The organism is Actinoplanes derwentensis (genome assembly GCF_900104725.1).
Classification (GTDB): domain Bacteria; phylum Actinomycetota; class Actinomycetes; order Mycobacteriales; family Micromonosporaceae; genus Actinoplanes; species Actinoplanes derwentensis.
The window spans coordinates 401,695-459,365 of the sequence record NZ_LT629758.1; the positions used below are offsets into that span (position 1 = coordinate 401,695).

Genomic DNA, 57,671 nt, shown 5'->3' on the forward strand with positions numbered 1-57,671 from the left:
CAGCGCCGGCTGGTCGACCGGGCGGACCGGGATGATCGGCGTCTCCTACAACGGAACCCTCCCGAACGCGGTCGCCGCCACCGGTGTCCGCGGCCTGGAGACGATCGTGCCGATCGCCGGGATCAGCAGCTGGTACGACTACTACCGCGCCAACGGTGGGGTCGTCGCGCCCGGCGGTTACCAGGGTGAGGACACCGACATCCTCGCCAAGGCGGTGCTGACCCGGGCCGCGCCCGAGGCGTGCGCCGAGGTGATGACCCGCCTGGAACAGCAGCAGGACCGGGAGACCGGCGACTACAGCGCGTTCTGGGCCGAACGCGACTATCTGCGCGACGCCCGCAAGGTCCGGGCCAGTGTGCTGCTGGTGCACGGACTGCACGACTTCAACGTGCGCACCGGGCAGGCCGGGCAGTGGTGGGACGCCCTGGCCCGTAACGGGGTGCCCCGCAAGATCTGGCTGCACCAGGCCGGGCACACCGACCCGTTCAACATCCGCCGGGCCGAGTGGCTGTCGACCCTGCACCGGTGGTTCGACAAGTGGCTCCACCGGATCGACACCAGCATCACCCGGGAACCGGTCGCCGACGTGGAGGTGGCCCCGAACCAGTGGGTGACCTCGGCGAACTGGCCGCTTCCCGATTCCCGCAAGACCAGGATCAAACTCGGCGGCGGTACGTTCACCGACGACACCGCCCGGACCGCGGAGAACCTGGCCGCCCTGCCGGACAGCACCGACCCGAACCGGCTCGCGCACCTGACCGCGCCGTTGACCCGCGACACCCGGCTGTCCGGCACCCCCGTGGTGACGGTCCGCGCCGGGCTGACCGGGAAGTCGCCGTACCTGACCGCCCTGCTCGTCGACTACGGCACCGCCGAACGGTTCGTGCGCACCCGCACCCTCACCGCACAGGACTGCGTCGGCCCCGGCATCGAGGGCGACCCCGGATGCTTCGCCCAGCGGGAGTACGTGACGGCGAGCTCGGACTACGAGATCGTCACCCGCGGCTGGATCGACGTCCGCAACCGGTTCTCACCCTCGGTCACCACGCCGATCAAGCCGGGCCGGACGTACACGTTCCGTTGGGACCTGCAGAGCACCGACCACGTGTTCGCGGCCGGCCACCGGATCGGCGTCGTGCTGATCTCCACCGACCGCGACCACACCCTGCGCTACCCCGCGGGCACCGTGGTGACGGTCCGGCCCGGCTCGTCGCTGCAGGTGCGGCTCAGCTGATCGGGACGGCCGGGCCGCTGACCTGGACGCCGGAGACCGTCGGGTCCAGGCGGACGGTGATGCGGCTCGGCCGGCCCTGGTCGTCGCCTTGTCGCAGCGCGAGGGTGGCGTCCGCCGGGACCAGCTTCAGGTCCCGCAGGTAGCCGCCGAACGCCGCGGCCGCCGCACCGGTCGCCGGGTCCTCGTAGACCCCGCCGACCGGGAACGGGTTGCGCACGTCGAAGCTCTCCGGCCCGGCCCGGAAGACCAGCTGGATCGTGGTCCACTCACGCTCGGTCATCAGGGCTTTCAGCGCCGGCACGTCGTAGTCCAAGTCGGCGAGGCGCGCGCGGCTGGTCACCGCGATGATCGGGTGGTACGCCCCGGCGAAGGCGACCCGGGGCGGCAGCTCCGGGTCCAGATCGCCGGCCGGCCAGCGCAGGGCCGCCAGCAGCGCCGCCAGATCCGCCGCCGGCAGCTCGCCGACGTGCGGATCCACGCTGGTCAGGGTGGCCGTCCCGGAGTCGTCCACCCGCACCGGGACCGCACCGGCGTTCGTCGTGAACACATGCTCGCCCGGACCCAGCGCCACTGCGGTCGCCACCGTCGCGTGCCCGCAGAACGGCACCTCCGCGAGAGGGCTGAAGTAACGCACCCGGAACCGGTCGCCGTCACGCCCTGTCACGAACGCGGTCTCCGAGTAGCCCACCTCGGCGGCGATCTCCTGCATCCGCGCGTCATCCAGACCGGCCGCGTCCAGCACGACACCCGCCGGGTTGCCGCCGGCCGGGTCGAGCGTGAAGGCCGCGTACCGCGAAATCTCCGTCATGCCGACGAGCCTGCCGCGCCCCGCCCACCGGCGGCCAGAGCCAATCACGCGCCGCTGGCCCGGACGCCTGGGCCGGCAGCGCCCGGACGGTCCGGCGGGCCGCGCCCGGACGGCCCGGATGTGTCGGTCCGCACAGTCGTTGAATGTCATCTCGGCGGAGTAGCGTTCCAGCGGTGACAGAGGCGCCGAACGCGATCGACCTGCCCCGCACCGTGGGCGAACTGCGAGCCAGCGGCCACGAGTTCCGCACCGTCAAGGAAGAGCTGCGTGTCAATCTCCTCGCCCGGATGCGTTCCGGCGAGCCCCGTTTCCCCGGCATCGTCGGTTATGACGACACCGTGCTGCCCGAGGTCGAGCGGGCCCTGCTCGCCGGCCACGACATGGTGCTGCTCGGTGAGCGCGGCCAGGGCAAGACCCGCCTGATCCGGGCCCTGGCCGGGCTGCTCGACGAGTGGACGCCCTACATCGCCGGGTCCGAGCTGCACGAACATCCTTACCATCCGCTCACCCCCGCCACCCGCCGCCAGGCCGCCGAGTCCGGTGATCTGCTGCCGGTCGCGTGGCTGCACCGCTCCGAGCGGTACGGCGAGAAACTCGCCACCCCCGACACCAGCGTCGGTGACCTGATCGGCGACGTCGACCCGATCAAGGTGGCCGAGGGCCGTGCCCTGGGCGACCCGGAGACCATCCACTTCGGCCTGGTGCCCCGCACCAACCGGGGCATCTTCGCCGTCAACGAGCTGCCCGACCTGGCCGAGCGCATCCAGGTGTCGCTGCTCAACGTCCTGGAGGAACGCGACATCCAGGTCCGCGGCTACCAGTTGCGGCTGCCGCTCGACATCCTGCTGGTGGCGTCGGCCAACCCGGAGGACTACACCAACCGCGGGCGGATCATCACCCCGCTCAAGGACCGGTTCGGTGCCGAGATCCGCACCCACTACCCGGTCGACCTGGAGCTGGAGACCGCCCTGATCCGGCAGGAGGCGTCGCTCGTCGCGTCGCTGCCGGAGCACCTGGTGGAGGTGCTGGCCCGCTACACCCGCGGGGTCCGCGAATCGCCGTCGGTCGACGCCCGGTCCGGTGTGTCGGCCCGGTTCGCGATCGCCGCCGCCGAGACCGTCGCGGCGTCCGCACTGCGCCGGTTCGGGCTGCGCGGCGAGAAGGAGGCCGTCGCCCGGATCTGCGACACCGTCTCGGTCACCTCCACGCTGCGCGGCAAGGTCGAGTTCGAGAGCGGTGAGGAGGGCCGGGAGACCGAGATCCTCGGTCACCTGCTGCGGGTCGCCACCGCCGAGACGTTCCGGGCCCACCTGACCGGTCTCGACCTGTCCGGGTTCACCGGCCTGGTCGCCGAGGGCACCCTGATCGAGACGGGTGACCTGGTCAGCGCCGAGGAGTTGCTCAGCCAGATCGGCACGGTGCCCGGCCTGGCGAAGGTGCTCGACCGGCTCGGCCTCGGCGACGCGCCGAGTCCCGGCCAGGCCGCCGCCGGCATCGAGTTCGTCCTGGAGGGCCTGCACCTGACCCGCCGCCTGGCCAAGGAGCTGACCGACGACGGCCGCACCATCTACGGAAGCTGACCGATGAGCGAGCTCGCGAGCGGGAGCCAAGCGGCGGTGACGGCATGAGTGGGAACGTCTTCCGGTACGGGGCCTGGCGGGACGGGCCGGATCCGCTGGCGCCGCCGTATGACGTGCGGGGCGCCGTCGACGACATGGGGGAGCGGGTGCTCGCCGGGGACAGCCTGCGCGACGCACTGCGGGACCTGATCCGGCGTGGCCCCCGCGACGGGCTGGGGCTGGACGCGCTGCGGGAACGGGCCCGGCGCCTGCGCCGGGACGCGCTGCGCCGGGGCAACCTGGACGGGGCGGTCACCCGGGCCCGGCAGATGCTGGACCAGGCGCTCGCCGCCGAGCGGGACGCGCTGACCGCCCGCGACGACGACGCGGCCCGGTTCAGCGAGACCGTGCTGGACAGCCTGCCCCGGTCGGTCTCCCAGGCCGTCGGGGAACTCGCCGGTTACCGATGGGCCTCCGACGAGGCCCGGCAGATCTACCAGCAGATCCTCGACGGGCTCCGGCAGGAGGTGGTGGAGCAGCGGTTCGCCGGCATGAAACAGGCGCTGCAGCAGGGTGACATGGCCGACGTGTCGGCGATGCTGACCGACCTGAACGACCTGCTCGGCAAGCATGCCCGCGGGGAGGACACCGGCGACGCCTTCCGCGCGTTCATGGACGAGCACGGCCGGTTCTTCCCGGACGGCCCGAGCAACGTGGACGAGCTGATCGACTCGCTGGCCCGGCAGGCCGCCGCCGCCGAGCGGCTGATGCGGTCGCTGAGCCCGCAGCAGCGCGAGGAGCTGCAGGGGCTGATGGATCAGGCTCTCGGTGACGGGCCGCTGCGCGGGCAGCTCGGTGACCTGAGCGACAACCTGCGGTCGCTGCGCCCGAACCTCAACTGGGGACGCGGCGAGCGGATGCGCGGGCCCGCCGACCTGGGTTACGGCGACGCCGCGTCAGCCCTCGGCGAGATCGCCGACCTGGACGAACTGATCGACCAGTTGGGCCAGGACCATCCGGGCGCCACCCTCGACGACGTCGACGTGGAAGCGGTCGAACGGCAGCTCGGCCGGGGTGCCGCCGACGACCTGCGCCGGCTGCGTGAACTCGAACGGGAACTGCGCCGCCAGGGCTGGGTGCAGCGGGACGCGGACGGGCTGACCCTGTCCCCGAAAGCGCTGCGCCGGCTGGGGCAGAGTGCCCTGTCGTCGATCTTCTCCGACGTCGCCGGGAAACGGGGCGGGCACGACACCCGCGACGCCGGTGCCGCCGGTGACCTGATCGGTTCGTCCCGGCGCTGGGAGTTCGGCGACGACCAGCCGCTCGACGTGGTGCGCACGATCGGGAACGCGGTGCGCCGCAGTGCCGCGGGCCGGACCGTGGTGTCACCCGTACGGCTGGCTCCGGAGGATTTCGAGATCGCCGAGACGGAGCGCCGGTCGTCCGCGGCGGTGGCCCTGTGTGTGGACCTCTCCTATTCGATGTACGCGGACGGCCGCTGGGGCCCGATGAAACAGACCGCGCTCGCGCTGTCGCATCTGGTCGCCACGAAATACCCGCAGGACGCCCTGCAGATCATCGGCTTCGGCCTGCACGCCCAGAACCTGAGTCAGGGTGAGCTGGCGGCGATCGAGCCGACGATGGAGAAGGGCACCAACCTGCAGCACGCCCTGAAACTCGCCGCCCGCCATCTGCGCCGGCATCCGGGTGCCGAGCCGGTGATCCTGGTGGTCACCGACGGTGAACCGACCGCGCATCTGGAGGACGGTGGTGAGGCGGTCTTCTGGTGGCCGCCGATGGCCGAGACGGTCGCCGCCACCGTGCACGAGGTCGACCTGCTGACCAGGTACGGGGCCACCCTCAACGTGTTCATGCTGGGCGAGGATCCGGGCTTGCAACGGTTCGTCGGCGGGGTGGCCAAACGCAACGGTGGCCGGGTGTTCAGCCCGGACGCGGCGGAGCTGGGCCGGTACGTGATCGACGACTACGTGCGGGCCAGACGGGGCCGCCGCTGACCGGCTCCGAGCCGAAGGCTAGCCTCCTAGGATGAACTAGGGAGTGTGGCCGGTGTGACTGCGCGTCGGGTGAGAGGACGCGGCTGGTTATAGTTGCTCGGCGAGCGACCGGGACATGAGTGCATCGAGGTCCTGACTGCACAGCGGTCATCACTGCACAACCGCCCCGGTCCACGCGCGAGCCGGGCGGGGGCCTCGGCCGAGGGGGAGAGGAAGTCGCGATGTCGCAGCAACCTGCGCCGTCCATCGAGTCCTCCAACCGGATCTGGACCCTGCCCAACGCGATCAGCTTCGGCCGCCTGCTCGGTGTCCCGCTCTTCCTCTGGCTGCTGCTCGGTGTCGAGCAGGACGTGGCGGCGGTGATCGTCCTGGCGATCGGCGGTTCGACCGACTGGGTGGACGGCTACATCGCCCGCCGGATGAACTCGGTGAGCCGCCTCGGTGAGCTGCTGGACCCGTTCGCGGACCGGCTCTACATCCTGGCGACCCTGATCGGGTTCACCGTGCGTGAGGTGGTGCCGCTGTGGCTCACCGGGGCACTGCTGGCCCGGGAGGCGGTGCTCGGCGTGGTGCTGCTGGTGCTGCGGCGCCGGGGTTACGGCCCGCCGCCGGTGCACTACGTCGGTAAGACCGGCACGTTCCTGCTGCTCGCCGCGTTCCCGATCATCCTGCTGTCGCAGGCGGTGCCGTCGGTCGGCGGGTGGGCGGTGCCGCTCGGCTGGGGGCTGGCCTGGTGGGCGCTCGGGCTCTACTGGTGCGCCTGCTTCCTCTACATCGTCCAGGCCTACCGGGTGATCCGGGCCGACCGCGAGGAATCGTCGTGACCGACCCGCTGCGGCCCGTCGTGGACGGGCTCGCCGCGGTCGGGATGGCCCCCGAAGGGCCGCCGGACCCGGACGGCAAGACCAGCGGTAAACGGACCTACGGGCCGGACTTCCTGACCGCGCTGTTCCAGAACCCGCTCGACCCCGGTTACGCCGACGCCGCGGCCCGGCGGGCGGTCGATGGCCCGCGGACCGGGACCCGCCGCCGGCTGGCCGCCTCCGCTGCCGCGGTGACTCTGCTGGTGATCGGCTTTCTGTTGGTGGTGGCGTACAGAAAGACGGTGGACGAGGCTCCGGCCCGCACCCAGGCCCGGGACACGCTGATCGGCCAGATCCAGAACCGGCGGGCCGAGACCGAGCGCCTGCAGAGCAAGGCCGACAACCTGGCCGGTGAGGTCGCGGCGCTGCGGGAGAGCGAGCTGGGTGGCGCGGCGGTGGCTCAGTTGCGGGACCTGGAGGCGATCACCGGGATGGCGAAGGTCCGTGGCTCCGGCGCTCTGGTGACGCTGATGGACGGGCCGACGTCGGTGAACGCGGTGACCGGCGAACGGCGGACCGAGGCGCAGGTCAAGGACACCGATCTGCAGCTGGCGGCGAACGCGCTGTGGGAGGCGGGTGCCGAGGCCATCACGATCAACGGTCAGCGGCTGACGGCGACGTCGCGGATCCGGCAGGCGGGTGAGGCGATCCTGGTGGACGTGCGGCCGGTGGCGTCGCCGTACCAGATCCTCGCGATCGGCCCGTCCGGTCTGGCGGACGATTTTCGTAAGGGCTACGCGGGACAGTTCTTCGATCTGCTGACGTCCCGGTTCGGGATCTCGTTCGAGGCGGCGAAGGCCAAGGACGTGACCTTGGAGGCGGCGACGGACCTCAAACTGCGGTCCGCGCAGCCGAATGTGGGGCCTTCGGCCGCCGTTTCGGGTGGGCCGGTTCCTGATACCTCTGTGACGGAAGGCGGCCGATGATCGCCGTACTCGCCCTGCTCGCGGGCGTTCTGCTGGGCATCGTGTTCGAACCGGCCGTGCCACCGGAACTGGTGCCGTACCTGCCGATCGCGGTGGTGGCGGCGCTGGACGCGGTGTTCGGTGGGGTACGGGCCAAACTGGACGGGATCTTCGACGACAAGCAGTTCGTGGTGTCGTTCATCTCGAACGTGCTGGTCTCCGCCCTGATCGTGTATGTGGGCGACCAGCTCGGGGTGGGCGGTCAGCTGTCGACGGGTGTCGTGGTGGTACTCGGTGTGCGGATCTTCGGTAATGTCGCGGCAATTCGACGCCATCTGTTCAGGGCATAGGTAAGGCGATGACTGACGACACCGGACGGCGCGCGGACGACGACGAGGAGCCGACGGCTGCTCTGCGTGGTGTCACGGGTGGACACCGGACGGTCCCGGAACGTGAGTTCACGGGTGAGCACCGGACGGTCCCGGAACGTGAGTTCACGGGTGAGCACCGGACGGTCCCGGAACGTGAGTTCACGGGTGAGCACCCGGTGGTCGCTGAGGACGGCGAGCCGACGGTGCCCGTACTCCCCGATGATCTTGAGCCGCCGAAGGCGGAGGAGACGAACAGCACGTCACCCGATCCGTCGATTTCCGGCGACCCCGACACAAGTGATCTTGCTCGCCCGGCACGTCGGCGGCCGGCTCCGGCGGGGACCCTGATCTGGGTGTTGCTGGCGTTGCTGGGGTTCACGCTGGTGGTGCAGTTGCGCAGCAACGACGCTGACGACGGGCTGTCCGCGGCGCGGCAGGAGGACCTGGTCCGGATCCTGAGTGATCTGGAGGCGCAGGACAGCCGTCTGCTGGCCGAGATCCAGGCCCTGGAGCAGAGTAAACAGCAGCTCACGTCGGGTGTGGCGGGCCGTGAGGCGGCGCGGGCCGAAGCCGAGCAGCGCAGCCGTGAGCTGGGCCTGTTGGCGGGTACGGTTCCGGGGCGGGGTCCCGGTCTGGACATCGCCTTGCGGGAGGTGCGGGCTTCGGACGTGCTGAACGCGGTGCAGGAACTGCGCGGTGCCGGTGGCGAGGTGATGCAGTTGAACGGGGCGAACGGGGCCGCGGTGCGGGTGGTCGCGTCGAGTTTCTTCGTGGATGCTTCCGGCGGTGGCATCATCGCCGACGGTGAACGACTGACGGGCCCGTTCCACCTTCTGGTGATCGGCCCGCCGGAAACGATGAGTACGGCGCTGCAGATCCCGGGCGGGGTGGTGGCGTCGGTGAAGACAGACGGCGGTAGCGTGACCATGGACTCGCGTTCCACGGTCGAGGTGACGGTGGTTCGCAAGGCAGCGGCCTTGCGATACGCGCGTCCGGTTTCGTGATTAACGGAGGAAGACGTTGATTCCTGAGGATCTGCGGTATACCGCGGAGCACGAGTGGATCGCCGGTGACGGCAGTGGGCCCGTGCGGGTGGGCATCACCCATTTCGCGCAGGACGCCCTGGGTGACATCGTCTACGTGCAGTTGCCCGACGAGGGCACGGTGGTGCAGGCGGGTGACTCGCTCGGCGAGATCGAGTCGACCAAGAGCGTCTCGGAGATCTACGCGCCGATCGCCGGCACGGTGGTGGCGAAGAACGCCACACTCACCGACGAGCCGGAGATCATCAACGGCGAGCCGTACGCGGCCGGCTGGCTGGTCGAGATCGCGCCGGAGGATCCGGCTTCGGTGTCGGCACTGCTTGACGCCGCGGCGTATCGTGCGCTGACCGAAAGCTGACGCCGAGGGGCATTTTTATGCCCGTCCATTCGTTCCCCCGCGAGTCTGGTTGCTCAGCGATATTCGCGCTGACTAGGCTCGCGGAGCACACGAAGAACTGTTATTCCTTTGAAACCGATAGTCGTGCGTCGGGCCGAATGGCTCCGGCCGGGCTGCACCGTCGCCGCCCATGCCGGGAGGCGACGACCAACTGTGATCCGTGAGGTGGTCCATGACGCGCCCAGACGACGAGTTCCCCCCGCTCGACGTCACGTCCACGCTGAACCTTGGCGCCCTCGACGAGGTGCTGGAGGGACCCGATACGGACGTGGTTCCGAGCCGGATGGCCGGTTCGCTCCCCCCGGGGATGGCTCTGCTCGTGGTGCGCCGCGGCCCCAACGCGGGTGCCCGGTTCCTCCTCGATCACGACGTGACGACCAGCGGACGGCACCCGGACAGTGACATCTTCCTCGACGACGTGACGGTGTCGCGCCGCCACGCCGAGTTCCACCGGGACAGTGGTGTCTTCACCGTCCGCGACGTCGGCTCCCTCAACGGTACGTATGTGAACCGCGAAAGGGTTGAAGCCGCGACCCTCAGCAATGGCGACGAGGTCCAGATCGGCAAGTTCCGTCTGGTGTTCATCGCCGGTCCGCGACCGGAGGGCGAGGGCCGGGCGTGACGGCGTCGGGGGCGGCAGCGCGTGACCCGGGGGCTTCGCGTCCTCAGGACGGGCGTGACGTTGCGCTGATGAGCATCGGGGAGGTGCTGGCACATCTGCGCACCGAGTTCCCCGACACCACGATCTCCAAGTTGCGGTTCCTGGAGGCGGAGGGTCTGGTCGACCCGCAACGCACCGCCTCCGGGTACCGGAAGTACTCGTGGAACGACGTGGCCCGGCTGCGGTTCGTGCTGACCGCGCAGCGGGATCAGTACCTGCCGTTGCGGGTGATCCGGGAGCAGTTGGACCGGATGGAGCTGGAGCCGCCGGCTCCGCAGCGGCCCACGCTGGTGGCGGTGGGCGCGCAGCAGGCCAGGGATCCGGCGGACGCCCGGATCCCGAAGGCGGATCTGCTGGAGCGGACCGGTGTCGACGAGGCCATCCTGGCCGAGCTGGAGCAGACCGGCCTGGTCGTCGCCCGCCCTCCGGGGTGGTACGACGCCGACCAGGTGATCATCGTGGAGGCTGTGGTCGGTCTCCACCGGTTCGGTCTGGAGGTTCGGCACCTGCGGGCGTTCCGCAATGCCGCGGACCGTGAGGTGGGGCTGTTCACACAGTTGCTGGCGCCGATGGCGCGTCAGCACGACCCGGCGGCCCGGGCGCGGGCCGCTGATACCGCACGTGAGCTGCAGGCGCTCTCGCAGCGTTTGCACGCGGCTCTGGTGCGCTCCGGTCTCCGGGGCGAGCTGGGTCGCTGAACCCGTCGCCGCACGGATCAGGCACCGGTGGTGTGCGTGTAACGTGCAGGTACGGGCGGCAATGTCAAAACGGTCGTACCGAACGAAACTGACGACACGAAACGGACGACACGGAGGCGGCGGTGCGCGAGCTGAGCGTGGTCGGGGTCCGGGTGGAGCTGCCCAGTAACCAGCCGATCGTGTTGCTGCGGGAGGTCGACGGAGACCGCTACCTGCCTATCTGGATCGGGGCGGTCGAGGCGACCGCCATCGCTTACGAGCAGCAGGGGGTCAAGCCGGCTCGGCCGTTGACCCATGATCTGCTGCGGGACATCCTGGCGGCGCTGAAGGCGCCGTTGAAAGCGGTGGAGATCACCGAGCTGAAGGACAACGTCTTCTACGCCGACCTGCTGATCGGTGACAACCTCCGGGTGTCGGCCCGGCCGAGTGACTCGATCGCCCTGGCGCTGCGGGTGGGTGCGCCGATCCGTTGTGCCGACCAGGTGCTCACCGAGGCCGGTATCGTGATCCCCGATGAGCAGGAGGACGAGGTGGAGAAATTCCGCGAGTTCCTCGACCAGGTCAGGCCTGAGGACTTCGCGGGCTGACATCGACGGCAACGCTTAGCCCGTAAGCGGCGTGTCGAGCGGTTACCTCCATGTTTCGGCCACGGTTGAGATATACGCTCGTGAAGTCCAGGTGAACCGGCACACCGCCTAGATTTTGATCATGGGCGCGGGGAGGTAGTCGCGTGCACGAGCAACCTCTTGAAGGCCCACTCGTCGGCGAGGACGGGGAAGTCGGATATCGGGGAGTGACCGCGTGTCAGGCGGTCGGGATCAGTTACCGTCAGCTCGATTACTGGGCTCGGACCACGCTGGTGGTGCCGAGTGTCCGGGACGCGTCGGGTTCGGGGACGCAACGTCTCTACTCCTTCCGTGATCTGGTCGTCCTCAAGGTCGTGAAACGACTGCTGGACGCCGGGGTGTCGTTGCAGAACATCCGCCGGGCGATCGACACGTTGCGCTCGCGCGGGGTGGACGATCTGGCGGAGATCACGCTGATATCCGACGGGACGACGGTGTATGAGTGCCGGTCTCCCGAGGAGGTCGTCGACCTGCTCCAGGGCGGTCAGGGCGTGTTCGGGATCGCGATCGGCGGTGCGTTCAAGGAGATCCAGGGTTCGCTGTCGCACCTGCCGTCGGAGCCGGCCATGGGCCCGCAGCCGGTCGGGGTCGACGTGCCGCAGCGGTCGGCGGAGGGTGACGAGCTGGCGGCTCGCCGGGCTCGGCGCCGCGCGGGCTAACGGTCAGTTTCCGGCCGTAATCGCTACTAGTGTCGCTGCGTGACCCATGGTTTGAACAAGCACAGTGCAGACAGCCACGATGTCATTCAGGTCCGCGGGGCCCGGGAGAACAATCTCCGCAACGTCTCGCTCGACATTCCGAAGCGGCGCCTGACGGTTTTCACCGGCGTCTCCGGTTCCGGCAAGTCGTCGCTGGTGTTCGGCACCATCGCGGCCGAGTCCCAGCGGATGATCAATGAGACGTACTCCGCGTTCCTCCAGTCGTTCATGGGCAGCCCGGCCCGGCCGGACGTGGACGCGCTGCACAATCTGAGCGCCGCGATCGTGGTCGATCAGGAGCGGATGGGTGCCAACGCCCGTTCCACGCTCGGGACCGCGACCGACGCGTACACGCTGCTCCGGATCATTTTCAGTCGTCTCGGTGTGCCGGGTGCGGGCAGTGCGCTTGCCTACTCGTTCAACGCCGAGGGCATGTGCCCGGGGTGTGAGGGGCTCGGCCGGGTGTCGACGCTGGACCTCGATCAGCTCGTCGACCGGTCGAAGTCGATCAACGAGGGTGCGATCACCGTCCCGAACTTCGCGGTGGACGGCTGGTATGTGCGCGGCTTCGCCGAGTCCGGGCTGTTCGACCCGGACAAGCCGATCAGCGGGTTCAGTGAGCAGGAGCTGCACGATTTCCTGCACCGGGCGGCGACCAAGGTCAAGGTCAACGGCATCAACACGACGTACGAGGGACTCGTGGTCAAGGTGCAGCGCATGTACCTGGCCAAGGACCGTGAGTCGGCACAGCCCCACATCCGGGCCTTCATCGACCGGGCCGCCACCTTCGCGCCGTGTCCCGACTGCGGCGGCGCCCGGCTGAAACCGGCGGTGCTGGCCTCGCGTATCGACGGCCGCAACATCGCCGAGTGTTCGGCCATGCAGGTCAGCGATCTCGCGTCGTTCCTGTCCGGGATCACCGCGCCGGCCGTCGGCCCGGTGGTGGCGACGCTGCGGCAGACCCTGGATTCGCTGGTCGAGATCGGTCTCGGTTACCTGTCGCTGGACCGGGAGTCGGGGACCCTGTCCGGTGGGGAGGCGCAGCGGGTCAAGATGGTCCGGCACCTGGGGTCCAGTCTGACCGACATCACCTACGTCTTCGACGAGCCGACGGTGGGCCTGCACCCGCACGACATCCAGCGGATGAACGGCCTGCTGCTGCGGTTGCGGGACAAGGGGAACACGGTCCTGGTGGTGGAGCACAAGCCGGAGACGATCGCGATCGCCGATCATGTCGTCGACATCGGCCCGGGGGCGGGGCCGGCGGGTGGTCAGGTCCAGTTCGAGGGCACCGTCTCTGATCTGCGGGCCTCTTCCACGTTGACCGGTCGTTATCTGGGGCATCGGGTCGAGATCAAAAAGGTGGCCAGAGAAAAGACCGGACAAATCTCCATTCGCGCCGCCAAGAAGCACAACCTGCGGGATGTCGACGTGGACATCCCCACCGGCGTGCTGACCGTGGTCACCGGCGTCGCCGGATCGGGCAAGAGCTCGCTGATCTACGGCTCGCTGCCACGGCAGGAGAACGTGATCGTCGTCGACCAGTCGGCGATCCGTGGTTCCCGGCGCAGCAACCCGGCCACCTACACCGGCCTGCTCGACGCCGTCCGGGCCGCCTTCGCCAAGGCCAACAAGGTCAAACCCGCCCTGTTCAGCGCCAACTCCGAAGGGGCCTGCCCGCACTGCAAGGGCATCGGCCTGGTCTACATGGACCTGGCGATGATGGCCGGGGTGGCCGCCGTCTGTGAGGAGTGCGAGGGCCGCCGGTTCACCGCCCGGGTCCTGGAATACAAGCTGCGGGACCGGGACATCAGCCAGGTCCTGGCCATGCCGGTCAGCGAGGCGGTGGAGTTCTTCACCGAGAAGGCGGCCCGCACCATCCTGGAACGGCTGTCCGCGGTCGGGCTCGGCTACATCACCCTCGGGCAGCCGCTCAACACCCTGTCCGGCGGCGAGCGGCAGCGTCTCAAACTCGCCGTCCACATGGGCAGCGGCGCCGCCACCTACCTGCTCGACGAACCCACCAGCGGCCTGCACCTGGCCGATGTCGACCAGCTCCTGGCCCTGCTGGACCGGCTCGTCGACAGCGGCAACACCGTCGTGGTCATCGAACATCACCTGGCGGTGATGGCGCACGCCGACTGGATCATCGACCTGGGGCCGGGTGCCGGGCACGACGGCGGCCGGGTCGTGTTCACCGGCACTCCTACCCGGCTGGTAGAGCAAGCCGATACGGTGACGGCTCAGCATCTCCGCGAATACGTTTCCTAGGGGGACCGTTGCGCAACGAACGCCTGGCCGAGTTCGGGACGACCATCTTCGCCGAGATGTCGGCGCTCGCGGTCGCCACCGGATCGATCAATCTCGGTCAGGGGTTCCCCGACACCGACGGGCCGGCGAGCCTGCTGCGGGCGGCCGCCGACGCGATCCTGACCGGGAAGGGCAACCAGTACCCGCCCGGCCCCGGCATTCCCGAGTTGCGTCAGGCGGTCGCCGGGCACCGGCAACGGCACTACGGCCTTTCGTACGACCCGGACACCGAGGTCCTGATCACCGCGGGCGCCACCGAGGCCATCGCGGCGGCCCTGCTCGGGCTGCTCAACCCCGGTGACGAGGTGATCGCCCTGGAGCCGTACTACGACTCGTACGCCGCCTGCATCGCGATGGCCGGCGCCCGGCGGGTGCCGGTGACCCTGCACCCGCCCGCGTTCGCCCTGGACGTGGACACGCTGCGCGCCGCGGTCACCCCGCGCACCCGGATCCTGCTGATCAACAGCCCGCACAACCCGACCGGCGCCGTCCTGACCCGCGCCGAACTGACCGCCGTCGCCACGGTCGCGATCGAACACGACCTGGTGGTGATCACCGACGAGGTGTACGAGCACCTGGTCTACGACGTCGCCGAACACATCCCGCTGGCCACCCTGCCCGGCATGCGCGACCGCACGGTGTCGATCAGCTCGGCCGGCAAGACGTTCTCGGTGACCGGCTGGAAGATCGGCTGGGCGCTGGCCGCTCCGCCGCTGCTGGCCGCCGTCCGCTCCGCGAAACAGTTCCTGACCTACGTCAACGGCGGGCCCTTCCAGTACGCGGTAGCCGACGCCCTGGACACCCTCGGCCCCGACTTCTACACCGGCTTGCGCGCCTCCCACCAGGCCCGCCGCGACCTGCTGGCCACCGGCCTGACCGAAGCCGGCTTCCGGGTGTACGTCCCGCGCGGCACCTATTTCATCACCGCCGACGTGAGCCACCTGGGCGTCGACGGCCTGACGTTCTGCCGCGACCTGCCGTCCCGCTGCGGCGTCGTCGCCATCCCGTCCGCGGTCTTCTACGACAACAAGGCGGCCGGCGAGTCCCTGGTCCGCTTCGCCTTCTGTAAGCAGACCCCCGTCCTACGGGACGCCACCGCCCGCCTCGCGTCGCTCCGCGATCAGTCGGCCTGATCGAGGAAGGACAGTGCCACCGGGGCGAACAGTGGGGAGTCCAGCAGGTCGTAGTGGGTGGTGCCGGGGATGATGGCCAGCGCGTGACCGCCCTTGGGACGGCCGCCGCGGTCCCAGCCGCCGTCGCGCAGTCCGCCGTCCAGCAGGTTGAAGATCTCCACGAAGTGGCTGGTGGGCACCATGTCCGCGTCGGCGCCGACGATCAGCGTGGGGACCTGGAGGCCGCGGACCTCCTCGGTCAGGTCGTAGTCGCGCTGCATCGACTCACCGATCTTGTCGAGCAGGCGTGGGAAGTCCCCCGGGCGGGGCGCGACCCGCTGGTACAGCTCGTACATCGGGGTGTCCTTCATGAACTCAGCGGACGCGGCGTTGACCTGCTTCTGCTGCTCCAGGATGTCCGGGAAGCCGGCGCTCCGCCGGATCCCGGCCGCCGCCGACACCAGGCGGCCGATCTTCTCCGGCGCGAGGATCGCCAGGCGCAGGCCGACACCACCGCCGAGGGAGAAGCCGACGACGTCCGGCTTCACCAGGCCCAGGTGGTCGATCAGCGCGGCCACGTCCCGCGCCATGTCCTGCAGGTCGATCGGCCGGTCGATGTCGGCGGTCCGGCCGTGCCCCTGCAGATCCACCAGGATCACCTGATGACGCGCGGTGAAGTCGGACAGCATCGGCGTGAACATCTCACCCGAGCCCAGACCACCGTGCAAGAGGATCACCGGCTCACCCGTACCGTGAATCTCGTAGTAGAGATCGATGCCGTTGACCTCGGCGTAGCTCATGTGCGTTCTCCCTCATCGAGTGCTCTGACGGGTAGACCATCACGCGCGCCGGAACTCATCGGTGGCATCACGGCGAATCCGTACTAGATTCCGTCGGGTGAGCGAAGCCATCGAGACGCAACTGGAGCGGTTCCGGCCCGAGCTGACCGGCTACTGCTACCGGATGATGGGTTCGGCGTTCGAAGCCGAGGACGCCGTCCAGGAGACCCTGATCCGGGCCTGGCGTGGCCACGACAGCTTCGAGGGGCGCTCGTCGTTGCGGTCGTGGCTCTACCGGATCGCCACCAACGTGTGCCTGACCATGGCCGACGCCGCTCAGCGCCGGGTCCGCCCGATGGACCTGGGACCGGCCGGCTCCGGCCACGCCACCGACCCCGGCGCGATCCACCCGGAGCAGATCTGGGTGGGCCCGATCCCGGACGAGAAGGTGCTTCCCGAAGGCTCCGACCCGGCGCGCCTGATCGCCGAACGGGAGTCGATCCGGCTGGCCTTCGTCGCCGCCCTGCAGCATCTGCCGGCCAGACAACGTGCCGTGCTGATCCTGCGGGAGGTGCTCGCGTGGTCGGCGCAGGAGACCGCCGACCTGCTCGGCACGTCGGTGGCCGGGATCAACAGCGCCCTGCAGCGGGCCCGCGCCACCCTGGCCGCGGCCACCCCGTCGGCCGGGGACGCCTACCAGCCCTTGGACGCCGGGCAGCGGGAGCTGCTGGGACGTTACGTCAAAGCCTTCGAGGCGTACGACCTCAGTGCCCTGACCACTCTCCTGCACGAGGACGCGACCCTGTCGATGCCGCCGCTGGCGCTGTGGCTGCGCGGTCCCGAGCACATCACCGCGTGGATGGCCGGCACCGGCATCGGCTGCCGTGGGTCGCGGTTGTTCCCGACGATCGCCAACGGGCTGCCGGCCTTCGGCCAGTACCGCCCCGACCCGGACGGCGGGCACGCCTCGTGGGCGCTGATCGTCCTGGAGATCGCGGACGGCCGGATCGCGTCAGTCAACAGCTTCCTCGACACCGCCCGCCTGTTCCCCCTGTTCGGCCTCCCCGAACGGCTGACCTGAGAGCGCCTGCGCCTCCCCGAACGGCTGACCGGAGAGCAGGGTCCCGTCCAGCCCGAGCAGGATGATCAGCTCGCGCAGGGCGGGACCGGCGTGGTGGATCGACATCCGGTGGCCGTGCCGGCGGGCGGTCAGCCGGAGCCGGGCCAGGGCCTCGACCGTCACCACGGCCGCCGGGGCCCGGCTGACGTCACACGTCACCTCGCCGTCGCCGGGACACTCGCGCAGCAGAGCGGCGAGGGCCGCGCACAGTGCGGGAATGTCCGTCCGCCGGATGGTCGCCCCGACCACGAAGACCGCCATGGTGGGCAGACCGGCGGCATCGCCGGAAATCATCGGCGCTGTCATTTGATTACATGATTACCGGGTTTCAGGGTCTATGTTGGACGCATGACGGTCGAGTACATCCGATACCGGATCCCCGATGACACCGGCGCCTTCGAGCAGGCCTACACTCGAGCCGCGGAACTGCTCGCACGGGCGCCGCAGTGTGTCGACTACGAGCTGAGCCGCTGCGCCGACGAGCCCGGCGCCTACATTCTGCGCATCACCTGGACCTCGCCCGAGGACCACCTGACGGGTTTCCGCGGGGGAGACCTGTTCCCGGCGTTCCTCGCCGAGATCCGCCCGTACATCGCGGCGATCGAGGAGATGCGCCACTACGAGCCGACCCCGGTCCGGGGCGCCGGAGGCGCGATCCCGACGTTGTACGAGTGGGCCGGCGGCACCGCGGCGTTCGAGCAGCTGACCGGCCTGTTCTACGCCAAGGTCGCCGCCGACGACGTGATCGGCCCGCTCTTCGCGCACATGGACCAGGGTCATCCCCGGTTCGTCGCGATGTGGCTGGCCGAGGTGTTCGGCGGCCCGGCCCGCTACACCGGCGAGCGCGGCGGATACCCGCACATGCTCGGCCACCACCGGGGCCTGGCCATCACCGAACCGCAGCGCCGCCGCTGGGTGAACCTGCTGCTGGACGCCGCCGACGAGGCCGGCCTGCCGGACGACCCGGAGTTCCGGGCGGCCTTCACCGGCTACCTGGAGTGGGGCACCCGGCTCGCCCTGGCCAACTCGCAGCCCGGCGCCACCCCACCGGCCGACGCCCCGGTGCCGCACTGGGGCTGGGGCGTGGCCCCGCCCTACCGCGGCTAACGGGCCCGCCCCGCGGCTAACGGGTCAGGGCGGACGGGATGTCGAACGGGGTGCCGCACGCGGGGCAGTCGAGGTGGCCGAACAGCAGGCCGACCGCGGACGCCACCTCGGGGAAACCGGCGGTCAGGGACTCGGCGTGCAGCCGGGTGGCGAGCGGGGCGGTCAGCGCGGGCGTGACGGCGGAGTCGCCCGGATCCAGGGAGATCAGCTGTTCGCCGTCGCAGCACGGGCAGGCCACGTCGGCTTCGCCGTCGCTGAGCTGGTCCAGGCTGCGGCCCCAGGTCTCGTCGCCGTCCAGCCCGAGGACGGCCTGCTGCAGGTAGACGAACATCCGGGCGTCCGAGGCCCCGAACTCCAGGTTCTGCCGGGTCAGCAGCCGCAGCGCGGTGATCTCGTCGGTGAACCGGCCGCGGTCGTCGGCGTCCAGGGCCAGGAAACCGGCCAGCACCAGCGGCCGTTCCCGGTCGGTGGGGGTGAAATCGGTGCAGACCCGGGCCAGCCACGGCAGTAGCCGCTCGCTGCCGGCGAACGCGAACCCCTGGTCGCAGCTGTCGTTCCAGACGACGTCCCAGGCGGGCGACCGTGCGTCGGCGGCCGCCGCGTCCAGGGTGCGCTGCTGACCGGTCACCCGCCGATCATGACGGAACCGGGGCGGGGCGCGGGCAGTTCCGGCGGTGCCACGACGATCGACTTCTCGACCGCGATCGCGTGCCAGAGGCAGAACATCGCCACCGTCCAGACCTTGCGGGACCGGTCGTGGTCGCCGGCCCGGTGCTCGGCGAGCAGTCCCCGCGCGTACTCCAGGTCGAGCAGGTGCCCGGTCTGCGAGGTGGCCAGCAGGTGGTCCACCCAGTCGCCGATCGGGCCGCGCAGCCACAACCGGGTCGGGGTGGGGAAACCCAGCTTGCGGGCCGAGCGTACCGACTCGGGGACGATGCCCTTCATCGCCTCCCGCAGCGCGTGTTTGGTGACCTGGGAGCCGTGCGGCAGCTTCAGCTCGGTCGGCAGGCCGGCGGCGGCCGCGTAGACCTGCTGGTCCAGGAACGGCACCCGCAGTTCCAGGCTGTGCGCCATCGACATCCGGTCGGCCTTGGCCAGGATGTCGCCGGGCAGCCAGGTGTGCAGGTCGACGTACTGCATCGAGGCCACGTCGTCCACGTCGGCGGTCTCGGCGTACAACGGGCCGGTGATCGTGGTGTGGGGTTGTGCGGTGAACCGCATCAGCCGGGCCTTCTCCTCGGGGGTGAAGTTCCGCGCGTTGCCGTAGTAGCGCTGTTCGATCGGGGTGGTGCCGCGCTCCAGGAACGACCGGCCCCGCACCCCCTCGGGCAGCACCTCGGCCAGGTGTTTCAAGCCGCGCTTCATTCCGGCCGGCAGCTTCTCGACACCGCCCAGCGACAGTGGTTCCCGGTAGATCGTGTAGCCGCCGAACAGTTCGTCGGAGCCCTCACCGGAGAGCACCACTGTCACGTACCGGGACGCGGTCCGGGCCAGGAAGTACAGCGGGATCAGCGACGGGTCGGCCACCGGGTCGTCCAGAAGCTGGATGATCCGGGGCAGGTGGGCGAGGACGTCCTCGTCGGTGACGACCGTCGGCGTGAGCCGGATGCCGAGCTGGTCGGCGGTGTCCTGGGCGATCTCGATCTCCGAGTAGCCCTGGGCGGCGAACCCGGCGGTGAACGCGTGCAGATCCGGCTTCTGCCGGGCCGCCAGGGCGGCGATCGCGGACGAGTCGATGCCGCTGGACAGGAACGTGCCGACCGGCACCTCGGCGTGCATGTGTTTGCGGACGCTGTTGGTCAGGGCGTCCTGGATCGCCTGGTACGCCACCTCGGGCTGCACCCGCAACGGCCGCAGCGACGGCTTGAACCAGCGGTGCAGCCGCACCCCGCCACCCGGGGTCCAGACCAGCCGGTGGCCCGGCGGCAGCCGCCGGATGTGCCGGTGCAGGCTGATCGGGTCGGGCACGAACTGGAACGTCAGGTAGTGCGCGACCGCCTCGGTGTCCAGCGCCGCACCGGCCGGGGCCGCGAACGGATCCAGGGCCTTGCGTTCGCTGGCCAGGTGCAGCCCGTCGGCGGTCTCCAGGACGTAGAGCGGTTTGATGCCGAACGCGTCCCGGGCCGCGTGCAGGGTGCCGGTGCGGTGGTCGTAGGCCACGAACGCGAACATGCCCCGCAGCCGCGGCAGGGCCGCCTCGCCCCAGTAGTGGAACGCCGCCGCCAGCACCTCGCTGTCCCCGTCGGTCGCGAACGTGGCACCGTGCTGACGGATCAGATCCGACCGCAGCTCCTGGTAGTTGTAGATCTCGCCGTTGAACACCACGGTCCAGCGGTCCGCGTACTGCAGCGGCTGCACCGAGTGTTCCCGGTCGATGATCGCGAGCCGCTTGAAACCGAACGCGTAACCGTCACCGGTGACTATCTGCGTGTCGTCCGGACCGCGGTGGTGCAAGGTCGCCAGGGCGTCGGAGAAAGCCGACATGAACAGGGTGTCCAGCGGGCCGGCGTCGGGCCGGCTGCTGACGAAAGCGCTCAGGCCACACATCGCAACACCTCTTTCGGATTCGAGGAGGCGACCGTAGACATCGACCTGTGAAGAACTTGTGCGGAAGCTGAGGAGAATCGGCCCGGCACGATTCCGGGACCTGATCTTCATCGGTTCCTCGCATTTCTTGGCCCCCTGGACAGGCTCGGTCAGAATACGAACCGTGACCGCCCGCATCCTGGTAGCCGACGACGATCCCAAGCACGCCCAGCTGATCCGCCTGTACCTGGAACGCGAGGGCCATCAGGTGCTGACCGTGGGTAACGGCCGCGCGGCTCTGGAGCAGACCCGGGCCCGGCGTCCGGACCTGCTGGTGCTGGACTGGATGATGCCCGAGGTCGACGGTCTCGACGTGTGCCGGATCCTGCGCGCCGACTCCGACCGGGGCCTCGCGAACGTGGCGATCCTGCTGGTCACCGCCCGCTCCGGGGAGAGCGACATGCTGCTCGGACTCGACATCGGCGCTGACGACTACCTGGCCAAACCGGTCAGCCCCCGGGAGTTGACCGCCCGGATCCGGGCCCTGCTGCGCCGCACCCGCGGCAACGAGGCCTCCGAGGTGCTGCGGGTCGGCGACATCGAGGTCGACGCACCCCGGTTCGAGGTCCGGGTGGGCGGATCCCCGGTCCGGCTCACCGCCAAGGAGTTCGGCATCCTGGAACTGCTCGCCCGCGAACCAGGCCGGGTCTTCACCCGCGGGCAGATCCTGGACAAGACGTTCGGTTTCGAGAACGAGGTGTCCGAGCGGACCGTCGACGCGCACGTGGTCAACCTGCGCCGCAAGATCGAGATCAACCCCGCCGAGCCGCGGTACGTGCAGACCGTCTACGGCCGTGGCTACCGGATGGCCGAACAGTGAGTTTCCGGCTGCGGATCTTCCTGCTCGTGCTGGTCGTGACCGGCACCGCGATCGGGGCGACCGCCTGGCTCACCCTCAGCCTCACCCGGCACGAACTGACCCGCGCCGAACAGGCTCGCGACCGCCACCAGGCCGACATCGTCGCAGCGGTCCAGACCTTCGGGCTACTCAACGGCCGGTGGAACGGCATCGACTCGGTGACCGCCGTGCAGGCCGAGAAGACCGGCCTGCACATCCGGATCGTCACCCGCGAATCCGACGAGGTACTGGCCGACTCCGACACCATCGACGGCCGTGCCGCCGGGCCGGTCCAGCTGCTGCCCGCCGACATCGACGCCAAACCCGTCCTGGACCAGGAGACCGTCTTCGCGGCGCACCAGCGCGGCACCGTCCTCGCCCGGCGCAACCCCGATGCCACGCCGCAGGCCGAGGCCTTCCGCAAGACCGGACTGCAAGGCCGGTTCCCTGTGCGCAGCCGGCCCGACCTGCCGGCCGGCCTGTTCGACGTCACCCCGACCGGCGACGACCCGGCCTACCGGGCACTGCTGCAACTCACCCAGTACCGGGCCGCACTCGCCTCGGTGCGGTGCATGGCCGACAAGAGCACCGTCGCACCGTCGCTGATACTGAGCCGGTCGCCGTATCTGGACAGCGAACGCCGCGCCGCGCAACCCGGCTGCGTGCAGTCCACCGTCGAACGGATTCTGTCCGACGACTCCTGGCTCGACGAGGTCTGGTACGAGATCGCCGGATGCGACCAGGCCTACGAGGCGTACGGCGAGTGTCTCGACAGCGGGTTCAGCCGGGCGGCGGTGACCACGTCCGCGATCCCGGTGCGGGTCTTCTTCGGGGCCCGCCAGGACACCGAACTCGCCCCGTTGCAACGGCCCGCCCTGTTCGGGGCCGCCGGCCTGCTGCTCGTCGCCGCCATCGGCACCGCCTGGATCGCCCGCCGGGTCAGCCGCCCGGTCCGGCTGCTCACCGGCGCCAGCCTGCAACTGGCCGCCGGCCGTCTCGACGTGCGGGTGCCCACCAGGGGCGAGGACGAACTGGCCCGCCTCTCCGGCGCGTTCAACGCGATGGCCGAGGCACTGCAGCGCAGCGAGGAACGCCAGCGGCGACTGGTCGCCGACGTCGCCCACGAACTGCGCACCCCGCTGTCCAACCTGCGCGGATACCTGGAGGGCCTGGCCGACGGGGTGATCGAACCGACCCCCGAACTGTTCGCCTCCCTGCACGAGGAGACCCTGCTGCAGCGGCGGATCCTGGAGGACCTGCAGGTCCTGGCCCAGGCCGAAGCCGGCGAACTGGGATACGACCCGGTACCGCTCGACCTGTCCGAACTCGCCGCCACCACCGCCACCGCGCACCGCGCCGTCGCCGCGGCCGCCGGGATCGACGTGGTGGTCGACGCGCCCGCGCCCGTCGAGGTGTACGCCGACCCGGACCGGATACGGCAGGTCCTCGGCAACCTGATGAGCAACGCCATCCGCTACACCGACGCCGGCGGCCGCGTCGAACTGCGCGTCACCCGCGACGGCCCGGACGCGGTCCTCACCGTCCGGGACACCGGCGTCGGCATGAATGCCGAGGAGGTGTCCCGGGTCTTCGACCGGTTCTGGCGCGCCGACCTGTCCCGGCAGCGGGCCACCGGCGGCTCCGGGCTGGGCCTGACGATCGCCCGCCGGATCATCGCCGACCAGGGCGGCAGCCTGGACGCGGAGAGCACCGCGGGGGTGGGGACGACCTTCACCGCCCGGCTACCGATGATCACCAGACCGCCGGGACAGCCATTCCAGTAGCCTTCCGTGCGTCCCGCGAGAGAAGGAAGATCGCGAATGTTCCGAAACAGGCTGCTTGTCCCGTTAGCTGCCGTCCTGGTGGTCCTGGCCGTGGCCGGTGGCCTCGTCCTGACCGGTGTCCTGCCCCCGCTGACCGCCGAGGCCCGCAAGGCCTGGCGGCTGGAGAACGCCCTCGACGACATCGCCGAGACCGCCCCGGACTTCTCGGTGGCGATCCTCGACAAGGCGAACCTCAAGGATTTCGCCTACCGCGGCTCGGACCGGTTCGAGACCGCCAGCGCCGTCAAACTGTCGGTCCTGGCCTGCGTCCTGCTGCACGCCCAGGACCAGAACCGAGCCCTGACCGAGCAGGAACGAACCCGCGCCGACCGGATGATCCGGGCCAGCGACAACGACGCCACCACGGCACTGTTCGGCAGCATCGGCTCGGCCGCCGGGCTGACCGCGTGCGATCAGCGCCTCGGGATGACGGAGACCACCGTCGACAGCGAGTGGGGCCGGACCACGACCACCGCCGACGACCAGATCCGGCTGCTCGGCAACCTGGTCAGCGACACCAGCGAACTCACCGTCGCCCGCCGTCAGTACGCCTTCGACCTGATGGCGAACGTGAACGCCGACCAGGTCTGGGGTGTTCCGTCCGCCGCCCGCGACGGCGAGGACGCCCCGGTCAAGAACGGCTGGGACAGCCGCAGCGACGACGGCGGCCGCTGGATCGTCAACACCCTCGGCCGCCTCGTCTCCGACGACCGGTCCACCAACGTCTCGGTCGTCGTGCTCTCGCACGGCAACACCAGCAAACAGGCCGGGATCGCCCTGGTCGAGAAGGTCGTCGCCGCTACCCGCGAAAACCTCACGTACTGAGCAGGGCGGCGATCTCCAGCGCCGCCCGCCGCGGGTCGCCACCCCACTGGGAACCGAACGCGTCCACCAGCCGCCAGCCGGCCCGGTGCAGGGCGGACTGCCGGGCCAGATGGGCGTCCGGGCCGTCCGGGTGGACCCCGCACAGCACACCGGCCGCCGACTCCGGCGGGCCCACACACAGGTCGAGCCGCCACGAACCGACCGGGTAACCCGGCCGGACCGGCACCTCCAGGCGGTTCAGTTCGGTGGCCAGCCGGGCCGCCCAGCCGGTCGGGGCCGCCTGCGTCGGCAGCGCCCGGTCCGGCGGCTCGGTGGCGTATCCCAGGAAATCGGCGAGCAACCCGGCCGGGGCGGTTCCCAGAGCACTGAGCACCACCAGCCGCTGCCGGGCCCGGGTGATCATCACGTTGAACAGTTGCGGGTCGGTGACGAAACGCCGGCGGCCGGCCGGGTCACCGTCGGTGAGGGCCAGCGACACCACCACCGCGTCGGCCTCGCTGCCCTGGAACGCGTGCACCGTGCCGACCCGCAGCCCCAGCTCCTCGATCCGTTCCACCCGGAACGCCGCGACCAGGGCCTTCTCCAGGGCGTCGGCCTGTGCCCGGAACGGCGTCAGCACACCGATGCTGCGGAACCCGGCCGCGGCCAGTTTCTCCACCGCCGCGACCGCCGCCGGAACCTCGTCCCCGGTCACCGGCACCACGTCGATCGCGTCCGCCGCGTCGGCCGCCGGAGTCCGCGTCATGATCGAGATCCGGCCGTCGTAGAACCGCCGGGCCGAGAACCCGATCAGATGCGGCACGCTGCGGAAATGCTCGTTCAGCCAGGTCACCGGGGCGGCCGAGGCGGCCAGGTCGAAGGTGCTGACCCGCCGGACGTCGAGGCGGTCGTCGGCGCCGTGCCGGCCCAGGATCTCGCTGACCCCGGCGTCACTGACGAACGATACGAACCGCAGTTGCCGCGGATCCCCGACGATCAGCGCCCGTTTCGCCCGGGCCAGCACCGGAGCCGCCCGTACCTGATCGACGTGCGACGCCTCGTCGATCACCACCAGATCGAACAGACCCGGCGCTGCGGGCAGCAGATCCTCCACGTCGGCGACCGTGCCGATCCACAGCGGCAGCGCCCGCACCAGCGGCGGCGCATCCAGCCGCGCCAGCAGTTCCCGCCGCCGATTCCGCCCGGCCCGTAACGCCGTGGCCAGGGCGGACGCGGCTCGCCGTCCGTCACCGTCCCACCGTTTCGCACTGCGCGCCGCATGCCGCACCGCGGTCCCGGCCGCCTCCCGCAGCGCCGCCTCCGCCGCGTGCAGGCGCTCCCACCGGGCCGTGAGGTCTCCACCGCTGTCCGGCCCGGACGCGAGATCCCGGCCGGTCACCGCTAGCCGCGCGGCCGCCCGCTGAGCGCGGGCCGCGGCCAGAGCCATCGACACCCGTTCCGCTGGTACGCCAGGAGAGACGCGCAGAATCCGCAACGCCCGCTTCCGGGCGGATTCGGCCCGTCGCCGCCCCCACCAGCCGGTGCCGGCCGGCGTCTCCAGCAGACGTGACATCCCGGCCGGGTCCACGTCGTCGTCGAAGGCGCCCGGCACATCGGCGGCGAGCGCGGCCAGCAGCGGTGCGAACTCCGCCAGCCCGGCTGCCGACTGTTCGGTGCGGAGAACCTCGGTGCAGGCGGCACGCTCCCCACGTACCAGCGCAAGGGTGTGATCGACCGCCTGCCGGTCGGCGCGCAACTGCCGTGACCCGATGCCCTCCTCGGCGCCCGACGCCAGCGCGGTGGCCAGGTCGTCGCGGCTACCGGTGTCGCCGAACAGCACCGGCCGCGGACCCGGATAGCGGGCCAGCAACCCGGCCAGCACCTCGGCGGCGTGCGGCGACTGGGTCGCCACCAGCACCGAACCGCCCCGCGCCACCACCTCCAGGGCGGCCGCGACCACGGTGTGGCTCTTGCCGTTGCCGGGCGGCCCGGACACCACCGTGACCGGTGCGGTCCGCACCCGCGCCACCACCCGCTCCTGCGCCGCGCTCAACGGCAACGGCGACACCACCGGCGCGTCCCGGGCCGGGTCCCGCGCCGGCTCGGACCCGGGCTGCTCGCCGGGGCCGTAGACCGCGGCCAGAGCCGTTCCGGACAGATCCCGGCCCGCCCAGGTCAGCAGCGAGTCCCGCAATCCGCCGCCGAAGACGTCCCGGACCACGAACAGGCCGGCCTTCGCGACCAGGACCAGACGGTCCTTCGGCAGGCGCGCGGTCGTCTCGGTGACCGCGTCGAACGGCAACCCGGTCGCCTCGGCCACCGACGTCAGCCAGGCCCGGCTGCCGATCGCCGCCAGCCAGCCGGCGGTGGCCAGACCCGGCGCGGACTCCAGAGCGGCGGCCAACTCCCGGTCACCGACCAGCGGGGTGATCTCCACGTCCCCGGCCGGCACCACCCGGTAGCCGGTCAGGGCCCGTTCCAGCCGCACCGGCTGACTCAGCAACGGCGCCCGGACCTTGCGCGAGGTCCCGTCGACGTCCGTCTGCCCGGCCAGGAAACCCCAGCTCCGGTGCAGGATCCGTTCCTCGCGGTGCAGCGTGTCCAAGGCTGCCAGCCGGTCCGACTCGGCCCGGCGCGGAACCTTCTCCGCGTCGGTGAGCCAGACCAGCGGCTGCCCGCCCCGGGTCACGTCCAGGCCACGGTCGCCGGTGCCGGCCGGGGCCAGATCGGCGAGGACCGCGAGGACGTCCGACGGATGCACCGGTCAGTGCGGGCCGACGGCCGTCACGGTGATGGCGGCGGCACCCAGCTCGTCGGAGGCGGCCAGGTCGACGGTCGCCTCGATACCCCAGTCGTGGTCGCCGTTCGGGTCCTCGAACACCTGCCGGACCGTCCACATCGTGGCGCCCTGGTCGATGTGCAGGAACGCCGGACCGCGCGCGGACGGGCCGGTGCCCAGCGTGACGTACTCCGCGAAGTACTCCTGGATCGCCTTCTGCCAGCGCTCCGACGTCCAGCCGGCCTCCGCATCCAACTCGCCGAGCAGGTCCCAGCGGCGCAGCGCGGCCAGCTCCGCCCGGCGGAACATCGCGTTGCGGACCAGCACCCGGAATGCCCGCGCGTTGCGGGTGACCGCCGGCGGCTTGTCGTCGATCCGGACCTCGGGGGCCTCGTCACCGGTCGGGTTCTGCAGGCGCGCCCACTCGTCGAGCAGACTGGAGTCGACCTGCCGGACCAGCTCACCGAGCCACTCGATCAGGTCGGTCAGCTCCTCGGTGCGGGCGTCCTCCGGCACCGTCTGGCGCAACGCCCGGTAAGCGTCGGCCAGGTAGCGCAGCACCAGCCCCTCGGACCGGGACAGGCCGTAGAACGACACGTACTCGGTGAACGTCATGGCCCGCTCGTACATGTCGCGGACCACCGACTTCGGCTTCAGCTCGTAGTCGGCCACCCACGGCTGCCCGCGACGGTACGTCTCGTACGCCGCGTCCAGCATCTCCTTCAACGGCTGCGGCCAGGTCACGTCCTCCAGCAGGCGCATCCGGTCCTCGTACTCGACGCCCTCGGACTTCATCGCGTTGACCGCCTCGCCGCGCGCCTTCTTGCGCTGCTCGGAGACGATCTGGCGGGGGTCCTCCAAGGTCGACTCGATCACCGAGACGACGTCCAGGGGGTACTCCGGTGCCTCTTTGTCGAGCAGTTCCAGGCAGGCCAGGGCGAACGGTGACAGCGCCTGGTTCAAGGCGAAGTCCAACTGCAGATCTTCGACCAGCTTGTACGGGCCGGCCTCGCTCTTCACGATGACCCCACCGGCGATCAGGGCCCGTGCGATCCCGACCGCCCGCCGGATGTGCCGGCGCTGCGCCGGGCGTTCCTCGTGGTTCTCGGTGAGCAGATGCTTCATCGCCGTGAACGGGTCACCGCCACGGTTCATCACGTTCAGCAGCATCGCGTGGCTGACCTGGAACGACGAGGTCAACGGCTCCGGATCGGCGTCCACCAGCCGGTCGTAGGTGGGCTTGCCCCAGCCGACCTGGCCCTCCGGCGGCTTCTTGCGCACCACCTTGCGCCGCTTCTTCGGATCGTCGCCGGCCTTCGCCATCGCCCGCTCGTTGTCGATCACGTGCTCCGGAGCCTGCACGATCACCGTGCCGATGGTGTCGTACCCGGCCCGCCCGGCCCGGCCCGCGATCTGATGGAACTCGCGGGCCTTCAACAGGCGCGTCTTCACACCGTCGTACTTCGACAGGCCGGTGAACAGCACCGTGCGGATCGGCACGTTGATGCCGACGCCGAGGGTGTCGGTGCCGCAGATGACCTTCAGCAGACCGGCCTGCGCGAGAGTCTCCACCAGCCGGCGGTACTTCGGCAGCATGCCCGCGTGGTGCACCCCGATCCCGTGCCGGACCAGCCGCGACAGGGTGCGCCCGAAACCGGCGGTGAACCGGAAGTTGCCGATCGCGGCGCCGATCGCGTCCTTCTCGGCCCGCGTGCACATGTTGATGCTCATCAGCGACTGGGCCCGCTCCAGCGCCGCGATCTGGGTGAAGTGCACGATGTAGACCGGCGACTGCCGGGTCTCCAGCAGATCCTCGATCGTCTCGTGCAGGGGTGTCACCGCGTACTCGAAGATCAGCGGGACCGGGCGCTCGGCGTTCGCCACCACCGCGGTCGGCCGGCCGGTCCGGGCCGTCAGGTCGTCCTTGAACCGGGACGTCTCGCCGAGGGTCGCCGACATCAGGATGAACTGCGCCTGTGGCAACTCGATCAGCGGCACCTGCCAGGCCCAGCCCCGGTCCGGTTCGGCGTAGAAGTGGAACTCGTCCATCACCACCTGGCCGACGTCGGCGTCCGAGCCCTCCCGCAACGCCAGGTTCGCCAGGATCTCCGCGGTGCAGCAGATGATCGGGGCGTCCGCGTTCACGTTCGCGTCACCGGTCAGCATGCCCACGTTCTGGGCGCCGAACACCGCGCACAGGGCGAAGAACTTCTCGCTCACCAGCGCCTTGATCGGCGCGGTGTAGAAGGTGGTGCGGTCACTGGCCAGCGCTGCGAAGTGCGCGCCGGTGGCCACCAGACTCTTACCCGAACCGGTCGGGGTGTTCAGGATGACGTTCGCGCCGGTCGCGATCTCGATCAGCGCCTCCTCCTGATGCGGGTACAGGGTCAGGCCCTGCTCCTCGACCCACGATTGAAAGGCGTCGAAGACGGCGTCAGGTTCGGCGGAGCCCGGGAGGCGATCGGTCAGCGTCATGATCTGACAAGTGTGTCAGCTCGCCCGGAACGCGGCGTACAGGGGACCGGCGATCCCACCGGCCAGAGTCACCAGAGCGGCCAGCACGGCGACACCCGCGACGATACGTGCTCTCATGGCCGTCACTCTGGCCCCGCTCGGTTGCGGTACCGGTTGCGATCGGGTTGTAGCGCGCGGTGGTTAGGGTCACTGCGTGGGATCACCTGTGCCGGCGCCGATCTCCGACGGCGACCGCGAGCGAGTGTCCGAGCTGTTGCAGCAGGCGTGCGGCGACGGGCGGATCACCCTGGAGGAATTCAGCGTACGAGTCGGCGCCGTCTGGTCCGCCTCGACCGACCTCGAACTGGCCCGGGCCACCGACGGGCTCGCCCCGACCCCCGTCGTCGGCGCCGCCCGCACCGTCGAGAAGGTCGTCACCGTCCTCAGCCAGCGTAAACGGCGCGGCCGATGGCGGTTGCAGTCCGGCCGGCTCGGCGTCTTCACCCTGCTCGGCTCCACCCACCTCGACCTGCGGGACGTGATCACCGGCGAGGACGTCATCGAGATCGAGGGCGACTGCTGGTTCGGTGAGTTCACCGTCATCGTCCCCGAGGGTGTCGAGGTCGAACTGACCGGAACCAGCGCCCTCAGCTCCGAGGAGCTGCGGCTCGCCGCCGTCCCGCGACTTCCCGGCACCCCGGTCGTCCGGGTCCGCGTCAACGCCTGGTTCAGCAGTGTCGAAGTCCGCTCCAAAGGCCCCGGCAACAACACCGTCCGGGACTGGCTCTCCGACAACCTGGGCCTGTGAACCGGCCTACCCGGTGGTGAAGCGGCGGTGGCGGATCCGGTCGACGGCGGCCTTGGTGCCCAGTTCCGGTCGATCGCCGGGGTTGTCGAGGTAGTGCCGCAGCGTCTCGTGGACCAGCGTCGGGTCGGTGAGCAGCCAGGTGTCGGTGACCACGAACCCCGGTAGCAGCGGGTGCACCGACCGCAAGCCCTTCGGAAGGTAGTGCCGGATCCGGTCCTCGTCGCCGGGTTCCACGTCGACGAGGATGGCGCGTTCGTGACCGGATTCGATCGCGTCGACGGTGACGATCGAGGTCCAGGGGGAGTACTGCACGAACGTCAGGCCCCGATGGTGCAGACCGTCCGGTGTCAGCGTGAGACGGCCCGGCGCCAGATAGACCATGAACGCGACCGAGACCGTCACCACCAGGCAGAAGACCAGGATCACCGCGGCGAACACGGCCCGGCCGATGCCGTTGTCGAAGGACATCAGCGCGAACGAGGCCAAGCCCAGAACGGCCAGGGCGATCGGGGCCACATACCAGTAGTAGCCCCACTTGGCGTAACCGAAGCCCGTACCGGAACTGTCGGTCTCCGGCATCGCCGGGCCGCGCCGCAGCGGGACCCAGCGCAGATAGACGGCGTAGCCGATCAGATGGCCGAAGAGTGCCGCGAACAGCAGGCACATGCCGGTCTCCGCCGCCGGCGCCCGTCCGAAACCCTGCACGGCGAAGACCGCACTGGCCACGGTGAGCAGGGTCATCACGGCGATGAACGGCAGGATCCAGCGCGGTGGGTAACGCGGGCCCCAGAGCGGCCCGGCGGTCACACCATGAGCGATCTGGGAAGACTGACTCGACATCTCCGGCTCCGTCCGCCGATCGACTGCGGCTGCTGAGGGGTACGCACGTCGATGAACGGCGGTTCGAAAGGGGAGGTGCCAGGTTAGCACCGCACCGCCCCGTTCCCGTTGCGGGCACGAGCCCGGCCGGGGGAACCGGCCGGGCTCGTGGTGTCCTGTCTCGGGGCTGCGGGTCAGATCAGCCAGCGGTTCTTCTGAACGATCGGGAGTGAGGCCCACCAGCGGCCCAGACCCCAGGTGTGACCGGCGTAGGTGAGGGCCAGGACGGTGGCGCCGATGCCGTAGACGACGTGGTAGTCGACGAGCGGGTTGCTCGACCGGGTCGCCTCGCCACCGGCGGTCTGCTGGGCGGGCGGCCACTCGGCCAGCCACATGAAAGCCATCATCAGGGCGGCGGCACCGGCGGCGATCCGCAGGCCGATACCCAGGATCAGCGCGACACCGACACCGAGCAGGCCCAGCATGAACATCCAGTCGGCCCAGGGCGCGCCGGCGATGCCGCGGAAGACATCCTGGAACGGCCCGACCTCGACTCCCGACAGGAAGCCCTTGGTCGGCGAACCGCCGTTGATCCAGGAGCGCTCGGCCGCGGTCGAGTAGCCGAGACCCAACAGCTTGTCCAGGAAGGCCCAGAGGAAGACGAACCCGGTGGCGATCCGGAGCACCGCCAGCAGCCGGGCGGCGGGGTGGGTGAGGATCGATCCGGGTGTTGCGGCCTTCTCGGTTTCCTCGAGCTGCACGACGTTGTGGCGAGTGGTGGTGGCCATCTGGTCCTCCTCGGACGATGTCTTCACCCATGACTCTCCGCCGGTCCGGCCGGGACCACCCGTGCCGTACAGCCTCCGAAGGTCCCGTCCGGGGCCCGCCCGTTTCGGGACCTTCGGCGGTCAGTACACCTCGGCGGGCTCGCGGACCGGTGCCGGGATGACCACGACCGGGCAGGTGGCCCGGCGGATGCAGGACTCGCTGACCGAGCCGAGCACGGTGTGGAGGACCCGGCTGCGGCCGTGACTGCCGAGAACCAGCATGTCCGCGCCGGCGGCCACCGTGGTCAGTGCCTCGGCCGGGTTGCCCTCGATCACCTCGGCCGAGACCGGCAGGCCCGGGGTGCGGTCCGCCAGTACGGCCCGGACCTGTTCCAGGACCACCCGCTCGGCCTGTTCCTCCTCCTCGCCGGGGGTCTCCGCGGCGATCGGGCCGTACTCCATGCCGTCCCACGACCAGGCGATCACCGCGCGGACGGAACCGCCCCGGGCCGCGGCCTCGTCGGCCGCCCATTCCAGGGCGCGGCGGCCCTCCTCCGAGCCGTCGACGCCCACCACGATCACGTGTCCGGTGCTCAAGACCGCCTCCTCGGGGTTCGTACTGCCTGAACCGGGGTTGCCCAGCCTGCACCGTTCTACGCGGTTTCGGCGTGCCGGTCTTCTTGATACCTCGATCGGGTGCGTTCGGTGGGGATAGGTGGGACACAGGTGACGCATGTGGTGATCACAGGGGTGATCGGTAGTCATTCCGAAGGTCGATGAGAAGTGCGATCCGCCGGTGTGTCGAAACGAATCTTTCGGGCATCACCTGTTGATCATTGCGGTGAGTGACGAAGATGTCACACAGGGGGGTGGTGCTGATGGTGGTCCTGCTGGTGGCGACCTTGGGACTGATCGTCGCCGCGGCGCTGGCCTTCTGGCCGGTCCGGGACGCCGGTCGCGACCGGACCGTGGGCGAGGCGGAGCTACCGCACGTCGAGCCGTGGGTGCCGGGCAGCCTGGAAGGCGTCCTCGCCACCCAGTTGATCGCCGGGACGATCACCCGGGTGCAGTACCTGCGCGCCCTCGAGCAGATCGCCGCCCGGGACGAGCAGCGCGCGCCCTTCTCCCTGCCACGAGACGACGCGCCCGGTAGCCGGCCCTGAACCCGCCTCGCTCCGCCTCGGCGCCGGGAGTACGGCACGTCACTTTGCCGGAGTGCGCCACTCCGCCGTCGCGCCGGGTACAAAGGCGGGAGACGACGGGGAGGGTTGATGGCGGAGATCGTTCTGATCCGGCACGGGCAGACCGAGTGGAGTGCCAACGGGCGGCATACCTCGTACACCGACCTGCCCTTGACCTCGGAGGGGGAACGCCAGGCGCGGGCCGTCGGTGAGCGGATCGCCGGCCGGGAGTTCGCCGCCGTCCTCGCCAGCCCCCGGCAGCGGGCCCGGCACACCGCCGATCTCGCCGGGCTGACCGTGACCGAGGTGACCGAAGACCTCGCCGAATGGAACTACGGCGACTACGAGGGCGTCACCACCCGGGAGATCCGCGACGGGCGGCCCGGCTGGTCGCTCTGGACCGACGGCTGCCCCGGCGGAGAGAGCCCCGAGCAGGCCGGTGCCCGCCTCGACCGCGTGCTGGCCCGGGCCCGCACCCTGCTGAACGGCGGCGACGTCGCCCTGGTCGCGCACGGGCACTGCCTGCGGGTGGCCGGTGCCCGATGGATCGGACTGCCACCGTCCGCCGGGGGTTCGCTGCGACTCGACACGGCGACACTCTCGGTGCTGGGCTTCGAACACGACGTCGACCCGGTGCTCGCCACCTGGAACGCGGGCGGCTGACCGCCCTGGTCAGAGCTGGTTTCGTCCATGCCGGGGTCTGACAACGAACACACAGGATGCGCGCATGGTGACGCACAGGCGCGGGGCGAATCGTGGGGTTCACACGAGGAAGCCAGCGAGGGGACGAACACCATGCTCACCCAGATCGATCACGACACCCGCACCTCGGCCGACCGGCAGCCGGTCGTCGCCGTCATCGGTCAGCGCAGCCGGGTCGCGGGACTGCCACCGTACCTGCCGGACGGCTGGCACATGCGGCTCGCCACCGGCCTCGACGACATCGAGCACGGTGATCTGGTGGTGCTCAGCGGCGCGACCGTGCACGACGTGCGCGTGGCCCGGTCGGTCCTGCCGTTCGACACTCGGATCGTCGCGCTGATCGACGACTGGGCACAGACCGAACTGGTCGCCGGTGTGCTGACCGTGGGCGCCGACGTGTGCGTGCGCGGCGGCCACCCCGGCATCCTCGCCGGCCACCTGGTCGCCTGCCGCCGCCGTCAGATGGCGGAGCGCTGGTCCTGACCGCTCAGCCGGAGTGCCAGCCGGTCAGCCGGGGTGCCGGTTTTCACGAGCCGGTCAGCAGGGGTGCGAGCCGGCCGGCCGGCCGGGGTGCCGGTCGTTCACGAGCCGGTCAGCAGGCGGGCCATCTCGGTGCGGGAGCGGACGCCCAGGCGGGTGAAGACGTTGCGGAGGTGATGGTCGACCGTTCGGGGGCTGAGGTGCAGTTCCTGGGCCACTTCCCGGTTGGTGGCGCCACCGGCCACCAGCGCGGCGATCCGCTCCTGCTGGGCGGTCAACGCCGGGCCCGCCGGGACGGCCGGTTCGACACGTGCTCCGGCGGCTCGTAACTCGCGGACGCTCTGGGCCGCCCACGGTCCCGCGTCCAGAGCCTGGAACGTCTCCGCGGCCCGCCGCAGATGGGTCCGCGCCTCCACATGCCGCCGCCTGCGCCGCAGCATCCGCCCGAAGAGCAGTTCGGTGTGCGCCCGCGGAAAACCGGCCTCCCCGCCATGACCGAGAGCCGCTTCGAAATACCCGGTCGCGTCCTCGCCGTCCCCGGCCCGCAAGGCCCGGCACCGATCCCGCAACGCCAGCCATCCCGGCTGCCCGGTCCGCCCGGCCCACTCGTCGAACGCCGCCGCGACCGGACCCAACACCGCCGCCACCCCCGCCGAGCCCGCCGCCGGCCCTTCCCGGTATGAGGTCGCCGCCGGCCCCTCGCGGTACGGGCCCGCCGCCGGACCTCCCTGGAATGAGCCGGCCACCGGCCCTTCCTGGAACCGGGCCGCTGTCTGCCGCTCCCGGGACGAGCCCGCCGTCTGCGCCTCCCGGAACGAAGCGGTGGTCTGCCGTTCCCGGAGCTGTGGTGTCGTCCGTCCCTGCCCGAACTGGTCCGCGGTCCGGCCCGCCGGAAACGGGCCCGCTGCCTCGGCCGTCTGCCAGGAGGCCGCGGCTTCCAGCAGGTGGGGGACCACCGCGACCCGCAGCAGTGCCGACCCCGGTCCGGGTGGGCCGGTGATCACGGCCAGCAGCCGTTCCGCCGCCGCCCCGCTGCGGCCGTCGACCAGGTCCAGCAGGGCGAGCGCCCACTCGCACAGTGGGCGGGACGGGCCGTCACCGACGTCGGCGATCCGGCTCAGCGTGGTCGCCCGGTCACCGACCAGGGCGGCGAGCACGGACAGTACGCCGAGATGGGCACCGGCCAGCCCCGGCTGCCCGGTGCCACGGACGACCGCGGCACCGTCGAGGGCGGCTTCCCCGGCCGCCGCGTAGTCGCCGGCCGCCATCCCGGCGAGGGCGGCCAGTTCCAGGGCTTGCGGTACCAGCACCGCAGCGCCCTGTTCCCGGGCCAGCACGGCGGCCCGTCCGGCGAGTGCCGCGGCCCGGCGGGCGTCGCCGATCAGGATGCCGGCGACGCCCGCCCGGAGCAGCGGCCCCGGTTCGGCGACCCGGTCGGCCAGCGCCACCGCCTGCCGCAGCGGGACGAACGAGCCGGCTTCGTCACCGTCGGCGATGCGAGCCAGACCCGCGACATGGTGGAAGACCAGGGTCACGGCCGGTGGTTCGGCACCGGACCGCCCGGCGGCCACCCGGCGGGCCAGTTCGGCGTAACGGCTGCGTTCCCCGGACCGGCAGGCGGCCTCCCCGGCGAGAGCGAGAGCCTCCAGCGCGGTCCGCGGATCGGTTTCGGCGAGTTCGGCGGCCACGTCCAGCAACACGTCGCGGGCTCCCGGAACCCCGTCGGGCAGGCGCATCTCGGCGGTCAGCCCCCGAGCCCGGACCCGCGCGCCGCCCGCAGCGGCCGGAATCCGCCGGATCAGCAGCCCCGCCTCGTGCGGCCGCCCCGCCAGCCACGAGTCCCGGGCCGCGGCCAGCAACAGTTCCGCCTGCTCACCGGCGTCAGCCGTCAACGCGGCCGCATACCGCCGGGCCGCCGCCGCGACCAGCGGATCGGCTCCGTCCGCGGCGTCCGCGAGTTCCCGGGCCAGCCCGGCGTCCGGCCCGGTGGCGGCCGCGCCCCGCTGCAACAGGGCCGCCAGCCGCTGCCCGCGAGCCTCCAGAACCTCCGCGAGCGAGACGTGCGCGACCCACCGCCGGGCGACATCCATTTCCTGGTACGCCACCCCACGCCACAATTCCCCCGCGAACCGGACTCCCGCCGCCGTGACCCGGACGATCCCCGCCCGCTCCGCCGCCGCGAAGTCCCCCAGTCCCCACCCCTCCCCGGCGGCTGCCAGAAGGACATCGGGGGAGGCGGCCGGTGCGGCGGCTGCGAAATGGAGCAGTTGCCGGGTGCGGGTGGGAAGGGCGTCGAGTTCGGCCGTGTACCGGCGGTGCAGCGGGCTGTCCGGTGGGAGCGTGGCGGGTGGGGGTGCGTACCCGCGGCGTTGTTCCGGTGTCAGAGCGCTGACCAGGTCGATCAGGGCGGCCGGGCAGCCGCCGGCCAGTTCGGTCAGCGTTCCGGCGACGTCGGCGGCCAGGTCGGGCGCGTGGGCGGTGAGCACGGTCCGGGCGGCTTCCGGGGTCAGCGGTGCCAGCCGGTGGACCGGCATTCCGCCGGGCTCGCGACCGCCGGGGAACGATGCGCCGGCCGGGAAGGATGCCACGATCGCGACTTGGTCACCGCCGATGCGGCGGGTGGCGAAGGTGAGGGCCTGCCACGATTCCGGGTCCAGCAGATGGGCGTCGTCGATCAGGCACAGGACGGGGCCGTGCTGGGTAAACGTACGCAGCCGGGCTATCAGAGCGAGGCCGGCCGTGCGCGAATCGCCGGGCCGATCACCGGCAAAGATCTCCGCCGGTGTCGCGCACGGTGAGGCAGGCGAGACGGGTGAATCGGGTGATTGCGGCAAGTCCGGCGCAGGCGGCGGGAAGTCCGCGAGCAGGGTTCGCAGGCCGTTGTACGGCAGGTCGCGCTCATCCGCATATCCGCAGACCGCAGCGATCGTCCACCCCGGCCGGGCGTCCCGCCCGCGGTGGTGGGGGTCGGAGGGCGTGCCGAGGTCGGGGAGGTTGTCGGGTACGGCGTGCAGGAGGGTGGTCCGGCCGGCGCCGGGAGTGCCGGTGATCGCGAGTGCGCCGCCACGCCCGCTCGCCGCCGCCGTGGTCAGGGTGCTGATGGCGGCCAGGGCGAGTTCCCGGCCGACCGGCCGAACTTTCTGCACTGCCGGTGCATCAAACATGCGGCGAGTGTTCCCTGCTCGGGGCCGTCAGGGAAGCCCGTTTCGGTGGATGAAATTTCCGGGATGTTTCTGGCCGATGACATGATGCAGGCGATTTCGCCGATGCGGGCCGGTCCGCGGGCCGTTGAAACTGACGTTTGTCGATGCGATTCCCCCTGTTAGGAGATTCGACGTGACATCAGTACTCCATCGGGCCGGTCGCCTGCTGTTCGCCGCGGCTGCCGCTCTGGCACTGCTCGCCGGGCCGGGCGCGGTCGCCGCGCAAGCCGCCAACCCCTACGAGCGTGGCCCGGCGCCGACGCTCTCCGCGTTGCAGGCCTCCCGAGGCCCGTACGCGGTCAGTCAGACCTCCGTCTCCCGTCTCGCGGTGACTGGGTTCGGCGGCGGTGAGATCTACTATCCGACAACGACCGCCGACGGCACCTTCGGCGCGATCGCGGTCTCACCGGGCTTCACCGCCTACTGGTCCAGCATCTCCTGGCTGGGCCCGCGCCTGGCCTCACACGGCTTCGTGGTGATCGGCATCGAGACCAACACCACCGCCGACCAGCCGGGTTCCCGCGGCGATCAACTGCTGGCCGCCCTGGACTACCTGACCCAGCGCAGCTCGGTCCGGTCCCGGGTGGACAGCAGCCGCCTCGCCGTGGGCGGGCACTCGATGGGTGGCGGTGGCAGCCTGGAAGCGGCCAGCGACCGGCCGTCGTTGCAGGCCGCGCTGCCCCTCGCACCGTGGAACACCGACAAGTCCTGGTCCGAACTGCGGGTGCCGACCCTGATCGTGGGCGGCGAGTCGGACGCGGTGGCGCCGGTGGCGAGCCACTCGATCCCGTTCTACACGAGCATCCCGGCGTCGGCGGAGAAGGCCTACCTGGAACTCAACAACGCCAGCCACTTCTTCCCGCAGACAGTCAACACCGAGACCGCGGTGCAGGCGGTGTCCTGGCTGAAACGGTTCGTCGACGACGACACCCGTTACGACCAGTTCATCTGCCCGGGCCCGAGCGGCCTGGCGATCTCGGACTACCGCAGCACCTGCCCGATCGGATAGCACCGATCGGATGACTGCAGCCGGGCCGGTGGTTCACCCACCGGCCCGGATCATTTCAATTTGAGCGTTGCCGTACGGCTCCGTAAGGTCTCTCCTCGCGCACCGACTTCGAGGAGGACGAGCTGTCCGGCGACATCACCCGTGAGCGGGTGTGCGGTCTGGCCCGCAACCCCGCTCTGCCGGCCGGGACGCTGCTGCGGCTGGCCACCGCCGGTGTGCTGGACCGGTGGGAGCTGACCGCCCGCGACGTGTGGGACGACGAGGCGTTCGACGCGCTCGCCACCCACCCGGACCCGGCGTTGCGGGAGGCGCTCGCGCAGAGTCCCGGTGCCACCGGCGAGCAGCGGGCCCGGCTCGTCGGCGACCTGAGCATCCGGGTGCTGCACGCGGTTCTGGAGGGCCCGCCGGCACGGTGGTCCGACCGGTTGCCGGACTGGGCGTACCGCCGACTCGCCACGCATCCCGAACCAGGGGTGCGAGACATGCTGACCTTTCTGCCGGGCGTACCCCGCGCAGTGATCACCCTGCTCACCGGCGACCCGCAGCCCGGCATCGCGGCCGCGGCCCGCGCCCTCCTGGACCGCAGGAAGCCCGGATCGGAGACGCTGGGCCGGGCTCGGGCCGCCGAGTTCGCCGCCGGTGCGACGCCGTGGGACCGGGCGCGCGCCGCCGCCGACCCGGACCTGCCCGCCGAGTGGGTGACCGCCCTCGCCGCCGACCCGTCACCGCAGGTCCGGCTGGCGGTGTCGATGCGGCCGGGACTGACCGAGCCACAGCGGGCCGCGATCGACCACCCGATGCCCGAGCAGACGCCGATCCTCGACTGGGTGCTCGCGGCCGGGCACACTGAGCTGCGCGAATGCGCCCTCTCCGGGCACGCCGGGTTGCGCCGCAGCGCCGCGTGCCACCCGGATCTGCCCGACGATCTGGTCGTGGTGCTCGCCGATGACGACGATGCCACGGTGCGGCTGCTGCTCTGCGAGCATCAAGCCGATCTTCCGGGTGAGCTGCTGGTCCGGGTCCATCTGTCGGCCGGCGATGACGATCTGTTGCGGCACCCCGCATTTCCTCGTACGGATCTCGCCGGTCTCGCCGCGTCCCCCGACCCTCGGGCGCGTGCTCTGACCCGGCTCGACCCGGCCGTCCCGGCGTCGCTGATCGAACGGCTCAGTCACGATCCGGACGAGTCGGTGCGCGTGGCGGTCGCGGGCGACGGACGGCTGCCGGTGCCCCGGTTGCTCCAGCTCTTCGACGATCCGCCGACCACCGGGGCGGCGTCGGCAAACCCCCGGCTGCCCCGCCGGGTGATCGACCGGATCCTGGCGGACATCGGGCTTGATTGATCGATACCGTATCGAGTAGACACTGTCTATGGGACTGCGGGATCGGCTGGTGCGCGTCGGCGGGGAACTGCTCGACCGGGACGGGCCGTCCGCTGTCACGCTGCGGGAGATCGCCCGCCGGGCGGGTGTGTCGCACGGCGCGCCCCGGCGCTACTTCCCCACTCACATGGAGCTGCTGTCGGCCATCGCCCGCGACGGCTTCGGGGAACTCGCCGGCCGGGCCGCCGCCGCCCTCGACGGGGCGCCCGACGACCCGTACCAGCGCATCGCTCTGCTGTCCCGGACCTACCTGGACTTCGCCGCCGACCGTCCCGGCCGCTACGACCTGCTGTTCCGGCACGACCTCCTGCAAAGCGGTCACCTCGGCCTGCGTGACACCAGCCTGCCGCTGTTCCGGCAGCTCAGCGAGCTGGTCGACCAGGCCCGTCCGGGTTCCACCACTCCGCCCGACATCGTTGCCGGGGCGATCTGGGCCAGCCTGCACGGCATCGCCCACCTGTGGCAGCGGCAGAGCCTCCCGCTGGCCACCGGCACCACCGATCCGCAACCCCTCCTCGACGCCGTCCTCACCGCCCACCTCGGAAGGCCCACATGAAACCTCGGCTGTACGCCTTCGCCCACGCCGCCCTGGGCGGCTACCTACGCCGCTTCTGGCGTCCCGAAGTCACCGGCCTCGAAAACCTGCCGGCCGGCGGCGCCCTCCTCGCCGCCAACCACCTGTCCATCGGTGACCAGTTGTTCCTCGGGACGGTCACGCCACGGCACATCGCGTTCTGGGCCAAGTCCGAGTATTTCCACGGCGGCGGGCTCACCCAGCGGGTCGTCACCGGGCTGGGCGCCATCCCGGTCGAACGCGGCGGCGGGCCGGCCGCGCTCGCCGCCTTCGACGCGGCCATCCCGGTGCTGCGCGCCGGCGGCCTGGTCGCGGTCTTCCCGGAGGGCACCCGGTCGCCCGACGGGCGTCTCTACCGCGGGCGCACCGGTGTGGTCCGGCTCGCCCACCAGGCCGGGGTGCCGATCGTGCCGGTGGGCATCCGCGGCACCGACCGGCTGCGGCCACCCGGAGCCCGTTTCCCCCGGCGTCACCCGGTGAGTGTCGCGTTCGGCCCGGCCATCACGGTGACCGTCACCGCACCGGAGGACGTCCGTGCCCAGACCGACGACCTGATGGCGCGGATCCAGAGCCTGAGCACCCAGGAGTACGTCCCGCACTATGCCGTCAAATAGCCCGGATCAGACGGTGGCCGGTTCGGGTTGCGGTGCCGTGACCTGGCGTCGGCTGTCCAGGCGGAAACTGAGCAGGGACAGCAGGAATCCGGTGATGGTCAGGCCTACGCCCAGCCACACCGAGGACAGGTAACCCCAGCCGGCGGCGATCACCGCGCCGCCCAGGGCCGCGCCGATCGCGTTGGCGATGTTCAGAGACGACTGGTTGACCGCGGCGCCCATCAGCTGGGCGCCGGGAGCCACCGAGATCAGACGGGCCTGCAGCGCGGGGACGATGAACAGGGCGGCGGCGCCCACCAGGAACGCCCCGACGAACAGGCCGGCCGGGTGGGCGGCGGACAGGCCGAAGAAGACCGCCGATGCCAGCAGGCCACCGAAACCGATCAGGATGGCGCGCCGCAGATCGCGGTCGGCGGCCACGCCACCAGCGGCGATACCCACGGTCATGCCCAGGCCCATCACGGCCAGGACCCAGGGGACGGTGCTCTCGGACAGGCCGGCGACGTGCGTGGTGATCGGCGCGACGTAGGTGTTCATCGCGAAGAAACCGGCGGTACCGACGGCGACGGCCGCGGCCACCAGCCAGACCTGCGGCGAACGGAAGGCCTGCAGTTCGGCGCGGGGTGAGCCGCCGGGCGAGGCTTCACTCGGCGGTACGGTCACCAGCACCGCGATCAGGCTCAGCGCGAAGACGGCCGCCACCGCGAGGTAGGCCGCCCGCCAGCCCTCGGCCTGCCCGAGCACCGTGATCAGCGGGACGCCGATCAGGTTCGCGGCGGTCAGCCCGCCGATCACGATCGACACCCCCTTGCCGTGGTTGCCGGGGCCGAGGATGTTGGCGGCCAGGATTCCGGCCGCGCCGAAGTAGGCGCCGTGGGCCAGCGCGGCGACGAACCGGGCGGTCAGGACCAGTTCGAACGTGGGCGCCAGTGCGGACGCGGTGGTGCCGATGACAAAAAGACCGAGCAGCGTCAGTACGAGCCGGCGGCGTGGCACCCGGGCACTGAGCACCGCGATCGTCGGGGCGCCGGCGACGACACCGAGGGCGTAGATCGTGATCATCCAGCCGGTGCGGGCGAGGGCGTCCGGGATCGAGGCGGCGTACGACTCGGGCATCAGGTCGCGGGCCATCTCCGGCAGCAGCCCCATGGCCACGAACTCGGTCAGGCCCAGCGCGAACCCGCCCATCGACAGGGCAATCAGTGCCGCCCAACGGCGGCCGGCGGTCAGTGTCTCCACATCCCAGGACTCTAGAACGTTCTAGTCCGCGATGTGAATAGAACGTTCTAGCAATCACAGCCCACCCCGAACCCCGGCTCACCACACAGCCGAGGCCCGGTTCCCGTGTGCCGAGTCGGGGTGTATTCGTCGGGAAGCAGGGTCCGGGCCATCTCCGGAAGCAGGCCCATGGTGGCGAACTCGGTCAGGCCCAGTCCGAAACCGCCGAGGGCGAGCGCTGTCAGCGCAGCCCAGCGGCGTCCGGGGGTCAAGGTGTTCACTGTCAGGGACCCTAGAACGTTCAAGATCAGGAGGGGATAGAACGTTCTAGCTTTCCCGCATCGTACGATCGGGGGATGCGGTCAGGGGATAAGCGGACGACGCTCGCCGACGTGGCGGCTGAAGCGGGCGTGTCGGTGGCCCTGGTTTCGATCGTGATGCGCGGAGCGCCGGGCGCCGGGGCGGCCACCCGGGAGCGGGTCCAGGAGGTCGCGCACCGGCTCGGTTATCAGCCGGACAGCCGGGCCCGTCTGCTGCGCAGCGGCCGTAGCCGCCTGCTCGGGGTGGTCTTCGACGTGCGCCACCCGTTCCACCACGATCTGCTGACCGGGCTCTACGACGCGGCCGAGCGGGCCGGATATCAGCTCACGCTCAGCGCTGTCACGGCCCGGCGCGGCGAGCGTACGGCGGTCGGCGACCTGCTCCAGGACCGTTGCGAGGCGATCGTGCTCTTCGGCGGGGAACTGCGCAGTTCGGAGCTGGCATCGATCGCGGCGCGGCTGCCGGTGGTCGCGATGATGCGCGGGGTCCGCCGCAAGGATGTCGACGTGGTGCACAACGACGACGCGCTCGGTTCACACCAGGCCGTCGACCATCTGGTGTCACTGGGCCACCGGCGGATCACTCACATCGACGGCGACAGCGTGCACGGTTCCGTCGAGCGCCGGACCGGTTACCAGGAGGCGATGCGGCGGCACGGCCTGGACCAGCACATCCGGGTGATCCCAGGCGGTGCCGGGGAGGACGACGGGGCCCGGGCCGCGGAGAAACTGCTGGCCGACCCGCCGACCGCGGTGACCGTCTTCAACGACCTGGGCGCCACCGGGCTCCTCGACGTGCTGCATCGCAACGGGCTGCGGGTGCCGGGTGACGTGAGTGTGGTCGGTTACGACGACACCAGCCTGAGCCGGCTCGCGCACATCGACCTGACGACGATCGCCCAGGACGTGGACGCCATGGCGACCCGGGCGGTGCAGCGGGCCGTCGAGCGGATCGAGGGCACCCCCACCGGGCTGCGTTCGGTGATCATCGCGCCGCGACTGGTGGTGCGGGGAACCACGGGACCGCCGGCCGGGTGAACGGGACCGTCCGGCCCGGTGGCCACGGGACCGGCGGGCCGGTGGCCACGGGACCGGCGGGCCGGTGGCCACGGGACCGGCGGGCCGGTGGCCACCGCATTCGGCCCGGCGGTCGCGGGTCGGCCCGGTGTTCCGCCTACCTTGCGGGGCCGGGGCGGTGCCGTTTGGTGGAACGTACCGAAAACTGATGTTGATCTTCGGGAGGAACGACCGTGCCGGCGCCGCATCGACGGGGGGACGGCGGCGCCGGCACGGTGGATCAGGACGTGGCCGTGGCGGTGGGCTTGAGGACCGAGCAGGTCTCGGTGGCCTTCTTGACGGTCGCGTCGGTGGTGTCGAGGTTCGCGGTGTCGGTGACGCCGTTCTCCTTCAGGCAGTTCTCGTAGGCGGCGTTGGCTCCGCCGCCGCCCTGGTTGCCGTTGCCGCCGCCGCGCTGACCGCCGCCGGCACCCATGCTCGGGCGGACCGAGGCGCACGCCTCCTGGGCCTTCGTCCAGGTCGCCTCGTCGACGCCGTCCGGCTTGCTGAAGCCACCGCCGCCGGGGAAGCCGCCGCCACCGCGCTGGCCTGCACTGCCGGAGGGGCGCGGCTGGCCGGACGGGCGGGCGCCGTTCCCGTCGGGGGCGCCGGACGGGCGGGCGCCGCCGCCGTCGGGAGCGCCGGACGGCCGGGTGCCGCCGTTGCCCATGCCGCCGCCGGGACCACCGGACGGCATCGTGATGGTGACGCCGTTCTCGTTGAGACAACTGATGTATGCCGCGAACGCGGTGTTGCCGCCACCGTTCTGACCGGTGGTGCCGTTGCTGTCCGTGCTCGTCTCGTCCGTGCCGCTGCACGCCGCCGTGAACAGCAGGGCGACGGAGACCGCGAAGACGGCTGCGACGCTGCGATGCGCCTTCGAACTGACCACCGGCACTGTTGGGCTCCTTGTCGAGTAGATAACGCGGGGACTTGTGAAGGAAATAGCCCAGACCTGTGCGGAAGATCGGACGTTGCTAGGAGTTACCTAAGAACCGTCACCGGAGCTCCGAGGGAACTCCCAGGCGGGACCGAGCCGACGGCGAGGACCGATCAGCACACTCGGTGACCATGGGTGTTGCACTGGCCGGTCGCCGGCGTTTGATCTGGCTCGCCGTGACGGTCGTCGTGCTCGCGTTGGTCGCCTTCGGCGTGGTTCGCGCGCTGACGGCCGGCGCGGCGGAGGACGAGACGAAGGCGGCCACGGTCGTCAAGGTCGACAAGGGGAAGGTCACCACCGAGGTCGCCACCACCGGCACGTTGCAGGCGGCGCAGACGCGGAGCCTGTCGTTCGCGGTGTCGGCCGAGGTCCAGACGGTGAAGGTGCGGGCCGGGAACACGGTGACCGCGGGGCAGGTCCTCGCCACCGTCGACGACGCGGACGCGGCGGAGAAGGTGGACGACGCCACCGATGCGCTGGACGAGGCCTACGACAAGCTGGACGACGCCGAGTCGTCGTCGACCACCTCGACCTCCACAGGGTGCAACGTTGCCGCGGCGTACATCGAGGAGAGCGTGTCGCCGAGCCCGAGCCCTTCGGTGACCGCGACGCCCTCACCCAGCGCGACGACCGTGAAACCGAGTCCGACTCCGTCGAAGACCACCACCACGACCACTCGGCCGACGCAGCCCCGGGGCGGCGCTTCCTCGTCCTCGACGTGCGCGACGAGCGGTGGCGGCAGCCGGGGAAACAGCGGCGGCAGCAGCAGCACCGACGCCATCCTCAGCGCCCAGCAGCGGGTCAACGCCGCCAAGGTGACCCTGGAAGAGGCCGAGGAGGCTCTCGCCGGTACCCAGATCACCGCCCCGATCGCCGGGAAGATCCTCACGGTGAGCGGCAAGGTCGGTAGCAGCGCCAAATCCGGTTCGGCCTTCATCACCCTGGCCGACATTTACGACATGCAGATCAGCGCCGACTTCCCGGAAGCCGACGCCGATCACCTGGAGGTCACCCAGAAGGCGGTCGTCTCGCTCGCCGACCGGGCCGGTGAGACGTTCGACGCGACAGTGGTGCAGGTCGACCCGGTCGGGACCAGCGACGGCACGCTGACCCGGTTCGGGGTGGTGCTCTCCTTCGACGAGGCCCCGAAGGAACTGCTGGTCGGGCAGAGCGCCAACGTGCGGGTGACCACCGGCAGCAAGGAGAACGTGCTGCGTGTGCCCAGTACTGCGGTGCACGATGTCAGTGGCCAGGACGGCACCGTTCGCAAGGACGGCGCCGAGGTCAAGGTGAAGTTGGGGCTTCGCGGCGACCAGTACACCGAGATCACGTCCGGGCTCACCGAAGCGGACTCGGTATCGAAGTCCTGGTAGCCCGTTCATAGCTGATTCAAAGAAAACGCTGATAGTTCTGTACGGTGCATTCCGATACCCGTAGCTCTCTGACAGTGGCCGACTCCGCGGCACGGCCGTCCCGTGTCCTGGTCGTCGACGACGAGCCGAACATCTCCGCGCTGCTCAGCGCGACACTGCGGCTGGTCGCCTTCGATGTGCGGGTCGCCGAGTCGGGGCACGGAGCTCTTCTGGCGGTGCAGGAGTTCGAGCCGGATCTGATCGTCCTGGACGTGATGCTTCCGGACCTCGACGGGATCGAGGTGGCCCGGCGGTTGCGTGCCGCCGGACATCGGGTCCCGGTCCTGTTCCTCACGGCCAGAGACGCGGTGGAGGATCGCATCCTGGGACTGTCGGCCGGCGCGGATGACTACGTCACCAAGCCGTTCAGTCTCGAGGAGGTCGTGCTACGGATACGCGCGATCCTGCGCCGCAGCCAGCCGGAGGAGCAGGAGGACACCGGGGTCCTGCGGTACGCGGACCTGGAACTGGACGAGGACGCCCACGAGGTGCGGCGCTCGGGCCGGCTGATCGAGTTGTCGCCGACCGAGTTCAACCTGCTGCGCTACCTGATGATCAACGCGGGCCGGGTGGTCAGCAAGGCACAGATCCTGGACCGGGTGTGGAAGTACGACTTCGGGGGCGACGGCCGCATCGTGGAGTCCTACGTCTACTACCTGCGTCGCAAGATCGACCGGACCGATCCGCCGCTGATCCACACGGTGCGGGGAGTGGGGTACGCCCTGCGTCTGCCTCGAAACGGCGAGGAGTGATCCCCTGGCGTTTTTGGACCCTCAAGTCCCGACTCGTCCTTGTCGTCGCCGTTTTGTCTGGTGTGGCACTGATTGTGGCCAACATCGTCGGCGTGCTGCTGATCCGGAAATATCTGGAAGACCGCATCGACGACCAGCTTGTCGGGATAAGTCGGCCGTTATCGGATTCGTCGCCGGGAGGTGGTCTCGGCGGCCCCCGCCCCGGCCGCTTCCGTGGCCTCGGCCCCGATCAGATCATGTACTTCTTCACGGTCGACGGGGCGCTGGACACCACCCGAAGCTCGCCGACCGACGAGACCCGGCCCCCCGCCTCGGCCTCGGGGACGTCTGGTGTGCCTTACACGGTGTCGACGGTTGCCGGGTCGGACTGGCGGGTGCTGACGGTCGACGTCGGCGACACCGGGGAGCGAGCCCTGATCGGCTACTCCCTGGTCGAGGTCGAACAGACCACCGAGCAACTGATCCTGATCGATGTCGGCGTGATGATGCTGCTGCTCACGGCACTCGGCTTCGGCGCGGCTTTCGTGGTCCGGCTCGGCCTGCGCCCGCTCACCGAGATGGAGAAGGTGGCCGCCGACATCTCCGGCGGCAGCCTGTCCGGGCGGGTGCCGGACACCGATCCGCACACCGAACCGGGCCGTCTCGGGCTGGCCCTGAACGCGATGCTCACCCGGATCGAGGCCGAGGTCGACGCCCGGACCGCCTCCGAGCACCGATTGCGGCAGTTCGTCGCCGACGCCTCCCACGAACTGCGCACCCCGCTCACCTCGATCCGCGGCTGGGCCGAGCTGTACCGCCGTGGCGGCGCCCCGCCCGGCCCGCAACTGGACGAGACGATGGGCCGCATCGAATCCGAGTCGGCCCGGATGGCGGTGCTGGTCGAAGACCTGCTGCGACTGGCCCGGATGGATCAGCAGCGCACCCTGGACCTGCGCCGGGTGGACCTCCTCGAAATCGCCGCGGACACCATCCGGGACGCGCACGCCCGGATGCCGGGCCGTCAGGTGCTGCTCGCCGGGCTCCGCGACGACGAGGACACCTTCGAGCCGGCCACCGTGCTGGGCGACGATCACGGGTTGCGGCAGGTGGCCACCAACCTGGTCGCCAACGCGCTCAACCACACACCCTCCAACACCATTGTTACGGTACGGGTGGGTCTAGCCCTCTTCGACGCGGCGGATCAGGCGGCGATCCGTTCCGGTCCGGTCACGTGGCGTGACGGCGATCGGATGGCCGTCCTGGAAGTCTGCGACGATGGTCCCGGAGTCGCGCCCGAACACGCACCCCGTGTCTTCGAACGTCTCTACCGGGCCGATTCGAGCCGTTCCCGCTCCAAAGGCGGCGGTTCCGGGCTGGGCCTGGCGATCGTGACCGCGATCGTGCAGGTGCACGGCGGGTGGGTGGAGTTGCGGGAGACACCCGGCGGCGGGGCCACCTTCCGGGTGATCCTCCCCGCAGTCGGTGACTCGCCGTGAGTTTTTGAGCTGGCTCCCAGGTTGCGCCGAAGCTCCTCATAGCACTGCACTCCAGAGTGTGCAGCCATGAAGGTACGCCTGAGCCGCCACCCGTCAATGGTGGTCAACGCCGTCATCGGCGTAGTGCTCGTCGCCGGGGCCTATACGGTGTACGAGACATTTTCCGGATCCGAGGACGGGGGGACGGCCGCAGCGGCCTCCGAACGAACGGTCAACGTCCAGCAGGGCACGGTCACCAAGACCGCCACCGCGGACGGGACCCTGGAAAGCGCCAGCACCGCCAGTGCCACCTTCGCGACCAGCGGCACCGTGACCGCGATCAACGTGAAGGTCGGCGACAAGGTCAAGAAGGGCCAGACCCTGGCCAAGGTCGACCCGGCCGCCGCCCAGCGCAGCCTGGACGCCGCCGAGGCCGATCTCGACGCCGCCCAGGACGCCGTGGACCGCGCCGAAGCCGCCTCCTCCGACACCACCGAAGCCGAGAACCAGGTCACGGCAGCCGAACTGGCCGTCGACGAGGCCGAGGCCGGGGTGGCCGGCACCGTGCTGACCGCCCCGATGGCCGGCACCGTGACCGCGGTCAGCGGCACCCTCGGCGGTTCCGCCTCGGGGAGCAGCAGCTCCTCGTCCTCCTCCGGCGGCGGCTCCTCCACCGGCGGCGGGTCGACGTCCTCTTCGTCCTCGTCGTCGTCGAGCGGCTTCATCGAGATCGCCGACCTGACCAAGATGCAGGTGTCGGCCAGTTTCGCCGAGGCCGACGCGACCAGCCTCAAGGAGAAACAGGTCGCCACGGTCACCTGGAACGCGCTCAGCGGCGTCGAACAGAGCGCCAAGGTCGCCGCGATCGACCCGTCGGCCACCACCTCGAACAGCGTGGTCACCTACGGCGTCACGCTCACCCTTGACAAGGTGCCGACCGGTGCGAAGGTCGGCCAGACCGTCTCGGTGTCGGTCACCACCGGCTCGAAGGAGAACGTGGTCCTGGTCAACGCGGCCGCGCTCACCACGGTCGGCAACCGGCACACCGTCACGGTGGTGGCGAACAACGTGCAGGAGACCCGGTCGGTGGAGATCGGCCTGGAAGGCGACTCGGCCACCGAGATCACCTCCGGGCTGACCGCCGGCGAGCAGGTCGTCGTCAAGACCACCTCGACCAGCACCAGCGGCAGCCAGCAGGGCGGCTTCGGCGGTCTCTCCGGCGGCGGCGGATTCTCCGGTGGGGGCGGCGTGCCGGGTGGCGGCGGCGCTCCCGGCGGCGGGGGCGGACGATGAACCCCAAACCGGTCCTGCAGGTCACCGACCTGAAGAAGATCTACGGTACGGGTGAGGCGACCGTCCACGCGCTGCGCGGCGCGTCGATGACCGTGCACCGCGGCGACTACGTGGCCATCATGGGTTCGTCCGGCTCCGGCAAGTCGACGCTGATGAACATCCTGGGCGCGCTCGACATCCCCACCTCCGGGCAGTACCTGCTCGACGGCGTGGACGTCAGCCGCCTCTCCGACGGCCAGCTCGCCCTGGCCCGGAACCGGCTCATCGGCTTCATCTTCCAGTCGTTCAACCTGATCCCCCGGACCAGCGCGGTCGCCAACGTCGAACTTCCGCTGGCGTACGCCGGGGTGAAGCCGAAAGAACGGCGGCGACGCGCGATGGCCGCCCTGGACGTCGTCGGTCTGGCGGGCCGGGCCGACCACGAGCCCAATCAGCTCTCCGGCGGCCAGCAGCAGCGGGTCGCGGTGGCCCGGGCCCTGGTCACCGAACCGGCGCTGCTGCTCGCCGACGAACCCACCGGCAACCTGGACTCCAAGTCCACCGCCGACGTGCTGCAGGTCTTCGACGACCTGAGCACCGCCGGCCGGACCATCGTGATCATCACGCACGAGGACGAGGTCGGCGCCCGCGCCAAACGGCTGATCCGGCTGGTCGACGGCGCGATCGTCAGCGACGTCCGGCAGTCCCCGATCCACCTGCCCCCGGTCGGCCCGTCCGCGGCACACGCGAACGTGGCGGCCCGGGCTTCCGTCTATGCGGGCGGGCGGCACACACTGTGAGCTTCTTCGAGGTAGTCCGCTTCTCCCTGCGCGGTCTCAGCGCCAACAAGCTGCGGTCCGCGCTGACCATGCTCGGCATCCTGATCGGTGTCGCCGCGGTGATCCTGCTGGTCGCGGTCGGCAACGGCTCGGCCAAGGCGATCAGCGACCGGATCGAGGCGCTCGGCACCAACACGATCACCGTGATGAGCACCGGCCGGGGCGGCTCCAGCAGCACGTCGCTGACCAAGAACATGGCCGACGCCCTGATCGACCCGGAGATGGCACCGGACGTCAAGTCGGTGTCGCCGGTGGTCAGCTCGTCGTCGGCGACCATGACCTACGAGGGCACCGACCACTCGGTGGCCACCTTCGTCGGCACCACCCCGAGCTGGTTCGCCGCCTCCACCACCCCGGTCGGGGACGGCGCGGCCTTCACCGACGACGACGTGGCCCAGGGCCGCCGGGTCGTGGTGATCGGCCAGACCGTCGCCGAGGAACTCTTTCCCGGTGTCGACCCGATCGACAAGCAGGTCACCGTCGGCGGGGCGCTGTTCACCATCGTCGGCGTGCTGTCCGAGAAGAGCTCCACCGGCTTCAACGACGCCAACGACACCGCGGTCGCCCCGCTCACCGCGGTGCAGCAGGTTCTCACCGGGTACGGCGCACTCACCTCGATCATCGTCGAGGCCGCCGACCCGGACCAGGTCGACGCCGCGCAGTCACAGGTCTCCACGATCCTCAACCAGAAACTCGACGTGGACTCCTCGTCGGGCAGCACGCCGTACCGGATCCAGAACGCGTCGTCGCTGCTGGAGACGCAGACCGAGACCGCTGACACGTTCACCACGCTGCTCGGCGCGGTGGCCGCGATCAGTCTGCTGGTCGGCGGCATCGGCATCACCAACATCATGCTGGTCACGGTGACCGAACGGACCCGGGAGATCGGCATCCGTAAGGCCCTGGGCGCCCCGCGCCGGGTGATCCTCACCCAGTTCCTGATCGAGGCGACCTTGCTGAGTGTGCTGGGCGGTGGCCTGGGCGTGGCCGCCGCCCTGATCGGCAGCCAGTTCGAGATCGTCGGCGTCAAACCGGTGATCGTGCCCAGTTCCATCGGGCTCGCGGTCGGGGTCTCCGTCGCGATCGGCCTGTTCTTCGGCGGCCTGCCCGCCGCCCGCGCCGCCCGGCTGCGGCCCATCGACGCGCTGCGCTACGAGTGAGGACCCAGTTGTGACAACTCTGAACGACGAGACCGCGATCATTCCCGTGGTGCCCTCCCCGAGCGAGGGTCTCTCCGCCGAACTGGCCGCCGCGGCCCCGAAGAAGTGGTGGAACAAGGGCACCGTCGTGCTCGGCGTGGCCGCGCTGCTGATGGGCGGATTCGTCGGCGGCATCCAGGCCCAGAAACAGTGGGGGACGTCCACCACGGCCGCCAGCGGTTTCGCCGGTGGTGGTGGCGGTCGCGGCAGCGGCGGCTTCCCGAGCGGGATGAGCGCCAGCGGAGCGCCGGGAGGAGGCTTCGGAGGCCAGACGGCGGCGCAGGACGCGGACACCACCGGCAAGGTCAAACTCGTCAACGGCAAGACCATCTACGTCGAGACCGCGGACGGCACCGTCGTCACCGTCAAGACCGACGGCGACACCACGGTCAGCACCGCCGCCAAGGGCAAGCTCAGTGATGTCAAAACCGGACAGTCGATCACCGTCGAAGGCGAGACCGGCGACGACGGGACCGTCACGGCCAAGAGCGTCACCGCTACCAAATGACCACTATGTGACATAGCCAGGTACTTATTGATGAGGGTGCGTTCAGCTCCCTAGGCTGACCCCTTCAGAAACTTGGGGGTGAGGCCGCGTGCCCGCTCTACACGGCCGGGAGGCACTTCTCGCGGCTATCGAGACCCGGCTCGCCGCCGGTGGCGGGGTGGCCCTGTACGGGCCACCCGGCATCGGCCGGTCCGCACTCCTCGACACCGTCGCCGACCAGGCCACGGCCCGGGGCGAGCTGGTCCTGCGGCTGCGCCCGGCCCGCGGCGAGCGGGTCCTGGCGTACGCCGGGGTCGCCGATCTGGCTCGTCAGGTCCCGGCGACCGCGGTCGCCGCCCTGGCCCCCGCACCCCGGCACTCGCTCATCGCGCTCCGTCAGGGCCGATCGTCCCGTGCCGGGGTGCCGGCCCTGGCCCGGCGACTGGTCCTGCCCGAACTGCTCGCGCACTGCGCCCGCACCTCCCTGGTGCTGCTGGTCCTCGACGACGCCCAGTGGCTCGACCCGGAGTCGGCCGAACTGATCGGTTTCGCGATGCGCCGCCGCCCCGGCAACCGGATCCGGATGCTCGCCGCCGAACGACGCCCCGGTCGGTCCCGGGCCGTCCGGCTCTGCCCCGCCCCGGTCGTCGAACTGGCCGTCCCGCCGCTGTCCCCGGACGACCTGACCGCGCTCCTGGAAGCCCGTGGACTGCCCTGCCGGACCGCGAGCCGGCTGCACGAGGCGAGCGGCGGCAACCCGTTCCTCGCGCTCGCCCTCGGCGCGGCCGTTCCGCCCGGCCCGGCTTGGCTGCCCGCACCCCTGCCGGAGACCGTGCGCGGCCTGGCCCGGGAACGGCTGTCCGAACTGCCCGCCGAAGTGCGCGCCACCCTGCTCACCGCGGCGCTGGCCACCGAACCGACGGTCACCCTGCTGCAGCGCGCCGGGCACGACGACGCGGTCCGGGCGATGCGGACCGCCGCCGCGGCCGGAGTCATCGACCTGGCCGGCGAACTGATCCGGTTCACACCCCCACTGCTCGGGCAGGTGCTGGCCGACGAGACCCCGGCCGCCGACCGGGGCCGGGTGCACGCCGATCTGGCCGCGGCGGCGTACGACCCGGTCGAAGCCCTGCGCCAGCAGGCGATGCGCACCGCCCGCCCGGACGCCCAGGTGGCCGCCGATCTGGCCGCCGCGGCCAGCCGTTGCGCGCAGCGCGGCGCCGAACGCACCGCCGCCGAGCTGTACCTGCTGGCCGCCGACCGCTGCCCGCCCGAGCGCTGGGCCGACCGCCTCGACTGGCTGGTCACCGCCGCCCGCACCGCGCTCACCGGCGGCGCCCCCGCACTCGCCGGACGGGCCGCCGAAGCGGTGCTGGCCGCCGACGCCCCGGCCGGTCACCGGGTCCGGGCCCGAGTCGTGCTGATCGACCTCGCCGGGCAGGGGCTCGCCGAGATGGGGGAGACGTTCGCGGCCGCGCTCGCCGAAGCCGGTGACGACCCGGCGCTCGCCGCCCCGGTACGGTTGCGGCTGACCTGGGCGGCGTTCCTGTCCGGCGACCTGGAGACCGGGGCCGCCGACGCCCGGCACGCCGAGCAGGCCGCCCGGCTCGCCGGTGACCTGACCACCGAGGCGATGGCGGTCACCATGATCGCCCAGATCCAGCGGGTCCAGGGCGAGGCCTGCTGGCGCGACACCCTGGACCGGGCCCGGTCGCTGCCGGCCGCGCCCGCACCCGACTGGCTGCACTACGGCCCGCAATACATGGCCGCCCGGTTCGCGCTCTTCGACGACCGGCTCGACGAGGCCCGCGCGGAACTGCTGACGCTACTCGCGGTCGCCGAACACGACCGGCTCGGCGAAGCCCGGGTCGAGGTGCTGCGCAGCCTCTCCGAGGTGGCCACCCGGGCGGGCCGGTGCCAGGAGGCGCTGCGGTACGGGCACCGCGCGGCGGCCGCGGCCCAGCAGGCAGGACTCAGTCCCGGCCCCACCTGGTACACCGCCGCCGTCGCCGAACTGGCCGGTGGCAGCCTCGAAGCGGCCGCCGGATTCGCCCGCCGAGGCATCCGCTCGTCGCTGCAGGAGGGCGACGGCCTCTACCTGCGGCGGCACCTGCACGCACTGGGCCAGGCCGAGGTCCGCGCCGGTGACACCCGGGCCGGGGTCTCCACGCTGCGGCGGCTGCGCGACCTGGAGGCCGAGTCCGGCAGCTCCGACCCGATGATCGTCCGCTGGCGGGCAGACCTGGCCGCCGCGCTCGCCGGCCTGGGCGAGCACGCCGAGGCAGCCGCCGCCCTGGACCTGGCCCGGTCCGCCGCGGAGAGACTGGGCAGCACACCCGCGCTCACCGGCTACCTCGACCGGGCCGCCGCGATCGTCACCTCCGAGTCCGGGCACGCCGACACCGCCGCCGACCTGGCCACCGCCGCCGCCCGCCACTTCGAGCAGATGCGCCAGCCGGTCGAACAGGCACACGCCCTGCTGGTGGTCGCCGGGGCCGAGCGGCGCAGGCGCCGCTACGCGGCTGCCCGGCAGGCGATCGGCGAGGCACTGACCCTGTTCCGTACGGCCGAAGCCCGCCCCTGGACGCTCGAGGCCGAACGCGCGCTCGCCCGCACCGAAGGCACCCCGGAACAGGGGCTGACCTCGACCGAGCTGCGGATCGCCGGAATGGTCCGGGACGGGGCCAGCAACCGGGAGATCGCCAACCGGCTGTACCTGAGCGTGAAGACCGTGGAGGCGACCCTGACCCGGGTCTACCGCAAGCTCGGCGTCCGGTCGCGCACCCAACTGCTGTCGGTGCTGCAGGTTACCTCTATGGGCGAGATCACCAACCAGTTGTGACCTGCGATTTGGCGACGCAGAGTGACGTGGGTTACCGAAATCCAGTGGCGGCCATCACTTTCGTATCACGGGTTTTACCTGGTGGATTTGGGGATGAAGCCCGACCGGAGGATTGTTGTAGCCGGAAGCGACGAAACATTCTCCGTCACTATCTGTCGAGGAGTTTCGACATGCAGTTCATCCGTAACGCCCGGACCACCATCTCCCACCGCATCGCCGAGCGCCGCGCCCACCGCCGCCTCAGTGACGAGCTCGCGGAGTTCCGCACCGCCGCCGAGCGCACCGAACTCGACCTGATGCTGGGCCGGCACACCGCCGAGGAGACCCGCGAGGTGCACGCGATCCTCACCCGGCTGGACGCCGAGCGCCGGCACGCCGAGGTGCGGTAACGAGGCAAGACCCCCGGGCCGTGAGGCCGGCCCGGTGGATCCGTCCAGGAAGGCCCGGCCCGTCCCTGGGGCCACCTGGCACTGATCCGGACGGAAACCCCCGGTGTGCGATTCGTGCACCGGGGGTTTCCGCGTCACTGGCCCCGACGGGACACGCTTTCCGTGGCGATGATCGCATTTTTAACACCCCTATCTGTCTGCCCGCTGGACAAGACGTAGGCTCCTGACGTTCCAGCGGCAACCACCGCTCGACGACCGGCCGAGACCCGCGCAGCCCAGAAGGCCCGCGGCGTCCGACCGGCAGATCCGCCGGCCGCCCTGATCACCGAACCCTCGATCCGGGCCGCCGGCGGATCCGCGCGATCCCTGCCCAGCCCTGCTGTTCGGCCTTGTCGGCGCCCTTCCGTGCGCCCGATCCACCAGGCCGATTCAGCGCGGCTCCTCAGGTGCGATCCTCTGGCTGGCCTCACCAGATGGCAGCGAGATTCGTTTCCGCGCACGCCTCGCGCCTCCTCCGTGCGCCGCGCCCTCGGCTTGTGCCTCGCGCCCTCCGTGCGCCGCGCCCTCGGCTTGTGCCTCGCGCTCCTCACGCACGTCGCGTCGTATCGGCTCTACTCGCGGGATTTCTCGCTGGGCTCGGCTGGGAAGTCGGAGGGAACCCGGGGCGGGGAGCGGACAGTAACCGGCGTGACAGCAACCATGCGGGCCCGGATCAGGGCCGGGGACGCCGACGCGTTCGCGGAGGTGTTCGACGAGCACGCGCAAGCCGTCTATCGGCACGCGGTCTGGACGGACGGCGACCACACCAACGCCGATGACGTGGTGTCGCTGACGTTTCTGGAAGCGTGGCGGATCCGGGAGACGCTGCGGCCGGACGGGGACGGGTTGCGGCCCTGGCTCCTCGGCATCGCCACGAACGTACTGCGTAACCGGCGACGGGCGGCCCGGCGGCATCGGGCCGCGCTGGCCCGGGTTCCGGAGCGGGCCGGTGATCGTGCCACGGTGCCGGACTTCGCCGACGAGGTCGTCGGGCGGCTGTACGACAGTGCGCAACTGGCTGCCGCTGCCGCCGCGCTCGGGGCGCTTCGACGGGCCGATCGGGAGGTGTTCCTGCTCTGCGTGTGGCAGGAACTCGACTACGCGGCCGCGGCCGAGGCGCTGGGGATCCCGATCGGGACAGTCCGCTCGCGGGTGTCCCGGGCCAGGGTCCGGTTGCGGGCTCTGGCCGAGGCGGGGCTCGGCCGGAAACGCGAGACGACGGCGCCCGAGAGCACCCAGGAGCAATTGGCGCCCGAGGCCGGGAGTGTCCATGAGCAAGTGACGGCGGAGCCCGAGATCAGCCGTGGGCCCGTGCCCGTGCCCGGGGCTGCGGCTAGGGCTGGGGCTGGCCGGGAGTGGGCGGCTCGTGGATGGCTGGAGGGGGAGCGATGAATGACGTCGATGTTCGGGCGGACCTCGCTGTGCTGGTGCCCAAGCCGGGGGAGCCGCGGATGCCGGTGGAGCGGATGCTGGAGCGGCGGGCGGGTCTGCTGGAGGCGATCGAGCGGCCGGCGTGGTCACCCGTCCGGCGCAAGCGGCTCTTGATCTTGGGTCCGGCTTTTCTCGTGCTCGTCGTGGCTCTCGGTGTGGCTGTCGTGGCCCGGCCGTGGGATCGGGGTGCGCCGCCGCCGATCATCCAGGTGCTGCCTGGTGATCATGAGGGGGCGGTGGCCTATCTGAACGAGCTGGCGGCATCGGCCGGCACCGCGACGGGGAGCGACGACGGCGGCTCGCGGTACCTGTATGTGAAGAGCCGCATCGCCTTCGTGGCGTTCTCCGGTGGTGAGGAGGGTACGGGTGAGCCGGTTCGGGCTGTGATGGCCGAGTTGCACGACCGGGAGATCTGGAAACCGCTGTTCGCGGGCGGGCAGGGCCGCTTGACTGAGGCGGACCGGCCGTCCGATCTGGGGCCGGTCCCGATGGATCCGGACCTGCCGGAGGACCCGGATGTGCTGCTGCGCCAGATCTACGCCGGTGTGCAGCCGGGGCAGGGGAACAGCCGGGACGGGCAGGCTTTCACCGTCGTCGGGGACCTGCTCCGGGAGTCGATGCCGGCACCGGCCGAGGCTGCCGCGCTGTACCGGGCGGCCGCCCGGATCCCCGGTGTCGAGTTGGTTCGCGACGCGGTCGACGCGGTCGGCCGGAGCGGCGTCGCCGTGGCCCGCACCGAGGACGCCCGACGCCGGGAGTGGATCTTCGACCGGGCGACCGGCGACTACCTGGGTGAGCGGTCCTACCTGGTGAAGGACACCGATTACGGCAACGCCGGGATGCTTCTCGGTACCGCCGCCGAGATCGACCACGCCGTCGTCGGCAAGCTGGG

The 57,671-nt window shown here is 70.9% G+C and carries 53 protein-coding genes (2 of these 53 only partly in view); 39 read left to right on the plus strand and 14 right to left on the minus strand.

Annotated features, from left to right (window positions below; all coding sequences use genetic code 11):
* A protein-coding gene (locus BLU81_RS01730) for a Xaa-Pro dipeptidyl-peptidase (RefSeq protein WP_092540970.1) crosses the window boundary here: on the plus strand, positions 1–1,234 show its 3' portion. It extends 542 nt beyond the left edge of the window; the window shows 1,234 of its 1,776 coding nt (coding positions 543–1,776); its start codon lies beyond the left edge, outside the window; its stop codon occupies positions 1,232–1,234.
* On the opposite strand, the gene BLU81_RS01735 is transcribed toward BLU81_RS01730, so the two are convergent.
* Positions 1,227–2,042: a PhzF family phenazine biosynthesis protein gene (locus BLU81_RS01735; protein ID WP_092540972.1), complete on the minus strand. Its 816-nt coding sequence runs from the start codon at positions 2,040–2,042 to the stop codon at positions 1,227–1,229. The genes BLU81_RS01730 and BLU81_RS01735 overlap by 8 nt on opposite strands.
* Positions 2,043–2,185: 143 nt before the next feature.
* On the opposite strand from BLU81_RS01735, the gene BLU81_RS01740 reads away from it, so the two are divergent.
* The 13 genes from BLU81_RS01740 (at position 2,186) to BLU81_RS01800 (ending at position 15,321) form a co-directional block, all read left to right on the plus strand.
* Positions 2,186–3,622 (plus strand): sigma 54-interacting transcriptional regulator, encoded by a 1,437-nt coding sequence (locus BLU81_RS01740; RefSeq protein WP_172890477.1) that lies wholly within the window; start codon positions 2,186–2,188, stop codon positions 3,620–3,622.
* A 44-nt stretch (positions 3,623–3,666) separates the two neighbouring features.
* On the plus strand, positions 3,667–5,616 hold the full coding sequence (locus tag BLU81_RS01745; protein ID WP_092540976.1) for a vWA domain-containing protein: 1,950 nt from the start codon (positions 3,667–3,669) through the stop codon (positions 5,614–5,616).
* Between the two features lie 221 nt (positions 5,617–5,837).
* On the plus strand, positions 5,838–6,440 hold the full coding sequence (locus tag BLU81_RS01750; RefSeq protein ID WP_092540978.1) for a CDP-alcohol phosphatidyltransferase family protein: 603 nt from the start codon (positions 5,838–5,840) through the stop codon (positions 6,438–6,440).
* Positions 6,437–7,405 carry a DUF881 domain-containing protein gene (locus BLU81_RS01755; protein ID WP_231954008.1) on the plus strand — a complete coding sequence of 323 codons (969 nt, stop codon included), beginning with the start codon at positions 6,437–6,439 and terminating at the stop codon, positions 7,403–7,405. Before BLU81_RS01750 ends, BLU81_RS01755 begins: the two co-directional genes overlap by 4 nt.
* Complete coding sequence (locus BLU81_RS01760; protein ID WP_092540980.1) at positions 7,402–7,734, plus strand: small basic family protein; 333 nt, start codon at positions 7,402–7,404, stop codon at positions 7,732–7,734. The genes BLU81_RS01755 and BLU81_RS01760 overlap by 4 nt, the downstream gene beginning before the upstream one ends.
* Positions 7,735–7,742: 8 nt before the next feature.
* A complete protein-coding gene (locus BLU81_RS50150) occupies positions 7,743–8,759 on the plus strand; it encodes a DUF881 domain-containing protein (protein ID WP_231954010.1) in 1,017 nt (338 codons plus the stop codon).
* Positions 8,760–8,775: 16 nt separating this feature from the next.
* Positions 8,776–9,156, plus strand: a complete 381-nt coding sequence (gcvH, locus tag BLU81_RS01770) for a glycine cleavage system protein GcvH (protein WP_092540982.1) — start codon at positions 8,776–8,778, stop codon at positions 9,154–9,156.
* A 211-nt stretch (positions 9,157–9,367) separates the two neighbouring features.
* Entirely contained in the window at positions 9,368–9,817 is a 450-nt protein-coding gene (odhI, locus tag BLU81_RS01775; protein ID WP_092540984.1) for an oxoglutarate dehydrogenase inhibitor Odhl, read from the plus strand.
* A gap of 68 nt (positions 9,818–9,885) precedes the next feature.
* Positions 9,886–10,554, plus strand: coding sequence for a transcriptional regulator FtsR (ftsR, locus tag BLU81_RS01780; protein WP_092540986.1), 669 nt, complete (start codon positions 9,886–9,888; stop codon positions 10,552–10,554).
* 122 nt (positions 10,555–10,676) lie between these two features.
* Positions 10,677–11,141 (plus strand): bifunctional nuclease family protein, encoded by a 465-nt coding sequence (locus BLU81_RS01785; RefSeq protein WP_092540989.1) that lies wholly within the window; start codon positions 10,677–10,679, stop codon positions 11,139–11,141.
* Positions 11,142–11,284: 143 nt separating this feature from the next.
* Positions 11,285–11,839 (plus strand): MerR family transcriptional regulator, encoded by a 555-nt coding sequence (locus tag BLU81_RS01790; protein WP_092540991.1) that lies wholly within the window; start codon positions 11,285–11,287, stop codon positions 11,837–11,839.
* Positions 11,840–11,878: 39 nt separating this feature from the next.
* Complete coding sequence (locus BLU81_RS01795; protein ID WP_231954012.1) at positions 11,879–14,149, plus strand: ATP-binding cassette domain-containing protein; 2,271 nt, start codon at positions 11,879–11,881, stop codon at positions 14,147–14,149.
* A gap of 8 nt (positions 14,150–14,157) precedes the next feature.
* Positions 14,158–15,321, plus strand: a complete 1,164-nt coding sequence (locus BLU81_RS01800) for a pyridoxal phosphate-dependent aminotransferase (RefSeq protein ID WP_269460978.1) — start codon at positions 14,158–14,160, stop codon at positions 15,319–15,321.
* Here BLU81_RS01800 and BLU81_RS01805 read toward each other — a convergent pair.
* A complete protein-coding gene (locus BLU81_RS01805) occupies positions 15,309–16,100 on the minus strand; it encodes an alpha/beta fold hydrolase (protein WP_092540995.1) in 792 nt (263 codons plus the stop codon). The two genes, BLU81_RS01800 and BLU81_RS01805, sit on opposite strands and share 13 nt — an antisense overlap.
* Positions 16,101–16,197: 97 nt before the next feature.
* Between BLU81_RS01805 and BLU81_RS01810 the strand changes: the two genes are divergently transcribed.
* The gene (locus BLU81_RS01810; protein ID WP_197686095.1) at positions 16,198–17,160 is read left to right on the plus strand and encodes a sigma-70 family RNA polymerase sigma factor; all 963 of its coding nucleotides are present in this window, start codon (positions 16,198–16,200) and stop codon (positions 17,158–17,160) included.
* On the opposite strand, the gene BLU81_RS01815 is transcribed toward BLU81_RS01810, so the two are convergent.
* Positions 17,092–17,505: an STAS domain-containing protein gene (locus BLU81_RS01815; RefSeq protein ID WP_092540997.1), complete on the minus strand. Its 414-nt coding sequence runs from the start codon at positions 17,503–17,505 to the stop codon at positions 17,092–17,094. The two genes, BLU81_RS01810 and BLU81_RS01815, sit on opposite strands and share 69 nt — an antisense overlap.
* 42 nt (positions 17,506–17,547) lie before the next feature.
* Between BLU81_RS01815 and BLU81_RS01820 the strand changes: the two genes are divergently transcribed.
* Positions 17,548–18,306, plus strand: coding sequence for a group II truncated hemoglobin (locus BLU81_RS01820; protein ID WP_092540999.1), 759 nt, complete (start codon positions 17,548–17,550; stop codon positions 18,304–18,306).
* 16 nt (positions 18,307–18,322) lie between these two features.
* Here the strand turns inward: BLU81_RS01820 and BLU81_RS01825 are convergent, their stop codons facing one another.
* Together BLU81_RS01825 and asnB are read right to left on the minus strand one after the other, a co-directional pair.
* Positions 18,323–18,934 (minus strand): hypothetical protein, encoded by a 612-nt coding sequence (locus tag BLU81_RS01825; RefSeq protein WP_092541001.1) that lies wholly within the window; start codon positions 18,932–18,934, stop codon positions 18,323–18,325.
* Positions 18,931–20,853, minus strand: a complete 1,923-nt coding sequence (gene asnB / locus BLU81_RS01830; RefSeq protein WP_092541003.1) for an asparagine synthase (glutamine-hydrolyzing) — start codon at positions 20,851–20,853, stop codon at positions 18,931–18,933. Before asnB ends, BLU81_RS01825 begins: the two co-directional genes overlap by 4 nt.
* A gap of 154 nt (positions 20,854–21,007) precedes the next feature.
* Here asnB and BLU81_RS01835 point away from each other — a divergent pair, with 154 nt between their 5' ends.
* Genes BLU81_RS01835 through BLU81_RS01845 form a run of 3 tightly spaced genes read left to right on the plus strand, consistent with a single transcriptional unit; the run spans position 21,008 to position 24,378 of the window.
* A complete protein-coding gene (locus tag BLU81_RS01835; RefSeq protein WP_197686366.1) occupies positions 21,008–21,712 on the plus strand; it encodes a response regulator transcription factor in 705 nt (234 codons plus the stop codon).
* The gene (locus tag BLU81_RS01840; RefSeq protein ID WP_092541007.1) at positions 21,709–23,514 is read left to right on the plus strand and encodes a sensor histidine kinase; all 1,806 of its coding nucleotides are present in this window, start codon (positions 21,709–21,711) and stop codon (positions 23,512–23,514) included. The genes BLU81_RS01835 and BLU81_RS01840 overlap by 4 nt, the downstream gene beginning before the upstream one ends.
* 36 nt (positions 23,515–23,550) lie before the next feature.
* Positions 23,551–24,378, plus strand: coding sequence for a serine hydrolase (locus tag BLU81_RS01845; RefSeq protein ID WP_092541009.1), 828 nt, complete (start codon positions 23,551–23,553; stop codon positions 24,376–24,378).
* Here the strand turns inward: BLU81_RS01845 and BLU81_RS01850 are convergent.
* A complete protein-coding gene (locus BLU81_RS01850) occupies positions 24,368–27,118 on the minus strand; it encodes an AAA domain-containing protein (RefSeq protein ID WP_092541011.1) in 2,751 nt (916 codons plus the stop codon). The genes BLU81_RS01845 and BLU81_RS01850 overlap by 11 nt on opposite strands.
* Before the next feature lie 3 nt (positions 27,119–27,121).
* The gene (locus BLU81_RS01855) at positions 27,122–29,611 is read right to left on the minus strand and encodes a DEAD/DEAH box helicase (protein WP_092541013.1); all 2,490 of its coding nucleotides are present in this window, start codon (positions 29,609–29,611) and stop codon (positions 27,122–27,124) included.
* Between the two features lie 193 nt (positions 29,612–29,804).
* Here BLU81_RS01855 and BLU81_RS01860 point away from each other — a divergent pair, with 193 nt between their 5' ends.
* On the plus strand, positions 29,805–30,398 hold the full coding sequence (locus tag BLU81_RS01860; protein WP_231954014.1) for a DUF1707 SHOCT-like domain-containing protein: 594 nt from the start codon (positions 29,805–29,807) through the stop codon (positions 30,396–30,398).
* Between the two features lie 6 nt (positions 30,399–30,404).
* Here BLU81_RS01860 and BLU81_RS01865 read toward each other — a convergent pair whose 3' ends face one another.
* From BLU81_RS01865 to BLU81_RS01875, 3 genes are all read right to left on the minus strand, one after another.
* The gene (locus tag BLU81_RS01865) at positions 30,405–31,238 is read right to left on the minus strand and encodes a hypothetical protein (RefSeq protein ID WP_092541017.1); all 834 of its coding nucleotides are present in this window, start codon (positions 31,236–31,238) and stop codon (positions 30,405–30,407) included.
* A gap of 173 nt (positions 31,239–31,411) precedes the next feature.
* Complete coding sequence (locus BLU81_RS01870; RefSeq protein ID WP_092556467.1) at positions 31,412–32,005, minus strand: DoxX family membrane protein; 594 nt, start codon at positions 32,003–32,005, stop codon at positions 31,412–31,414.
* A 120-nt stretch (positions 32,006–32,125) separates the two neighbouring features.
* A complete protein-coding gene (locus BLU81_RS01875; RefSeq protein WP_092541019.1) occupies positions 32,126–32,581 on the minus strand; it encodes a universal stress protein in 456 nt (151 codons plus the stop codon).
* A 257-nt stretch (positions 32,582–32,838) separates the two neighbouring features.
* Here BLU81_RS01875 and BLU81_RS01880 point away from each other — a divergent pair, with 257 nt between their 5' ends.
* From BLU81_RS01880 to BLU81_RS01890, 3 genes are all read left to right on the plus strand, one after another.
* Complete coding sequence (locus tag BLU81_RS01880; RefSeq protein WP_157751085.1) at positions 32,839–33,147, plus strand: hypothetical protein; 309 nt, start codon at positions 32,839–32,841, stop codon at positions 33,145–33,147.
* 108 nt (positions 33,148–33,255) lie between these two features.
* Positions 33,256–33,828 (plus strand): histidine phosphatase family protein, encoded by a 573-nt coding sequence (locus BLU81_RS01885; protein ID WP_092541023.1) that lies wholly within the window; start codon positions 33,256–33,258, stop codon positions 33,826–33,828.
* A 132-nt stretch (positions 33,829–33,960) separates the two neighbouring features.
* Positions 33,961–34,350, plus strand: coding sequence for a hypothetical protein (locus tag BLU81_RS01890; protein ID WP_092541025.1), 390 nt, complete (start codon positions 33,961–33,963; stop codon positions 34,348–34,350).
* Positions 34,351–34,448: 98 nt separating this feature from the next.
* Here BLU81_RS01890 and BLU81_RS01895 read toward each other — a convergent pair whose 3' ends face one another.
* Positions 34,449–37,493 (minus strand): helix-turn-helix transcriptional regulator, encoded by a 3,045-nt coding sequence (locus BLU81_RS01895; protein ID WP_172890479.1) that lies wholly within the window; start codon positions 37,491–37,493, stop codon positions 34,449–34,451.
* Between the two features lie 190 nt (positions 37,494–37,683).
* On the opposite strand from BLU81_RS01895, the gene BLU81_RS01900 reads away from it, so the two are divergent.
* The 4 genes from BLU81_RS01900 (at position 37,684) to BLU81_RS01915 (ending at position 41,129) form a co-directional block, all read left to right on the plus strand.
* Positions 37,684–38,559 (plus strand): poly(ethylene terephthalate) hydrolase family protein, encoded by an 876-nt coding sequence (locus tag BLU81_RS01900; RefSeq protein WP_157751087.1) that lies wholly within the window; start codon positions 37,684–37,686, stop codon positions 38,557–38,559.
* Between the two features lie 149 nt (positions 38,560–38,708).
* The gene (locus BLU81_RS01905) at positions 38,709–39,902 is read left to right on the plus strand and encodes a hypothetical protein (RefSeq protein WP_092541029.1); all 1,194 of its coding nucleotides are present in this window, start codon (positions 38,709–38,711) and stop codon (positions 39,900–39,902) included.
* Between the two features lie 28 nt (positions 39,903–39,930).
* The gene (locus tag BLU81_RS01910; protein ID WP_092541031.1) at positions 39,931–40,497 is read left to right on the plus strand and encodes a TetR/AcrR family transcriptional regulator; all 567 of its coding nucleotides are present in this window, start codon (positions 39,931–39,933) and stop codon (positions 40,495–40,497) included.
* Positions 40,494–41,129 carry a lysophospholipid acyltransferase family protein gene (locus tag BLU81_RS01915; RefSeq protein ID WP_092541033.1) on the plus strand — a complete coding sequence of 212 codons (636 nt, stop codon included), beginning with the start codon at positions 40,494–40,496 and terminating at the stop codon, positions 41,127–41,129. The genes BLU81_RS01910 and BLU81_RS01915 overlap by 4 nt, the downstream gene beginning before the upstream one ends.
* A gap of 6 nt (positions 41,130–41,135) precedes the next feature.
* On the opposite strand, the gene BLU81_RS01920 is transcribed toward BLU81_RS01915, so the two are convergent.
* Together BLU81_RS01920 and BLU81_RS50155 are read right to left on the minus strand one after the other, a co-directional pair.
* Entirely contained in the window at positions 41,136–42,368 is a 1,233-nt protein-coding gene (locus BLU81_RS01920; protein WP_092541035.1) for an MFS transporter, read from the minus strand.
* A gap of 47 nt (positions 42,369–42,415) precedes the next feature.
* Positions 42,416–42,628, minus strand: a complete 213-nt coding sequence (locus tag BLU81_RS50155; protein ID WP_092541037.1) for a hypothetical protein — start codon at positions 42,626–42,628, stop codon at positions 42,416–42,418.
* 75 nt (positions 42,629–42,703) lie between these two features.
* Here BLU81_RS50155 and BLU81_RS01930 point away from each other — a divergent pair, with 75 nt between their 5' ends.
* Positions 42,704–43,705 (plus strand): LacI family DNA-binding transcriptional regulator, encoded by a 1,002-nt coding sequence (locus BLU81_RS01930; protein ID WP_092541039.1) that lies wholly within the window; start codon positions 42,704–42,706, stop codon positions 43,703–43,705.
* Between the two features lie 259 nt (positions 43,706–43,964).
* On the opposite strand, the gene BLU81_RS01935 is transcribed toward BLU81_RS01930, so the two are convergent.
* Positions 43,965–44,621: a hypothetical protein gene (locus BLU81_RS01935; protein WP_092541041.1), complete on the minus strand. Its 657-nt coding sequence runs from the start codon at positions 44,619–44,621 to the stop codon at positions 43,965–43,967.
* 173 nt (positions 44,622–44,794) lie between these two features.
* On the opposite strand from BLU81_RS01935, the gene BLU81_RS01940 reads away from it, so the two are divergent.
* From BLU81_RS01940 to BLU81_RS01990, 11 genes are all read left to right on the plus strand, one after another.
* A complete protein-coding gene (locus BLU81_RS01940) occupies positions 44,795–46,036 on the plus strand; it encodes an efflux RND transporter periplasmic adaptor subunit (protein WP_092541043.1) in 1,242 nt (413 codons plus the stop codon).
* A 68-nt stretch (positions 46,037–46,104) separates the two neighbouring features.
* Positions 46,105–46,827 (plus strand): response regulator transcription factor, encoded by a 723-nt coding sequence (locus BLU81_RS01945; protein ID WP_092556471.1) that lies wholly within the window; start codon positions 46,105–46,107, stop codon positions 46,825–46,827.
* Between the two features lie 62 nt (positions 46,828–46,889).
* Positions 46,890–48,302 (plus strand): sensor histidine kinase, encoded by a 1,413-nt coding sequence (locus tag BLU81_RS01950; protein WP_231954016.1) that lies wholly within the window; start codon positions 46,890–46,892, stop codon positions 48,300–48,302.
* Between the two features lie 66 nt (positions 48,303–48,368).
* A complete protein-coding gene (locus BLU81_RS01955) occupies positions 48,369–49,574 on the plus strand; it encodes an efflux RND transporter periplasmic adaptor subunit (protein ID WP_092541045.1) in 1,206 nt (401 codons plus the stop codon).
* A complete protein-coding gene (locus tag BLU81_RS01960; protein ID WP_231954018.1) occupies positions 49,571–50,353 on the plus strand; it encodes an ABC transporter ATP-binding protein in 783 nt (260 codons plus the stop codon). The genes BLU81_RS01955 and BLU81_RS01960 overlap by 4 nt, the downstream gene beginning before the upstream one ends.
* On the plus strand, positions 50,350–51,552 hold the full coding sequence (locus BLU81_RS01965; RefSeq protein ID WP_092541047.1) for an ABC transporter permease: 1,203 nt from the start codon (positions 50,350–50,352) through the stop codon (positions 51,550–51,552). Before BLU81_RS01960 ends, BLU81_RS01965 begins: the two co-directional genes overlap by 4 nt.
* A 10-nt stretch (positions 51,553–51,562) precedes the next feature.
* Positions 51,563–52,099, plus strand: coding sequence for a hypothetical protein (locus BLU81_RS01970; RefSeq protein WP_092541049.1), 537 nt, complete (start codon positions 51,563–51,565; stop codon positions 52,097–52,099).
* An 88-nt stretch (positions 52,100–52,187) separates the two neighbouring features.
* Entirely contained in the window at positions 52,188–54,920 is a 2,733-nt protein-coding gene (locus BLU81_RS01975) for a helix-turn-helix transcriptional regulator (protein WP_092541051.1), read from the plus strand.
* Between the two features lie 170 nt (positions 54,921–55,090).
* Positions 55,091–55,309, plus strand: coding sequence for a hypothetical protein (locus BLU81_RS01980; protein WP_092541053.1), 219 nt, complete (start codon positions 55,091–55,093; stop codon positions 55,307–55,309).
* Between the two features lie 687 nt (positions 55,310–55,996).
* Complete coding sequence (locus BLU81_RS01985; RefSeq protein WP_231954020.1) at positions 55,997–56,740, plus strand: RNA polymerase sigma factor; 744 nt, start codon at positions 55,997–55,999, stop codon at positions 56,738–56,740.
* Positions 56,737–57,671 carry the 5' portion of a CU044_5270 family protein gene (locus BLU81_RS01990; RefSeq protein ID WP_157751089.1) on the plus strand. 13 nt of this gene lie beyond the right edge of the window, so 935 of the gene's 948 nt are visible here — the first part of the coding sequence; it begins with the start codon at positions 56,737–56,739; the stop codon falls past the right edge of the window. The genes BLU81_RS01985 and BLU81_RS01990 overlap by 4 nt, the downstream gene beginning before the upstream one ends.

What these genes read in the sequence shown, in the direction of transcription:
- BLU81_RS01735 (WP_092540972.1), bottom strand. Translation starts at nt 2,042, where the DNA reads ATGACGGAGATTTCGCGGTACGCGGCCTTCACGCTCGACCCGGCCGGC.
- BLU81_RS01910 (WP_092541031.1), top strand. Translation starts at nt 39,931, where the DNA reads ATGGGACTGCGGGATCGGCTGGTGCGCGTCGGCGGGGAACTGCTCGAC.
- BLU81_RS01880 (WP_157751085.1), top strand. Translation starts at nt 32,839, where the DNA reads ATGTCACACAGGGGGGTGGTGCTGATGGTGGTCCTGCTGGTGGCGACC.
- BLU81_RS01815 (WP_092540997.1), bottom strand. Translation starts at nt 17,505, where the DNA reads ATGACAGCGCCGATGATTTCCGGCGATGCCGCCGGTCTGCCCACCATG.
- BLU81_RS01855 (WP_092541013.1), bottom strand. Translation starts at nt 29,611, where the DNA reads ATGACGCTGACCGATCGCCTCCCGGGCTCCGCCGAACCTGACGCCGTC.
- BLU81_RS01745 (WP_092540976.1), top strand. Translation starts at nt 3,667, where the DNA reads ATGAGTGGGAACGTCTTCCGGTACGGGGCCTGGCGGGACGGGCCGGAT.
- BLU81_RS01940 (WP_092541043.1), top strand. Translation starts at nt 44,795, where the DNA reads ATGGGTGTTGCACTGGCCGGTCGCCGGCGTTTGATCTGGCTCGCCGTG.
- BLU81_RS01865 (WP_092541017.1), bottom strand. Translation starts at nt 31,238, where the DNA reads ATGTCGAGTCAGTCTTCCCAGATCGCTCATGGTGTGACCGCCGGGCCG.
- BLU81_RS01915 (WP_092541033.1), top strand. Translation starts at nt 40,494, where the DNA reads ATGAAACCTCGGCTGTACGCCTTCGCCCACGCCGCCCTGGGCGGCTAC.
- BLU81_RS50150 (WP_231954010.1), top strand. Translation starts at nt 7,743, where the DNA reads ATGACTGACGACACCGGACGGCGCGCGGACGACGACGAGGAGCCGACG.
- BLU81_RS01885 (WP_092541023.1), top strand. Translation starts at nt 33,256, where the DNA reads ATGGCGGAGATCGTTCTGATCCGGCACGGGCAGACCGAGTGGAGTGCC.
- BLU81_RS01740 (WP_172890477.1), top strand. Translation starts at nt 2,186, where the DNA reads ATGTCATCTCGGCGGAGTAGCGTTCCAGCGGTGACAGAGGCGCCGAAC.
- BLU81_RS01820 (WP_092540999.1), top strand. Translation starts at nt 17,548, where the DNA reads ATGACGGTCGAGTACATCCGATACCGGATCCCCGATGACACCGGCGCC.
- BLU81_RS01960 (WP_231954018.1), top strand. Translation starts at nt 49,571, where the DNA reads ATGAACCCCAAACCGGTCCTGCAGGTCACCGACCTGAAGAAGATCTAC.
- BLU81_RS01930 (WP_092541039.1), top strand. Translation starts at nt 42,704, where the DNA reads ATGCGGTCAGGGGATAAGCGGACGACGCTCGCCGACGTGGCGGCTGAA.
- BLU81_RS01890 (WP_092541025.1), top strand. Translation starts at nt 33,961, where the DNA reads ATGCTCACCCAGATCGATCACGACACCCGCACCTCGGCCGACCGGCAG.
- ftsR (WP_092540986.1), top strand. Translation starts at nt 9,886, where the DNA reads ATGAGCATCGGGGAGGTGCTGGCACATCTGCGCACCGAGTTCCCCGAC.
- BLU81_RS01870 (WP_092556467.1), bottom strand. Translation starts at nt 32,005, where the DNA reads ATGGCCACCACCACTCGCCACAACGTCGTGCAGCTCGAGGAAACCGAG.
- BLU81_RS01980 (WP_092541053.1), top strand. Translation starts at nt 55,091, where the DNA reads ATGCAGTTCATCCGTAACGCCCGGACCACCATCTCCCACCGCATCGCC.
- BLU81_RS01805 (WP_092540995.1), bottom strand. Translation starts at nt 16,100, where the DNA reads ATGAGCTACGCCGAGGTCAACGGCATCGATCTCTACTACGAGATTCAC.
- BLU81_RS01760 (WP_092540980.1), top strand. Translation starts at nt 7,402, where the DNA reads ATGATCGCCGTACTCGCCCTGCTCGCGGGCGTTCTGCTGGGCATCGTG.
- odhI (WP_092540984.1), top strand. Translation starts at nt 9,368, where the DNA reads ATGACGCGCCCAGACGACGAGTTCCCCCCGCTCGACGTCACGTCCACG.
- asnB (WP_092541003.1), bottom strand. Translation starts at nt 20,853, where the DNA reads ATGTGTGGCCTGAGCGCTTTCGTCAGCAGCCGGCCCGACGCCGGCCCG.
- BLU81_RS01845 (WP_092541009.1), top strand. Translation starts at nt 23,551, where the DNA reads ATGTTCCGAAACAGGCTGCTTGTCCCGTTAGCTGCCGTCCTGGTGGTC.
- BLU81_RS01955 (WP_092541045.1), top strand. Translation starts at nt 48,369, where the DNA reads ATGAAGGTACGCCTGAGCCGCCACCCGTCAATGGTGGTCAACGCCGTC.
- BLU81_RS01750 (WP_092540978.1), top strand. Translation starts at nt 5,838, where the DNA reads ATGTCGCAGCAACCTGCGCCGTCCATCGAGTCCTCCAACCGGATCTGG.